Source organism: Cupriavidus phytorum, from assembly GCF_003254285.1.
In the GTDB taxonomy this organism is placed as follows: Bacteria; Pseudomonadota; Gammaproteobacteria; order Burkholderiales; family Burkholderiaceae; genus Cupriavidus; species Cupriavidus phytorum.
Map to the genome: position 1 here is coordinate 335,858 of NZ_QKZN01000003.1, position 55,137 is coordinate 390,994.

The following is a 55,137-nucleotide window of genomic DNA, read 5'->3' on the forward strand; positions in this document are numbered from 1 at the left end:
CCCGGCGATGGCGCGCAGCGTCAGGCTCTTGCCCGCGCCCGAAGGGCCGAACAGCGCAATGCGCCGGCTGGCCGAATCGAATTCGATATCCAGCGCGAAGTGGCGGTCGGCCGAGACCATCTGCTTGCGGATGCTGACATGCATGCCCATGGCGATATGCGGGTCCTGGCGTTAGCGGACGCGCGGACGCAAGCGCCGGCGTTCGTAGAGTTCAGCGGGATTGCGCGCGGCCGCCGGCACCAGGCGTCCGGCGATCACCAGCAGCAGCACGCAGGTGACGGAGGTCACCAGCACCAGCAGGTTGGCGGTATTGTCGTCGCCGGCCTGGACCGCCTCGTAGATGGCCACCGACAGCGTCTGCGTGCGCCCGGGCAGGTTGCCCGCGATCATCAGCGTGGCGCCGAATTCGCCCAGCGCGCGTGCAAAGGCCAGCAGCACGCCGGCGATGATGCCGCGCGCCGCCAGTGGCAGCGTGACGCGGAAGAAGATGCCGGCCTCTGGCACGCCCAGCACGCGCGCGGCGTTTTCGAGCTGGTGGTCGACGCCTTCGAAGGCAGCGCGCGCGGACTTCAGCACCAGCGGGAAGGCGACGATGGTCGAAGCCAGCACCGCGCCCTGCCAGGTAAAGACCAGTTCGATGCCGAGGCGCGCCAGCCACTCGCCGAATACGCCGCGGCGCCCCACCAGCACCAGCAGGTAATAGCCCAGCACCGTCGGCGGCAGCACCAGCGGCAGCGTCAGCACCGCGTCGACCACGTCGCGCAGCGGCGAGCGCCAGCGCGCCAGCGCCCAGGCCGCGCCGACGCCGAGCACGGCGTTCAGCGCGGTGGCCCAGCCCGCCACCTTCAGTGACAGCAGCAGCGGTACCCAGACGGCATCCATCGCGTGCGCGGCGCCGACTCAGGGCTTGTGGAAGCCGAAGCGCGACAGGATCGCCTGGCCGTCCGGCGAGGCGACATAGTCGACGAACTGCGCTGCTTGCTGCGGCTGGCGCGCCTGGCTGGTAACGGCGATCGGGTAGGTCACCGGCGTGCGGCTGGGCACGCGCACCGCCACCTTGACCTTGTCCGGCATCACGGTGGCATCGGTGGCAAAGACGAAGCCGGCCTCGACCTCGCCGCGCGCGACGTAGTCCAGGCTCTGGCGCACGTTCTGCGCCGGCACGCCCTTGGCGGCGACCGCGTCCCATAGCCCGGCCGCCTCCAGCGCGCCGCGGGTGTAGCGGCCCACCGGCACCGAGGCCGGGTTGCCGTAGGCGATGCGCCGGACTTCCGGGCGCGTCAGGTCCTGCAGCGAGGCGAGCGGCAGCTTGCTGTCGACCGGCACGATCAGCACCACCTGGTTGGCGGCGAAGTTGCGGCGCGAAGCCGGGGCGATCACCTTCTCGGCCTCGGCCTTGTTCATCGCCTCCTGGTCGGCCGACGCGAACACATCGGCCGGCGCGCCCCGGACGATCTGCTGCATCAGCACGTCCGAGGCGCCGAAGTTCAGCACCACGTGCGTGCCAGGGTGGGCGCGCTCGTACGACTCGGCCAGCGCCTTGAAGGCGTTGGTCAGGCTGGCCGCGGCAGACACCACCAGGTCGGCGGCGAAGGCGGGCGGGGCGACCAGCGCCAGCATCGCGGCGGCGGCCAGCAGCAGCCCGCGGCGGCGGGAACGGAAGGCAGACATCGGAATCCTCGGGAAGGGCCGCCGGCATGCAAGGGCAGGCGCGGCACGGCCGGAGCGGGTGGATTGTCATGCGCAATATACGTCTGTATATAGCGCGGCGTCAATGATGCGCCATGACGGGTGTCAGGGGTATTCCAACCGGCATAAGTGCTGTATCAGGGGCTGCGAATGAGCCCCGGGGCGGAAACGGCTGGCGCCTGCCCGGCGCCAGCCCTGCCGGCTTCAGGCCGGCGGCGTGCCTTCCTTGAACATGGATTTCAGTTGGCTGCGCAGCTCAGGCGTGTCCTGATGCTTGTGCACCGCCACCGCGTGCTGGACCGCGGCTTCGAGCAGTTCGTCCTCGCTGTCGGCGCTCAGCGCGACCGTGCAGTGGGTGTCGCTCGGATACTCGCGGCAATCGATAAACTTGCGTGCCATGATGCCTCCTGACGCCGGCCCGCAGGCTGGGCTGGAGCCGGTGCCTCCAGTATAGGCACGCGGTCCTTGTCGGTTGGTGCCCTAGGGCACCGGCGTCAGCACCTTGCCGCCGGCCAGGAACGCGTCGAGGTTCTGCAGCGTCAGCGCGGTCATGGCGGCGCGCGTCTCGTGCGTGCCGCTGGCCATGTGCGGCGCCAGCACGACATGGTCCATCGCCAGCAGCGCCGGTGGCACGTTGGGCTCGTCCTGGAACACGTCGAGCCCCGCGCCGCCGAGCCGGCCTTCGGCCAGCGCCGCGACCAGCGCCGCCTCGTCGACCACGCTGCCGCGCGAGACGTTGACCAGGATGCCGCGCGGGCCCAGCGCATCGAGGATCTCGCGCGACACCAGCCCCGCGGTCGAGGGGCCGCCGACGGTGGCCACCACCAGGAAATCGGCCCACGTTGCCAGCGCCTTCAGGTCGGCTTCGAAGCGCCACGGCGCGCCGGCGCGCGGGCTGCGGTTGTGGTAGGCGATCTCCATGTCGAAGCCCTGCGCGCGCCGCGCGACGATCTCGCCGATGCGGCCCAGGCCGAGGATGCCCAGCTTCTTGCCGGAGACGCGCGTGGTCAGCGGGAAGCCGCCCTGCGGCCAGCGCCCGGCGCGCACGAAGCGGTCGCCATGGGCGATGCCGCGCGCCGCGTCGAGCAGCAGCCCGAAGGCGAGGTCGGCGACGCAGTCGTTGAGCACGTCGGGCGTGTTGCTGACCTGGATGCCGCGCGCACGGGCCGCGTCCAGCGCGATCGCGTCATAGCCGACGCCGAAGCTGACGATGGCTTCCAGACGCGGCAGCGCATCGATCAGCGCGGCACTGCAGCCGTGGCGCGCCGAGGTCACCACCACGCGCACCTGCTGGCCTTCGCTGCGCGCCCAGGCCAGCGGATCGGCCTGCTGCCACAGCGCCGCGGCGCCGTACCGTTGTTGCAGGGTGGCATTGGTCTGCGGCGCGAGCGGGCCGACCTGGACGATCTGGGGAGCGGGCATGGGTAGGAGGAGGTCGAGGCGTGACCGGCTATGTTAGCGCAGGGGCCGGCCCCGCGCCGACGCCCGGCCTGACGTGGGCGCGCAAGCTGTGCGATGTTCGGGCGGCGGGTTATGCTGCAAGCCTCGCGGCCCGGCGCCGCGCCACGCTGCTTCCACGAGCCATGACCACCATCTACCTCGCCGGCTTCGACGTGTTCCGCAAGGATGCGCGCGCCTGGGGCGAGCATCTCAAGGCGCTGTGCGCGGCGCACGGCTTCACCGGCCTGTATCCGCTCGACCAGTCCGCCCCCGAAGGCCTGTCAGGCCCCGACACCGCACGCTGGATCTATGACGCCAACATCGCGCTGCTGCGGCGCGCCGACCTGGTGATGGCCAACCTGGATGACTTCCGCGGCCCGGGCGAGGCGGATTCCGGCACGGCGTTCGAAGTCGGCTTTGCGGTGGCGCTGGGCAAGCCCGTGTGGGCCTACAGCGCCGATGCCGGCACGCTGCGCGAGCGCGTCACGGTGGCCACCGATGCCGAGGGCACGCCGCTGGATGCGCGCGGCTTTACCGTCGAGGACTTCGGGCTGGGCAAGAACCTGATGCTGGCTTGTCCGGTCCGGCTGGTGCAAGGCGGAGCGGCCGAGTGCCTGGCGGCCATGGCCGCGGCCCGGCACGACATCGAAGCGGCCCTCCGCAGCGGCGGCTAGCGCCGCAGCGCCTGCACGCCGGCCGCGATATCGTTGGCGGTACTCGCGACGATCTCGCGATACGCCGCCACCACGCCGTCGACCGCGCCCGGCGCCGGCAGCTCGGCCTGGGTCCTGCCGCTGACCACCTTGCCATCGGGCAGGCGGCGCACGGTCCAGTTGATGGTGGCGCCGGCACGCTGGCCTACATCGGCGTCGAGGCGCAGCACTTCGGTGGTGATGCGGTACAGCGGCTGCACGTCGGACAGGCCCTGCTGGTAGGTGTCGACCGCGCCCAGCGTGGCCTGCAGGCGCTGCGACAGCGCATCGCGCAGCTCGTCGGGCAGCGGCGACGACCAGCGCGACAGGTCCAGCAGGCGCACGCCGGCATCGCCGCCGCTACCGTTCTGGCCATCGCGCACCACCAGTTGCGGCCGGTTGAGGCGCTCCGGCACGCGCACCGGCGCGACCTCCAGCCACAGGGTGTCGGTCGACGGCGCGGCTGCCGGCGCCGGCGCGGCAACCGCCGCCGGCCCTTGCGACAACGTGTAGTAGCGCGGCTCGGGCGAGGCGCAGCCTGCCAGTACCGCCGCGGCGAAGCTGGCGCAGGCCAGCGTGAGCGGAAGGCGCTTCATCATTCTTTCTCCGGCTTGCCGCGCAACAGCGCTTCAGGGTGGCGTTCCAGGTAGTCAGTCAGCGTGCGCAGCGACGTGGCGGTGCGCGTCAGTTCCTGCAGCATGCGGCGCGTGTCCTGCTGCAGCGGCGCGTCCGACGCCAGCGTGCCGTTGGCCGCGGTCAGGGTCTTGCGCGCGTCCTGCAGCGCGGCCAGCACCTGCGGCGCGACATCGCCGTTGAGCTGCTGCACCAGCTTGTCGGCGGTGGCCAGGGTCTTGTTCAGGCTCGTCACCGTGGTGCGCAGGTCCTGGCCGATCTGGTCGAACGGCACCTTGTCGATGCGGTTGACGATGTCGCCCACCTGCGCCTGCAGCTGGTCGAACGCGCCCGGCGTGGTGGCGAACTCCGGAATCGGCGCGTCCAGGTCCACCTTGACCGGCGCCGCCTTGGGGAAGAAGTCGAGCGCCACGTAGAGCTGGCCGGTGAGCAGGTTGCCGGTGCGCAGCTGCGCGCGCATGCCCCGCTGCAGCAGCCCCTCGATGATCTTGCGCGCGCGTTCGCGGTCCTGGATGTCGCGTTCGCGGAAACCCATGCGCGACGGGTACAGCTCGACCACCACCGGCATGCGGAAGGCGCGCTTCTCGCGCTGGAACTCGATGCCGATCGAGCGCACCTGGCCCACCACCACGCCGCGGAAGTCCACCGGCGCGCCCGGTGACAGCCCGCGCACCGACTGGTCGAAATTGAGCACCGCCAGCGTCGGCGCCAGCTCTTCCGGCTCCTTCATCGCCTCGGCCTGGTCGCCCGCCAGCAGGAACTGGGTGTTTTCGGCGGCGGCGTCGGTGGCGGTGGTGTGGTCAGGAGCCTGGAACGCGACGCCGCCCAGCAGCACCGTTACCAGCGATTGCGTCGACAGCTTGAGCCCGCCGGCATCGAGCTTGAGGTCGACCCCGCTGGCATGCCAGAAGCGCGTGTCGGCGGTGACCAGCTTGTCGTAGGGCTTGTTGACGAATACGCGCAGCGTGATGTCGCGCCCGTTGGGGTCGAGCTGGTAGGCCACCACCTGCCCGACCAGCACGCGCCGGTAGTAGACCGGCGAGCCGATGTCGAGCGAGCCCAGCTCGGACGCGCGCAGCACGAACTGCTTGCCGGAAGCGTCGGTGGTCACCACCGGCGGCACTTCCAGGCCCTTGAAGTCGCGCGCGGATTCCTTCGACTTGCCCGCGTCGACGCCGATATAGGCGCCCGACAGCAGCGTCTCCAGTCCCGACACGCCGCTGGCCGCGAAGCGCGGGCGAACCACCCAGAAACGGGTGTCGGCCACCGCGAAGTTCTCGGCGTCCTTGGTCAGGTCGATCGACGCCACCACGTGCGAGCGGTCGCGCGCCAGGCGCACCGACTTGACCAGGCCGATGTCGACGTCCTTGTAGCGCACCGCGGTCTTGCCCGGGATCAGGCCTTCGGCGGTGCGGAAGCTGACGGTGATCTCGGGCCCGCGCGAGGCCAGCGTGTGCATCAGCAGCGAGATCCCGACCACCGCGGCGACGATCGGTATCAGCCATACCAGCGAGGGCAGCCAGCGCGCGCGGCGCCGGCGTTCGGGCCGGGGCAGGCCGGACGGGGGTGGCGCAGGCGGAGCGGGCGGAGAGGGCGGCGGCGAGGGCGGCATGGCACCCGCCGGAGCTTGGTTGTCAGTGTCGGGCATTGTCAGGTTCCAGCGAATCCCACAGCAGGCGCGGATCGAAGCTGAGCGAGGCCAGCATGGTCAGCACCACGACCGCGCCGAAGGCGAGCGCGCCGCCGCCGGGGATAATGGTGGCCAGCGCCCCGGCCCGCACCAGCGAGGCCAGCAGCGCCACCACGAAAATATCGAGCATCGACCAGCGGCCGATCACCTCCACCAGGCCGTACAGCCGGGTCTGCTGCCGGATCCGCCAGCTCGAGCGGAAATGCACCGACAGCAGCAGGAAGGTCAGGATCACCATCTTCAGCAGCGGCACCACGATGCTGGCGATCAGCACCAGCACGGCCAGCATGTGCGAGCCGGACAGCCACAGGTAGATCACGCCCGACAGGATGGTGTCCTGCTGCGTGCCGAGGATGGACTGCGTCACCATCACCGGCAGCAGGTTGGCAGGAATATAGAGGATGTAGGCGGCCAGCAGGAAGGCCCAGGTGCGCGCCAGGCTGTCGGGCTTGCGATGGTGCAGGGTGGCGCCGCAGCGCGGGCAGGGCGTGCCTTCCAGCGTGCGTGGGCTGACCAGGTCGCACGCGTGGCACGACACCAGGCCCAGCCTGCTGGCGGTGGGCACCTGCGGCAGCGGGGTGTTCTCGTCGTCGTCGGTCAGTTCCGCCACCACCTCGCGCGCGAGCTGGCGCGGACGGGCCAGGCGGCCGGCGGGCGGCGGCGGTCGCTGCGGTTGCCGCGGTTGCGTCATCGGCGCTCCCCGTCCGCCGCCGCGGCCTTGTCATCGGGCGTTTCCAGGTGGCGCCACAGGTCGCGCGGATCGAACGACAGCATCGCCGCCAGCACGATCACCAGCGCGGCGAACGACCACAGCGCAATGCCGGGCAGCACGCGCGCCATGGTCGAGAGCTTCACCAGCGTCACCAGCACGCCGATCATGAAGACCTCGATCATGCCCCACGGCCGGGTCTGGCGGATGCCGCGCACGATGCGGTCGAAGCCGGCCGGCATGCGGTGCTGCGCCATCGGCACCAGCAGGTAGATCATCATCAGCAATTCGGACAGCGGGAACAGGATGGTGGTGGCGAACACCAGCGCCGCCACCAGCGCCATCTGGTCCGCATACAGCGCCTGCACCGCGCCCAGCAGCGTGGTCTGGGTGCGCACCCCTTTCAGGTCCATCTCGACGATGGGGTAGGCGTTGGAGATCAGGAACAGGATCAGCGCGGTGATCACCAGCGGCAGCAGCCGGTGGTAGTGGCGCCGGCTCTCGCGGTAGAGCTGGCCGCCGCAGCGCAGGCACAGCGCGCGCTCGCCCGGTGCGATCGGGGTGCGCTCGTAGACGGCGTCGCAGTATTCGCACGCCACCAGCCGGTGCAGCGCGGCCGGCGAGGTGTCGGGCAGCGTGGTCTCCGGCGGGGCCGGGGGTACGTCGTGTGCCGCCATCAGCCGGATCGCTTGCCGGTGGTGGCCGGCGGCACATCGGGATTGTCGACCACGGCCGGGGCCGATGCCGCAGCGGGCGCCGCGGCCGGTGCCGGCGCGGATGCCAGCGCCGCGCCCTGCTGCAGGTCGCGCTGCAGCTCGCCCTGCGAGCCGATGGTCCAGTCGCGCAGCAGGGCATAGGCCACCGCCAGCAGCGTCGGGCCGATGAACACGCCCAGGAAGCCGAACGCCAGCGCGCCGCCGAGCACGCCCAGCATGATCCAGATCAGCGGCATGCCGGTGCCCTTGCTGATCAGCAGCGGCTTGACGATGTTGTCTGCCATGCTGACCACGCCCACGCCCCACACCACCAGGAAAATGGCCCAGCCGGTGGCGCCGGTGTGGTACAGCCACAGTGCGGCCGGCAGCCACACCAGCGGCGGGCCGACCGGCACCACCGACAGGAAGAAGGTGACGAAGCCGAGGATGGCGGCGCCCGGCACGCCCGCGATCCACAGGCCGATGCCGGCCAGCACGGCCTGGATGAAGGCGGTGCCGAGCACGCCGTAGACCACGCCCTTGACGGTGCTGCCCGCCAGCTCCAGCAAGTGGTCGGCGCGCTCGCCGGCGATGCGGCGCATGCCCGCGCGCAGCCAGGCAATGGCGAACTCGCCGCCGGTGTAGAAGAAGAACGCCAGGATGATCGACAGCGCCAGCTGCCCCAGCCCGGCCCCGATCGACAGCCCCGCGCCCAGCAGCACGTGGCCGACCGGCGCGATCAGCTTGCGCAGGTTGGCGACCATCTCGGAATCGGCATTGATCAGGCTGTCCCAGGAGTTTTGCAGGTAGCTGCCGACATAGGGCAGGCTGCTCAGCCACAGCGGCAGCTGCGGCAGCCCCTGTTCCATATAGCGGTCGACCAGCGCGGCGAGGTCATCCAGGTGCGCGGAGAAGCTGGCGCCGGCATAGACGAACGGGCCCAGCACGATCACCGTCGCCAGCAGCACGCAGATCAGCGCGGCCAGGCCGCGGCGGTTGCCGAGCCAGCGCGACAGCACGGTGTAGGGGTGCCAGGAGCTGAACGCCAGGATCGCGCCCCACAGCAGCGCCGTGGTAAACGGCGCGAGGACCAGCAGCGAGCCGCCGATCAGCACGATCAGCGCGAAGACGGCGGCGATTTTCTCGATCAACTGGCCGGAACTCATGGTTGGGGTCTCCGTTTGTCCCCTGGGGGGTTGGGTGTGACGGGGACGGCGTAAATATAGCTTATGGGGGAGGGGCGGCTGTGAAACGTGGGTTTGGGTCTTTGCCTGCGGGGTGGTGTCGTGCTTGGCGGGCGTGGCTGTTTCGCCGGCGTAGCCGGCGACCTCCTTTCTGTCCGGAGCGACAGAAAGGAGGCAAAGAGCGCGTCGCCTAAGCGGCTGGCTAAGGCGGTGTTGGCGGTTCCAGCGGTGGTGACTCGCGGTGAGGCGCTTGGTGGTTCCACCCTGCTGACGCTACCTGGATGTGCCTGGCGTTCGGGGTCGGATGGACGAACCCGACTTTAGGCCGGTGGCAGCCTTCTAACTGCGTTGTCGGTGGGACGCCTTCGGCTGCGCTGCGCGCGCGCCCAATCTTAGGTCTGCTGCTCAAGCACGGAGTGCGTCGCTGCGCTCGCACGCGTTGACGCGGGCGAGTCTTCTGTTTTTTATTGCCCGCTTGCGGGAGAGGGGCGGGGGAGAGGGCCGGAGCATCCACGAAGTCCGGCGTCCAAGGACAACCCAGCCTCAATCCGGCACCGCCATCACCCCGCTCTTCAGCAACGCCGCCACCAGGTCCGACTGCGTCACCATGCCCACCACGCGCCGCTGGTCATCGATCACCGGCGCATGATGCAGCCCGCCGTCGGAGAAGGCCTGCGCCAGTTCCACCATCGGCTGCTCGGGCCGCGCCGTGACCACGGCATGCGTCATCAGGTTGCGCACGGTGCCGGCCAGACGCCGGGCGCCGGTATCGCGCTGCGCCGCAAAAAAATCGCTTTGCGTGACGATCCCTACCAGCTTGCGCGTCGCATCCACCACCGGCAGCGCCTTGATGCGATGTCGCGACAGCAGATGCCCGGCCTCATGCGCGGGCTGGTCGGGCGTCACCGTGATCACGTCCCGCGACATGATTTCGCCGCACAGCACATTGCCGAAATGGCGGCGATAGGCGCGCAATTGCGCCGCGACCAGGATCTGCTCGAGGTCGTCTTCCTCGATATCCAGGAATTCGCCGCGCACCTTCAGGGCCGCATCCAGGTCCGCGCGGGTTACGCCGACGCGCTGCGTGGGCGGAAGGTCCCTGGTGCCATGCTGCACCGCGGGTTCGGGCGGGCGATGCGGGTAGCGCCGGCGCGACAGGTTGTTGAAGGCCAGCGCCATCATCAGCATCAGCATCGAATTGAACAGCACCGGCACCGCCACGAAGCCGAAGCCCAGCGCACTGACCGCCGGCCCGCCGAAGACGGCGGTGATGGCCACCGCGCCGCTGGGCGGATGCACGCAATGGAACTGGAACATCAGGGCGATGGCGACGGCCACCGCGACGGCGGCGGCGAGGCCGGGGTCGGGAATCCAGCGCGCGCACGCCACGCCGACCACCCCGGCGATCAGGTTGCCGCCGATGATCGACCATGGCTGGGCCAATGGCGACGCCGGCACCGCGAACAGCAGCACCGCCGAGGCGCCCATCGGCGCGACAAACCAGGGATTGAAGCCGCCCAGGGTCTGGTGGCTGATCCATTCCGTGCACAGCAGGCCCAGCAGGGCGCCGAAGCAGCTCTTGAGGCGCTCCTTGCGGCTGGCGGCGACCGGCAGGGGAACGAATGTGCGCAGCCAGGCACGGGCGTTATGCGCCAGGGCGGAGACGGGGGCGGTTGGCATTCTTGGAACGGGGGGCGCTTTGGAATGGTGCACGTAATATATCACGGGGTGATATATCGGGTTGGCTTTGGTGCAGCGCATCCCGGAGATGGGGCATGCCGCACCGCACAAGGGCGCGGCAACACCAAGCGTGCCCGGATCACGGCCCTCGCGGCCCTTACTTGTAGGTCGACAGCAGGATGCTGGTCTCGGTGGCGCTGATGCCGTCGATCAGGCGGATCCGGTCGAGCGCGCGATCGAAGGCCTCGAGCGTGTCGGCGCGCAGCTCGGCGATGATGTCCCAGCGGCCGTTGGTGGTGTGCAGCGCCTGCACGTTGGGCTCGCCGCGCAGCGCCTGCAGCACGGCGCGGGTCTTGTTGCCGTCGACCGCGACCGTCATCCAGGCGCGGATGCGGTGCGCCTCGGCTTCGGGCCGCAGGCGCACGGTGTAGCCGACGATCAGCCCTTCCTGTTCGAGCTTGTCGATGCGGTTCTGCACGGTCGCGCGCGACACGCGCAGCGCCTGCGCCAGTGCCGTCACCGGCGAGCGCGCGTTGTCGCGCAGGAGGGCTATCAGCTGCTGGTCGGTGGCATCCATGGGACGGTAGGGGGCGGGTTTGGGGGCGATTGGCAAAACGCCAGCCGCGGCTGGCGTTTTGCACAATGGTAGGCGCAAACCGCGCAGTTTGCTGGCTTTTGGCTAACGGGTGATTGCACCAGAATTCAATCGACGGATGGATTTCCCTGACAGGACGCCGTCGCCCCGCCATTGCTTACCAGGAGCCGCCGTGATCCAGACCCCCACCATCTTGCTGGTCGAGCCGACCTACTACGACGTGTCGTACAGCATCAATCCGTGGATGGACCCGGCCGCCTGGGCGCGCGATCCGCACGGCATGCATCGCAATGCGACGCAGTCGTTCCACGCGCTGCGCGAAGCGCTAGGGCGCGCGGGCTTCGCGGTGGAGCTGGCGCCCGGCGCGCCGGGGCTGCCCGACATGGTGTTCCCGGCCAACGCCGCCGTGGTGCTGGACGGGCGCGCACTGCTGGCGCGCTTCCGCTATCCGCAGCGGCGCGGCGAGGAAGCGCCGTTCGCCGACATCTTCGGCAAGCTGCGCGAACGGGGGCTGCTCGACGAAGTCGCGCTGCTGCCGGAAGGGTGCTACCAGGAAGGCGCCGGCGATTGCATCTGGGACGCGGGGCGCGGCCATTTCTGGGCCGGCTTCGGCCCGCGTTCGTCGCACGAGGCGGCGCTGGCGGTGTCGGGCTATTTCGGCAAGGACGTGGTGGCGCTGGAGCTGGCCACCGAGCAGAGCTATCACCTCGACGTGTGCTTCTGCCCGCTCTCGGGCGGCGAGGTGCTGTACTACCCGCCGGCGTTCAGCGCAGCGGCGCTGCGCGAACTGCGCGCGCGCGTGCCGGCGCGGCTGCGCATCGAGGCCAGCGCCGACGACCTGCGCCATTTCAGCGTCAATGCAGTCAACCTCGATGACCAGGTGGTGATGACGCGCACCACGCCGCACCTGCGCACCGAGCTGGGACGGCGCGGCTACCAGCTGCATGAGGTCGACCTGTCGCCGTTCATGCTGTCGGGCGGCGGCGCCTATTGCATGACCCTGCGGCTGGACCGCAGCAGCGGACGCGGCGTCGCCGCGGCGGCCGCCTGAACGCGGGGAGAGGGTCATGAAGAACACCGTCCGATCCTTGTTTCTCGACGCCACCGACGTCGCCCGGCTGGTGGCCGCGATCGGCCCGCAGGCCGCCATCGTCGACCTCGCCGCGCAGGTGCGCCAGGCGTTCGCGCGCTGGGCCGATTTCGACAAGTCCGCGCGGCTGGCCAGCCATTCCGCGCGCGGCGTGATCGAGCTGATGCCGGTCAGCGACGGCAGCCAGTATGCCTTCAAGTACGTCAACGGCCATCCGCGCAATGCCCAGCACGGCATGCCCACGGTGATGGCGTGCGGCCTGCTGGCCGAAGTGGAGACCGGCTTCCCGCTGATGCTGGCGGACCTGACGCTGGCCACCGCGCTGCGCACCGCGGCCACCTCGGCGCTGGCAGCGCGCGCCATGGCGCGGCCGGGCGCGGCGACCATGGCGCTGATCGGCAATGGCGCGCAGGCGGAATTCCAGGTGCTGGCCTTCCACGCGATGCTGGGCGTGCGCGAGATCGCCGCCTATGACATCGATCCCGCCGCCACTGCACGGTTGATGCGCAATCTTGCCGCGGTGCCCGGCCTGGCGATCCGGCGTGCCGATTCGATCGAGGCCGCGCTGGCCGGCGCCGACATCGTCTCCACCGTCACCGCCGACAAGACCCGCGCCACCATCCTGACGCCGGACCTGGTGCAGCCCGGCATGCACCTGAACGCGGTCGGCGGCGACTGCCCCGGCAAGACCGAGCTGCATGCGGATATCCTGCGCCGCGCGCGCATCGTGGTGGAGTACGAACCGCAGACCCGCATCGAGGGCGAGATCCAGCAGCTGCCCGCCGACGCGCCCGTGACCGAGCTGTGGCAGGTGCTGGCCGGCCAGGCCCTGGGCCGCGCCGCGGCGGACGAGGTGACCGTGTTCGATTCGGTGGGGTTTGCGCTGGAAGACTATGCCGCGCTGCGCTGGCTCTACGCCGCGGCGCAGGCGCACCGCGCCGGCACCGCGGTGGAACTGGTGGCGATGCCGCCCGACCCGCGCAACCTGTACGGCTGGATGCTGGCGCAGGCCGACGGTGGCGGCGCCGGGCGTTCAGTGCCACGGCCGGCGGCCGTGGCCTGAAGCGTGACCCGAGGCGCGACCTGAAGCGTGACCCGAGGCTTCAGGCTGCGCGGCCCATCATCAGCTGCGCCCGCAGGAAGCCCTTGACCTCTTCGAGCGAGGGCGTCTTCAGGAACACCATGATGCCCCAGTGCTGCAGGGCATCGGCCACGCCGTCATAGGCCTGGCGGTTGGTGATGACGGCGAAGATCACGTGCTGGCTGGCGAAGAAGTTCTGCAGCTTCTCGACGGTGGCCGACTCGGCATCGTTGAGCTCGTCGACGTAGTACAGCACCACGCGCGGATGCTCGCTGACCGAGGTGATGACGGTGTCGAGCACGTCGTCCACCACCACGCTCTTGAGAGGAAGGCCCCATTTGGCGAGCTGGCTGTGGATGCGCTGCGCCTCCTGATGGTTGGGGTGGAACACCACCAGGTCGAGCCCGTGCGGCGACGCCGACTCGGGCCCGATGCGCGTCGCCAGCAGGCGATGCACGGTTTCCTTGTGGATGCGCCGATGGCCGCCGTTGGTCTTCCAGGCCCCCAGTTCGCCGCGCTCGACCATCTTCTGGACGGTGCCCAGTGAGACGTTGAGCAGTTTTGCCGCTGTCCGCGTGCTGTAGTAAGGCTTTTCAGCCAGTGCCGGATCAAGTTTCATCCCATCACCCGTAGTCCATAGGCAGTCGCGCCGTCATGGCGCACGCGGCCCCTGGCACTGGCGCCGCGCGTTTGTCACTGCCAACAGTTGACTGACCCTGTGTGCCCGGCCCGCTCCCCCGCTGGCCAGGCTGCTTTTTGTGGTTGTTTTGATCTTTTGTGCATTTCCAGCAAGCGCAGCGCGATCCCAATGTATTGGATGTCTCGATGCTGGATTTGCTGGAAGCTAATAATATGCCGCAAACGACAAAGTATCTGTAGGAAAAAACATAAATCTGCGGGGCTTTTGTTTCTTAACGCACATTGAGTGCATCGTGATGACAACAGGGTTGTCAGTGCAGACCTGCCAGCTTCGTCATGGTTCCCATGACTGCAATGTCTGCAGCGTATGCTGAATTCAGCGGGCGCTTCACAGTTCCGCCAAACGGTACCGCTCAACGGTTCCGCGTAACGGTTCCGTTTAGCGGTACCGCTGCAAACACCGCGTTACCGTCTGTTTCACAATCCGTACTTGCGCACCTTGTCGAACAGCGTGGTCTTGGCCACGCCCAGCGTTTCGCTGGCGCGGCTGAGGTTGCCGTCGTGCCGACGCATGGCGTCGGCGATCAGCGCGCGCTCGAACTGCTCGACGGCCTGCGCGAGCGGCATGGCCTCGGGTGCGGTGGCGCCCTGGCCGGGATTGCAGCCGAGGCCCAGCACATGGCGCTCGGCGAGGTTGCGCAGCTCGCGCACATTGCCCGGCCACGGGTAGGCCACCAGTGCCGACAGTTCCGCGGGCGTGGCCGGCACCGCGTCGCGCTCGAAGCGCAACGCAGCCTGCGCGACGAAATGTTCAAACAATGCCGGCACGTCCTCGCGCCGCTCGCGCAGCGGCGGCAGCTCCAGCGTGATCACGTTCAATCGGTAGTACAGGTCGGCGCGGAACTGGCCGGCATCGGACAGCGCGCGCAGGTCCGCCTTGGTGGCGGCCACCACGCGGGTGTTGACCGGCACCGGCTGGTTCGAGCCCAGCCGTTCCACCACGCGCTCCTGCAGCACCCGCAGCAGCTTGATCTGCAGCGGCATCGGCATGCTCTCGATCTCGTCGAGAAACAGCGTGCCGCCTTCGGCATGCTCGACCTTGCCGATGCGGCGGCGCGCGGCGCCGGTGAAGGAGCCGGCCTCGTGGCCGAAGATCTCGCTTTCGAACAGCTGCTCGGGCAGGCCGCCGCAGTTGATCGCGACAAAGTTGCGCGCATGGCGCTGGCTGGCCTCGTGCAGGCAGCGCGCGACCAGCTCCTTGCCGGTGCCGGTCTCGCCGTGGATCAGCACGTTGGCGTCGGTGCCGGCCAGGTCGGCGATCAGGCGCCGCAACCGCTCGACCGCGGGCGAATGGCCGATCAGGCGGGTTTCGAGCTTCTCGCGGCCGGCCAGCCGTTCTCGCAGTTCTGATACTTCCAGCGCGAGCCGGCGCTGCTCCAGCGCGCGGCGGGTGGCATCCACCAGCTGCTCGGGCGAGAACGGTTTTTCCAGGAAGTCGTAGGCGCCTTGCTTCATCGCCTGCACCGCCAGCCCGACGTCGCCGTGGCCGGTGATCATGATCACCGGCAGCGCGGGGTCGCGCGCGCGCAGTTGCGCCAGCAGCGCCATGCCGTCCTGGCCGGGCAGGCGGATGTCGCTGACCACCACGCCGGCATAGCCCGGGCCGGCCTCGCGCAGTGCGGCCTCGGCGCTGCCGACGCCGCGCGTGGCAATGCCTTCCAGCCGCAGTGCCTGCTCGCAGCCCAGGCGCACGTCGGCATCGTCTTCGACGACCAGTACGGTCAGATCAGCCGGCATGTTCGGCATCCTGTGAATGGGATTCCAGCGCCAGCGGCAGCACCAGCGTGAAGCAGGCGCCGCCGTCCGGATGGTTGGTGGCGGACAGGCTGCCGCCGTTCTCGTTGAGGATGCCGGCCGACAGCGTCAGCCCCAGCCCCAGTCCCTGGCCCGCGGGCTTGGTGGTGAAGAACGGTTCGAACAGCCGCGCGAAGGCTTCCTCGGACAGGCCGGCGCCGTTGTCGCGCACGGTCAGGTGGACCATGCCGCCGGCCACGTGCGCATGCAGCGCGATGCGCGGGCCGGGCTTGCCGGCGACCGCGTCGAGCGCGTTGCCGAGCAGGTTGACCAGCACCTGTTCCAGCCGGTTGGGGTCGCACACCACCGTCAGCGCCGGGTCGACATCGCGCTGCAGGGCCGGCTGCACCGCGTCGACGCGGGTCTGCAGCAGGAACAGGGCGTTGTCGACCGCCTCGGCCAGGTTTGCCTGGCGCCTGCCGTTGCCGGGCTTGCGCGCGAACGACTTGAGCGCGCCGGTGATGCGGCCCATGCGCTCGACCAGGCCGATGATGGTGTCGAGGTTGGCGCGCACCGTCGCGTAGTCGCCGCGCTCGAGGAACTTGCCGGTATTGCCGGAGATGGTGCGCAGCGCCGCCAGCGGCTGGTTCAGCTCGTGCGCGATGCCGGTCGACATCTGCCCGACCGCGGCCAGCTTGCCGGCCTGCAGCAGCCCGTCCTGGGCCTGGCGCAGCACGGTCTCGGCGCGGATGCGCTCGGTGACCTCGGCCTGCAGGCGCTGGTTGGTGGTGGACAGGTCGGCGGTGCGCTCGGCCACCTTGCGCTCGAGTTCGCTGTTGGCCGCCTCCAGCGCCGCGCGCGCCGCCAGGCGTTCGTTGATGATGCGCCGGCGCACGTTCCAGGCCGCGCCCAGCAGCAGCACGAAGGCGGTCAGCACGCCGGCCAGCGCCGCGGTGTTGAGCGCGGCCACGCGCGCCTGCGAGGTATTGGTCAGCAGCGTCAGCTGCCAGTCGGTGCCCGGCAGCGCGGCATGCTGGGCCAGCATCGGCGGGCCGCGGCGCAGGCGCACCAGCTCGTCGCTGCTGGTGCTGGCGGTACCGCCGTTGCCGCTGCCGTTGCCATTGTCCAGCTTGCGCACCCGGGTCAGCGGCAACTGCGGCAGCGGCGCGCGGTTGTACTGCAGGCTGCGCGCCAGGCGCTCGCGCGCCTCGGCCGACAGCGGGCGCAGCGCGGCCAGCTTCCACGACGGGTCCGAGGCCAGGATCACCACGCCGTTCTCGTCGGTCAGCAGCATCTGGCTGTCGGCGCCCTGCCAGCGGTTTTCCAGCGGCTCCAGGCCGATCTTGACCACCGCCACGCCGACTGGGTTGTCGCGCTCGCCCAGCGGCGCCGACAGGTAGTAGCCCGATTCGCTGCGCGTGGTGCCGACGCCGTAGAAGCGGCCCAGCTGGCCCTCCATCGCCGAGCGGAAATACGGGCGGAAGCTCAGGTCTTCGCCGAGATAGCTGTCCGGGCGCTGCCAGTTGCTGGTGGCCAGCACCTTGCCATGCGCATCCAGCACATAGATCACGCGCGTGCCGGCGCGGGTGTTGAGGGCGCTCAGGTATTCGTTGGCGCGCGCGGTGCGCGCGGCGTCGTCGGGGCGCAGCAGCAGCGCGGCGATGCGCTCGTCGAGCGACAGCAGGCCGGGCACGTAGTCGTAGTGCGCCAGCTCGCTCTCCAGCGCCTGCTTGTACAGCCGCAGCTGCACCTGGCCGCGTTCGGCCTGGCGCGCCAGCGCGGTGTCGTAGGTGTAGCGGTAGCCGAGCGCGCCGGCCAGTCCCACCAGCACGGCCAGCGCCAGCAGCGCCAGCAGCGGCGCGGCGCCGCGCAGGCCGTGAGGCAGGCGCGCGCCGTTGGTCGCGGCAGGGGCAGCGGATGTGGCCGCGGGGGTGGCCGAAAGCGCGGGGCTGGCGGCGGGGGCGCGGGGGGTATCGCCGGGAGGGTGTAGCGGGCCGGTCATCAGGTGTTGGGCGAGGCAGGTGGCATAGCCGCCGCGCCGGCAATGGCTGGAGCCGGGCGCGGGAGCCTACTTTTACCACACCAACGGGGGGTGCCGGCCGCCGCAATGCAAAAAGGCCCGGTTGCCTGATCGGCAACCGGGCCCTGGCACGCCTGGCGGACCGTGTTACTTGGCCGCCAGGACCTGGGCAGGTGCCAGGCCGGTGGTGGTATCCGCGGCGGGTTCATCCTCCTCGGACGGTACCGGCGCGCCGATGGCGCCTTCGCTTTTGGCGACGACGGCGGTGGCAATCGCATTGCCAAGCACATTGGTCACGGTGCGACCCATGTCGAGTACGTGGTCGATGCCCAGCACCAGCAGGATGCCGGCCTCGGGCAGGCCGAACATCGGCAGCACGGCGGCGACCACCACCAGCGAGGCGCGCGGCACGCCGGCGATGCCCTTGCTGGTGACCAGCAGCACCAGCAGCATGGTGATCTGCTGGGTCAGCGACAGCTGGATGCCGTACACCTGCGCCACGAACAGCGCCGCGAACGAGGTGTACATGATCGAGCCGTCCAGGTTGAACGAGTAGCCCAGCGGCAGCACGAAGTTGGTGATGCGCTCCTTGACGCCGAAGCGGGTCAGCTGGTCGATCACCTTGGGGTAGGCCGATTCGCTGCTGGCGGTGGCGAAGCCGATCATCAGCGGCGCGCGCATCAGCTTGAGCAGGCGGAACACGTCGCGGCCCAGGAAGCAGTAGCCGCCGGCGATCAGCGCCACCCACAGCAGCGCCAGCGCCAGGTACAGGCTGCCCAGCAGCTTGGCGTAGACCACCAGCACGCCCAGGCCCTGCGCGGTGATCACGGCCGCGATCGCGCCGAACACGCCCACCGGGGCGAACGCCATCACGTAGTTGGTGACCTTCAGCATCACGTCGGCCAGGCCCTCGATGCCCTGCAGCACCGGCTTGCCGACGCCGTCCTTGACGGTGCCCAGCGCAAAGCCGAAGAACAGCGAGAACACCACGATCTGCAGGATCTCGTTGTTCGCCATGGCCTCGACGAAGCTCTTGGGGAACATGTGCGCGATGAAGTCGCGCAGGTTCAGCGCCCCGGTCTTCAGGTTCGCGCTGGCGTCCGCCGCCGGCAGCGCCAGGTTCATGCCGTGGCCGGGCTGCAGCAGGTTGGCCATGACCAGGCCGAGCAGCAGCGAGGTGACCGAGGCGCCGATGAACCACATCATCGCCTTCATGCCGATGCGGCCCACGGCGCGGCCGTCGCCCATGCTGGCGATGCCGGCCACCAGCGTGGCGAACACCAGCGGGCCGATGATCATCTTGATCATCCGCAGGAAGATGTCGGTCAGGATGGACAGGTGATTGGCAATCGATTTGGCGGTGGCGGCATCCGGCGCCAGGTTGTGCGCGGCGGTGCCGGCCAGCACGCCTAGCAGCATCGCAATGAAGATCAGGGTGGGCAGTCGATTCAGTTTCATCGTGGATCAGGCCTGTGCGACCGTTCCCGGGGACGGGACGGGCGACTGTGTATTGCAGGAAGGCTGGGCGACGTCGGGGCGCCGGGCCGGCCGTGTCAGGGTTCAGCGCGGCAACAGGTGCCGGGGGCGCGCCGGGATGGCGACGGGGGTGGGCAAGGCGGGGTCGGTCATGGGTGTGTCCTCCTTTGTTTTTTCGGCATCGGCCGGGACGCTGGGAGCGTGCCGGCGTACCTGTCTGGCGCTGTGAGCGGCGGCCTATATTGCACATGCCGTGCCAGCGCGAAGGTGCCGCTGCGGCTATGCAAGCTGTTGAATACAAAGGGGAAAATGATGTGATGCCGGCGCCTGGTTCGGGAAACCGGATCAGGCGGGCGGAGCGCCGTTCGGGATTCCGAACGGCGCTCTAGGTGTAAACCCGGGGTTTTACGGGTGTGCGGAGGGGGATGGTTTGCCGCCGGTGGCGGCGTTTCAGCCGCCGAGGAGGCGGTAGCAGAGGCGCGCCGCCACCCGCGCGCCGCAGCCGTCGCGGTCGTACCGCGGGTTGAACTCGGCAAGGTCTGCCACGCGCAGCTTGCCGCTGTCGCGCAGCAGCGTGGCGATGGCCTCGACCACGGCCAGCGGCACGCCGTAGGCGGCCGGGGCCGAGACACCTGGCATGACCGCGGCGGGCAGCACGTCGAGGTCGATGGTCAGGTAGACGTGGTCGGCATCGGCGACCCAGCGCTCCAGTTCGGCCAGGCGCGCGTCGAGGTGGCGCTCCTGCATCTCGGTGTCCTCGACATGGCGCACGCCCAGCGCATGCGCGCGCGCAAACAGCGCGGCGGTGTTGGCCAGCCGGCTGACGCCCAGGCAGGCGTAGTCGAACGGCAGGCCGCGCTGGCGGCAGTCGGCGGCGATCTGGTCGAAGGGCGTGCCGGAACTGCCGGGGCGGCTGGCGCGCAGGTCGAAATGCGCGTCGAGGTTGACGATCAGCACGCGGCCGCGGTCGCCGTGCGCGTCCAGGTGCATGCGCAGGCCCTGCCACGTGCCCCAGGCCACTTCGTGCCCGCCGCCCAGCACCAGCGGCCAGGCGCCGACCGCCAGTTCGGCGGCGACGGCTTGCCCCAGCCGCTGCTGCGCGGGCTCCAGCGCATCGCCGTCGCAGTGGATGTCGCCGCCGTCGATCAGCCGGCCGATACCGTGCGCCGGCACGCCGGCCAGCGCGCGGCGGATCTCGCGCGGGCCCGCGGCGGCGCCGGGGCGGCCCTGGTTGCGCACCACCCCGGCGTCGCAACAGAAGCCCAGCAGGACCGGCACGCCGGGCGTGCGCGGCGTGGCGGGGCCGGCGACGATATCGAACAGGCGGCGCGTGTCGCCGGCCTCGCCGGCATCGCGCCGGCCGCGCCAGACCGTCTCGTGTCCGGCGGCGGCCGCATCGTCGGTCGCCGGCCCGAACTCTGCCAGGTCGCTCATTTCAGCCGTCGCCCCAGGGTTTCGGGCACCATCAGCAGGCCGAGCAGCGACACCAGACCGCAGCCGATCACGTACAGCGCCGGGGCGCTGGCGTTGCCGGTGGCCTGGATCAGCTGGGTCGAGAAGTACTGCGCAAAGCCGCCGAAGATGGCGATGGCGACGCAGTAGGCGATCGACAGGCCGGTGGCGCGCAGGCGCTTGGGCAGCACCTCGCTGACCAGCACCATCGACGCCGGCGCGGTCATCGACATCGGCACCGACAGGCACGCCACCACCACCAGCAGCCGCGCCAGCGAGGGTTCGGCATTGATCAGCACGAACGCCGGGTAGACCATCGCCAGCAGCGCCACGCGCGACCACAGCACCACGGGTTTGCGGCCGACGCGGTCGGCCAGCCAGCCGGCGAACGGCGACAGCACGACCTGCACCGCCGCGGCGACGCAGCCGGCCCAGATGCCCAGCGACAGCGGCATCTTCAGCACGCTGACGGCGTAGTTGCTGAGGTAGTAGACGACGATGTAGGTGGAAGAGGCCAGGCCGATCATCAGCAGGATGCTGGCAAAGACCTCGCGCGCATGCTGGCGCAGCAGCGGCCATTGCGCGGCGTGCTCGCCATGGTGGGCGGGCGTGGCGGTCTCTTCCAGGCGGCGGCGGATCAGCAGGCCGACCGGGATCACCAGGATGCCGATCAGGAAGGCCAGGCGCCAGCCCCAGGATTCCAGCTCGGCCGGCGCCAGCAGGTTGCTCAGCACCAGCCCGGTGATGGCCCCCAGCAGCGCCGCCAGGCCCTGGCTGAACGGCTGCCACGCGGTATAGAAGCCGCGCGTGCGGTCGTCGGCGTATTCCAGCAGCAGCGCGGTCGACGCGCCCATCTCGCCGCCGATGGCGAAGCCCTGCACCAGCCGCGCGATCACCACCATGATCGGCGCGAGGATGCCGATCTGCGCGTACGGCGGGGTCACCACGAAGATCAGCGAGCTCAGGCCCATCAGCCACAGCGTCAGCGCCACCGCGGGCTTGCGCCCGGCGCGGTCGGCGTACATGCCGATCAGCAGGCCGCCGAGCGGACGCATCAGGAAGCCGACGCCGAAGGTGGCGAACGACATCAGCAGCTGGCCGGTGGGGTTGTCGACGGGGAAGTAGAGGCGGCCGATCAGCGTGGCAAAAAAGCTGTAGACCACGAAATCGTAGAACTCGAGGCCGTTGCCGATGGTGATGGCGGCGATGGCGCGTGTGCGCGACAGCGCTGGGGTGTGGGCGCCGGCCTGGGCGCCTGCGACACCATCGTAGGCGTGCGCAGTGGTATCGGATGGCATGCGGTTGTCTCCCGGTGAGCCTTGGTGTAATCAGCTTGTTTGCTCCCCTCTCCCACGCTAGTGGGAGAGGGGAGAACACATCAGGTTTTGTGGCCTCTGGTCAGTCGTGCAGCATCGGCAGGTCCAGGCCCTGCTCGCGCGCGCAGTCGACGGCGATCTGGTAGCCGGCGTCGGCATGGCGCATCACGCCGGTGGCGGGGTCGTTATGCAGCACGCGGGCGATGCGCGCGGCAGCCTCGTCGGTGCCGTCGCACACGATCACCACGCCGGAATGCTGCGAGAAGCCCATGCCCACGCCGCCGCCGTGGTGCAGCGAGACCCAGGTGGCGCCGCTGGCGGTGTTCAGCAGCGCGTTCAGCAGCGGCCAGTCGGACACTGCGTCGGAGCCATCCTGCATGGCCTCGGTCTCGCGGTTGGGGCTGGCGACCGAACCCGAGTCCAGGTGGTCGCGGCCGATCACGACCGGCGCCGACAGCTCGCCGCTGCGGACCATCTCGTTGAACGCCAGGCCCAGCCTGGCGCGCAGGCCCAGGCCGACCCAGCAGATGCGCGCCGGCAGGCCCTGGAAGCTGATGCGCTCGCGCGCCATGTCGAGCCAGCGGTGCAGGTGCGCGTCATCGGGAATCAGTTCCTTGACCTTGGCGTCGGTCTTGTAGATGTCCTGCGGATCGCCCGACAGCGCGGCCCAGCGGAACGGGCCGATGCCGCGGCAGAACAGCGGACGGATATAGGCGGGAACGAAGCCGGGGAAGTCGAAGGCATTGGCCACGCCTTCTTCCTTGGCCATCTGGCGGATGTTGTTGCCGTAGTCGAAGGTCGGCACGCCCAGCTTCTGGAAGTCCAGCATGGCGCGCACATGCGCGGCCATCGACGCCTTGGCGGTCTTCACCACCACGGCCGGCTCGCGCTGGGCGCGCTCGCGGTATTCGTCCCAGCTCCAGCCGGCCGGCAGGTAGCCGTTGAGCGGATCGTGCGCGCTGGTCTGGTCGGTGACCATGTCGGGGCGCACGCCGCGGCGCACCAGCTCGGGCAGCACTTCGGCGGCGTTGGCGCACAGCGCGATCGAGATTGCCTTGCCTTGCGAGGTGTAGCGGTCGATGCGGGCCAGCGCGTCATCCAGGTCGGTGGCCTGCTCGTCGACATAGCGGGTCTTCAGGCGGAAATCGATGCGGCTCTGCTGGCATTCGATATTGAGCGAGCAGGCGCCGGCCAACGTCGCCGCCAGCGGCTGCGCGCCGCCCATGCCGCCCAGGCCCGCGGTCAGCACCCAGCGCCCCTTCAGGTCGCCACCGTAGTGCTGGCGGCCGGCTTCGACGAAGGTTTCATACGTGCCCTGCACGATGCCCTGGCTGCCGATGTAGATCCAACTGCCGGCGGTCATCTGGCCATACATGGCCAGGCCCCTGGCGTCGAGTTCGTTGAAGTGCTCCCAGTTGGCCCAGTGCGGCACCAGGTTGGAGTTGGCGATCAGCACGCGCGGGGCGTCGCGGTGGGTGCGGAACACGCCGACCGGCTTGCCCGATTGCACCAGCAGGGTCTGGTCGTCTTCGAGCCGCGTCAGGGCCTCGACGATGCGGTCATAGCATTCCCAGTTGCGGGCGGCGCGGCCGATGCCGCCGTAGACCACCAGTTCCTTCGGGTTCTCCGCGACCTCGGGGTCGAGGTTGTTCATCAGCATGCGCAGCGGCGCTTCGGTCAGCCAGCTCCTGGCCGTCAGCGTGGTGCCGCGCGGGGCGCGGATCTCGGTGTCGCGGAAACGGGTGGGTTGGGTCGGGGTCTGGGTCACGGGAAACTCCTTCGGTCTTGCAGGTCTGGGACGCGCGCTTTGGGTCAACGCATAGGCATGTATATTCCTGTATATACAAGTTCATAGAAATCAGGGTATTCCCGGGGACTCGCAACGCCGTGCCTTGACTTTCATTTAACCAATAAGTTAAATGATTTCATGCCACATCCCATCGATCCGCTTACCACCATCTTTGCCGCCCTGGCCGACCCTACCCGGCGCGCGATCCTTGCCCGGCTTGCACAAGGGGATGCGCCGGTCAGCGAGCTGGCGCGACCGTTCGCCATGTCGGCCCCGGCGATCTCCCGGCACTTGCGCGTGCTGGCCGACGCCGGGCTGATCGAGCGCGAGGTCAGCGCGCGCTGGCGCATCTGCCACCTGCGCGCGGATCCGCTGCGGGACGCGCGCGACTGGCTGGAGGCCTATCGCTGCCATTGGGAAGGCAACCTGGACCGCCTCGTCGAATTTGTCGAGCGTACCCACGCCGCCGGTGTCGGCGCAGACACCGGTCATGCAACCAAGGACCAAGGGAACGAATCATGACCGAAGCCGCTAGCTTTCATCTGGAAATGACCCGCTTCATCCGCGCGCCGCGCGAGAAGGTGTTCGATGCGTTCACAGACCAGGCGGCGCTGGCCGCCTGGCATTGCCCGCGCGGCATGGGGGTGATCGAGGCCAGCGCCGACGCCCGCGTGGGCGGCAAATACCGCATCGTGATGGCTGGCCGCGACGGTGCCCGGCATGCCGTGCACGGCGAGTACCAGGTAGTTTCCCGCGCCGACTTCCTCGCCTATACGTGGCAGGCCGAAGCCGGCCCCATGCCGCCGCATATCAGGACGCTGATCGAGGTCACGCTGACGGCGCAGGAGGGCGGCACGCACCTGCATATGCGGCACAGCGGCTTCCCGGACACGCAGTCGCGCGATGGCCACGCCACCGGCTGGCAGTCGGTGTACAACCGACTGGTCGACTACCTGGACCCGGACGGCAGCGCGGCCACGGTGGTGGTGCTCGGCGATCCGCGCAGCAGCTATTGCCGCACGGTGCGCATGGCACTCGCGGAAAAGGGCGTGGCCTATACGCTCAAGCCGTTGCCGCCGCATGCGCCGGAAGTGCTCGCGCTCAATCCGTTCGGGCGCATCCCCGTGCTGTGCGATGGCCCGATCTCGTTCTACGAGACCCGCGCCATCCTCGGCTACATCGACGATGCCTTCGACGGGCCCAGCCTGCTGCCTCAGGGGCGGCCTTCGGCCCAGGCGCGCGGCGAGCAGTGGATCAGCCTGATCAACGCCCATGCCTACGATGCGATGATCCGGCGCTACGTGCTGCAGTACATCTTTCCGAAGGGACCAAACGGCCAGCCGGACCGCGCGGTGATCGACGCCGCGCTGCCGGAGATCGCCCGGCATCTCGGGGTGCTCGAGCAGGTGTACGGCGACCGCAACTACCTGGTGGGCGCGACGCTGTCTATGGCGGACCTGTTGCTGGCGCCAATCATCGCCTATGTGGGCATGTTCCCCGAGGGCGCAGCTTTACTGGAGAAGTGCCCGAACGTGCGGCGCGCGCACGCGGCGATGCGCGAGCGGCCCAGCTTCGCAGCGACGCAGCCGGAACATGGCTGAGGCGCGGCGGGTGTCGTGGTGACGCCAAAGGATGGCCCGGTGCAGGCCGCAGCAAGGCCTAGGACGTGAACCGGCCTTCCAGCCGATGCAGCGAACCGGGATGCACCAGCCGCACCGACGTCACCACGCGCCCGGCGGACCAGGTGCGGCGGCGGATCAGCAGGCACGGCTCGCCGCGTTCGATGGCGAGCAGCTCGCACTCTTCCGGCAGCGCCAGCACGGCCTCGACCACATGCTCGCCCTCGGTCAGCGGGGCGATGCGCGACAGGTACTGGTAAGGAGTCTCGCTGCTGAAGTCCTGCGCCAGGTAGTCGGGGGCGACCACGGCGTTGACATAGCGGTCTTCCAGCTGGATGGCCACGTCGTCCTCGTAGTGGACGATCACCGAATGGAACACCCGCGCCTCCAGCGCGACCTCCAGCGCCGCGGCCTGCGCCGGGCCGGCGCGCTCGGCCGCGAGGCTGATCACGCGGGCGCGATGGCGATGCCCGCGCGCGGCGATGTCGTCGGCGATATTGTTGACCGCGTACAGCGCGGTGCGCCGCTTGGGCTCGGCGACGAAGGTGCCGACGCCCTGCAGCCGCACCAGCATGCCCTCGGCGGTCAGCTCGCGCAGCGCGCGGTGCACGGTCATGCGGCTGACGCCGAGCGCTTCGACCAGCTCGGTCTCGGACGGCACGCGGTGATGGGGCGGCCAGCTGCCGTCAGCAATCCGGCTGCTGATGTGCTGCTTGACGCGCGCATACAGCGGCGCCGGCATCGGGTCGGACACGAGCGACAACGGGTTCCCCTTGGTTTCGGCCAGGCGGCCGGCGGCCACCACGCGGACAGGCGCCGAATGTATCACGGTCGCCGCGTGGACAGGCCGGCGGGCTATGAGGCCTGCGCGTTGCGCTGCGCGTAGCCGGCCAGGAACACGTCCAGCGCCACCGGCCGTCCGATCGCATAGCCCTGCGCGTAATCGACGCCGATCGCGCGCAGCGCATCGAGGGTGCGTTCGTCCTCGACCCACTCCGCCACCGTGCGCACGCCCAGCCGGTGGCCGATGTCGTTGATCGAGCTGACGATCTCGCGGTCCACCGCGTTATCGGCCAGCTGCCGGATAAAGCTGCCATCGATCTTGAGGAAGTCCACCGGAAACTGCTTCAGGTAAGCGAACGACGACAGGCCCGAGCCGAAGTCGTCCAGCGACACGGTGCAGCCGGCGCGCCGCATTTCCGCCACCAGGCGGTTGGCCGCAGCCATGTTGTTGATCAGCGCGGTCTCGGTGATCTCCAGCCGGATGCGGCTGGCGGGCAGGGCGCTGGCTTCAAGTTCGGCATGCAGGAACGGCAGCAGGAAGGGCTCGCCCAGCGAGTTGGCCGACAGGTTGATCGACACCGACAGCCCCGGCACCGCGCCCAGCCGTTCGCCGTAGCCGCGCAGCACGTTGCGGATGACCCAGCGGTCGACATGGCCCATCAGGTCGTAGCGCTCGGCCGCGGGAATGAAGGCGCCGGGCAGGATCAGCTCGCCGTGCTCGTCGACCATGCGCACCAGGATCTCGATATGGCGATCGCCGCTGGCGTCGTCCTGCTCCGGCTGCAGCGCGCGGATTTCCTGCGCAAACAGGCGGAAGCGGTTGGCCTCGAGCGCCGAGTGGATGCCGGCGGCCACTTCCAGTTCGCGGTGGTGGCGGCGCGCGTCGCTCTCGTCGCGGCGGTACACCGAGACGCGGCTGCGGCCCGCGGCCTTGGCCGCATAACACGCCACGTCGGCGCGGCTCATCAGCTCGCTCACCGGCGGCACGTCCAGGTCGATGGCGGCGATGCCGATGCTGGCGCCGACGTCGTACACGCGCCCCTCCCACGGGAAGCGGCGCCCGCGGATGGCGTCGATCACGCCCTGGCAGACCTGCTCGGCCTGGTCCACGGTGCAGTCCTTGAGCAGCAGCGCGAACTCGTCGCCGCCCAGGCGCGCCAGCACGTCGTCCGGGCGCACATGGTTGCGGATCAGGTAGCCCAGTTCGCGCAGCAGCACGTCGCCGGCGCCATGGCCGGCGGTGTCGTTGACGATCTTGAAGCGGTCCAGGTCGATAAAGCACAGCGCGGCGCGATGGCCATGCAGCCGCGCCGCGTCGCACGACTCGCGCAGGCGCTTCTCGAACCAGGTGCGGTTGGGCAGGCCGGTCAGCGCATCGTGCATGGCCGAGCGCGCCAGCTCGCGCTGCAGCGCGCGCGCTGCGGTGATGTCCTGGAACACCAGCACCGCGCCCAGCACCTCGCCGCGCGCCGTCAGTACCGGCGCGGCCGAGTCCTGCACGTCGTGGCGCTCGCCGGTCAGGCTCTGCAGCACCGCGCCCTCCTGCAGGTAGGCCGGCGTCAGCGTGCGCAGGCAGGCCTCGACCGGGCTCGGAATGGGCTCGCCGCTGCTCTCGTCGACGATGCGGAAGACCCGCTCCAGCGGCAGCCCGGTGGCGGCAGCCATGGTCCAGCCGGTCAGCTGTTCCGCGATCGGGTTCATGAAGGTCACGTGCATGGTGGCGTCGGTGCAGATCACCGCATCGCCGATCGAGCGCAGCGTGATATGCAGGCGCTCCTTCTCCTCGAACAGCGCCTCGGTCAGCCGGCGCTGCTCGGTGATGTCCCAGTTGGTGCCGACCAGCGCCCGGGCGGTGCCGTCGTCGCCGCGGGTCGCCATCGCCATGGCGCGCACGTGGCGCACCTCGCCGCCGGGGCGCACGATGCGGTATTCGGTGTCGAACGCGGCCTCGCCGCGGATGGCGCGGCGCATCTCGCCGCGCACGCGGCTGGCATCGTCGGGGTGCAGCAGCGCGATCCATTGCTCCGACAGCGGCGCGCCGCCGGCGGGGTCGGTACCGTGCAGCGCATGCATGCGCGCATCCCAGGTGATGCCGGCGCTGGCCAGGTCCCATTCCCAGATGCCCACGCCGCCGGCCTCGACCGCCAGCTGGATGCGCCGCGACAACCGTTCCAGCTCTTGCTGCGCCAGCTTGCGCGCGTGGATGTCTTCCACCTGCGTGATGAAGTGCTGGGGCTCGCCGGTCTGCTCGTCGCGAACCAGCGAGACCGCCAGCAACACCCAGCGGTAGTGGCCGTCCTTGTGGCGGTAGCGCTTTTCCAGGCGATAGGCCTCGACCTTGCCCGACAACAGGTTGGCCACCTGGCGCAGGTCGCCGGTCAGGTCGTCGGGGTGGGTCAGTTGCTGGTAGCTCAGCTCGCGCAGTTCGGCCGCGCTGTAGCCGAGCAGCTCGGTCATGGCGCGGTTGACGGTCTGCCAGCGGCCGTCCATGTCGACCAGCGCCATGCCGATGGCCGAATGCTCCATGGCCTGGCGAAAGCGCTTGTCGCTGCTGCGCAGGCTGGCGCGGCCGTGCCGGTTCTGCTCGGTCAGGTAGGCGATGCAGACCGGCAGCACCATGATCACGGCGGCCGACAGCGGCACCGCTTCATGGCGGTGCGACAGCAGCATCAGCGCCTGCAGGCACAGCGTCGCCACCAGCGCCAGCAGCGCGGTCGCAAACGGATTGCCGGCCAGCGCCAGCAGCACCAGCGGCAGCGACATCGCCGCGAACGGGTCGTGGCCCTGCCAGTGCGCGAACGCGCCGATGGCCAGGCTCAGCGCCAGCGCGCCCGCCTGCGGCGCCAGCATCGGCCGCGCGGCGGCGGCGCGCACGCGCACCGCGGTCATCGACAGCATCAGCGGCAGCAGCAGCGCCATGCCCAGCGCGCTGGCCTGCCACCAGGTCCACCACACCGGTGCGAAGCGGCTGCCCGCGACCGCGGTAATGGCGGCGGCGCCGGCCGTGGCGCCGACCATCGGCGCCAGGATGCCGCCGACCGCCAGCATCACCGCGAACGCGGCCAGCGGGCCGTGGCGCCCGGTCACGCCATGCCGGTCCAGCAGGCGCAACAGCAGCAGCGCGGACAGCATCTCGGCCAGGTTGGCGCCGGTCAGCATCAGCGCCGTGAAGGGGCTGTCGCCGGCACCGAGGTTGGCCATCACGCTGGCCACCAGCATGCCGGCCAGCAGCCACGGCGCCTGCGCGCGCGGCCGCTGCAGCAGCAGGCCTAGCCCGAACGCATTGGGCAGCCACACCGAGGCCACGCTCCCGGGCAGCCGCGCCAGCCACAGCGCCGCCGCCGCCAGCACGAAATAGCAGGCGCCGGCCAGCAGCAAGGGCAGCCAGCGGCGCGGCGCGGCGGAAGGGGCTGAAGCGGCCGGAGGGATCGGCGGGGCCGTATCGGGCGTCATGGACGAGAACGAGGCAAAGGCGGTGCGATGCGGGTGGGAAGGAGGCGGCGTGGCCGGCGCGCCCGGCGGCATGCCCCCGAAACGCCCGGACAGACTGCCGCCCAGCGTAGGGGCAATGTAGCGAGGATAAGCGCGTCGCCATCGGCAGGACAGGGGGCAGGTTGGGGGGTTACTTGCCTCTGGTGTTGGGGGCGATTTTTTGGTAGGGCGGCAAGCGCAGGGGTCCGCGCTGCCGGTATCCGCGTCGATAACCTCCCCGGTAATCGCGCCGCCGCGCCCCCGCGCCGATCATGCAGCCATGGCCTGACGCCAGGCCCCGAGAGCCTGACCACCAACCCCCAAGGAGAACGCCATGTCCGCTGCCATCCAGTCCCTCCAGGTCGACCACGCCGCCACCCTTGCCGACCGCTACCTCGCCGCCTGGAACGAGACCGATGCCGCGCGCCGGCGCGAGCTGATCGCAACGGCGTGGACGGAAACGGCTTGCTATGTGGATCCGCTGATGCGGGGCGATGGCCATGCCGGCATCGACGCGATGATCGCCGCGGTGCAGGCGAAGTTTCCCGGTTTCCGCTTCACCCGCGTCAGCCCGGTCGATGCGCACGGGGAAAACCTGCGCTTTACCTGGGAACTGGGCCCCGCCGGCGAAGCCGCGCTGGTGGTCGGCACCGACTTTGCCACGGTGGCGGCCGATGGCCGGCTGGCGCGCATGACCGGCTTTATCGACCGCGCCCCGGCCGGGCTGGCCTGAGCGCCGCCGGCGCTGCGCTATGTTGCCTTTCCCACCGACAGCCCCCGGGGCACTGGCCGCAAGCTGCGGCATCCAGTGCGGCGGACAGGGGAAGGCAAATGGCGCGGATTCTGCGGATGGCGGCATGGGGGCTTGCGGGCACGGCCGTGGTCGCCGCCGCGGCGGCGTACGGCGCGGCATGGGTGGGCGAGCGCAAGGCGCAGCGTCTGGTCGAGGTCCAGGTTGCGCCCGTCGCCATCCGCGAGGACCCCGCGTCCATCGCCCACGGCAAGTACCTGTATGAATCCCGCGGCTGCATGGAATGCCATGGCGCCGGCGGGGGCGGCAAGCAGGTGATCGACGACCCCGGCGGCCTGCGCGTGCGCGCGCCGGACCTGACCCGCGCCAACCCGGCCATCGCCGCCTACCAGCCAGTGGACTGGGTCCGCAGCATCCGCCATGGCGTGGCACCCTCGCTGCGCCCGCTGCTGGTCATGCCCAGCGAAGACTACAACCGGCTCAGCGACGAGGACCTCGGCGCGCTGGTCGGCTATCTGCGCAGCCTGCCCGCGGCGATGGGCGCGCCCGCCGAGATCACCATGCCGTGGCTGGTGCGCGCGCTGTATGGCGTGGGGGTGGTGCAGGACGCGGCGTCCAAGATCGACCACAGCCTGCCGGCGCAGGCGGCGATGGTGCCCGAGCCGACGCCGCGCTATGGCGCCTATGTGGCCAATGTCTGCCTGGGTTGCCACGGGCCGGCGTTCCGGGGCGGCAAGATCCCCGGGGCGCCGCCCGACTGGCCCGCGGCCGCCGACCTGCGCCCGGTGCCTGGCGGCGCCATGGCCCGCTACGGCGAGCCCGCCGCGTTCATCGAGATGATGCGCAGCGGCAAGCGGCCCGACGGCAGCACGCTCAGCCGCGTGATGCCGTTCGATTCGTTCGGGCGCATGAACGATACCGAGCTGACCGCCCTGTACCTGTTCCTGGCCGGCCTGCCGCAGCGCTAGCCGCGTGCCAGACGGCGCCCGGCCGCGATGCCGGGCAGCTCGACCCAGCGGTGCAGCAGCCAGGCCAGTGCCAGTGCCAGGCCGGCGTCGATGGCAAAGCGCAGCAGCTGCATGCCCGTCTGGTCCGGGCGCAGCGCGGGCATCAGGCGCTTGACCGCTTCGATCACGGTGGGGTGGGTCAGGTAGAGGGCGTAGGACAGCTCGCCCAGCCAGATCAGCGCACGCGGCACGCGCAACATGCCGGCGTGCTCGGCGGCGACCACGCCGGCCACCAGCAGCGCGGCGGGCAAGCCGCGTCCCGCCAGGCTGAAATCCGGCCCGACCAGCGGCAGCGACAGCGCGAACGCCGCGCTGCCGATGGCCAGCAGCGCCAGCGCCAGTGCCGGCGTCAGCAAGTGGCGCCAGCGCGCGTAGGCCCATGCCAGCCCGCAGCCCAGCAGGAATTCGAGCACCAGCGGATTGCTGACCATGGCCAGCCACGGTGAAGCGAACGCATAGCCCTGGGCGGGATCGGCCACCAGCGTGCCGAAGCGCCACCACGGCAGCACCAGCGTGGACAGCGCGAACACCCCCAGCACCACCAGCAGCGCGCGCCGCCCGGCGAGCAGCAAGCCCAGCGCAAACACCGCGTAGAACGCCAGCTCGTAGTTGAGCGACCAACCCACGTACAGCGCCGGATAGCCGTAGTAGGGCGCATGGCCGGTGGAAGTCGGCAGGAATGCCAGCGACGCGGCGAACAGCGCCGGCGTGACCGGGTTGAGCAGCAGTGCATGGATGGCCGACATGGTCCAGTACGGCGGGGCCAGCCGGCACAGGCGCCGGATCATGAAGCCGAGCGGCCGCTCCGGCCGGGGCCGGGCCAGCACCGCGACCCAGGCGATGATGAAGCCGCTGATGACGAAGAACACGTCGACGCCGACATGGCCGCGCTTGATCACGTTGTGGGTCAGCCAGTTCAGCACCGGCGCGTTGGTGCCGCCCAGCGTGAGCCCGGAGTGGTAGAGCACCACCAGCGCGGCGGCCAGTCCGCGCAGGGCCTGGATGCTGTCGAGCCGCGCTATCGAAGGTGACGATGCGGTGCGAGTGTGGGCCGCTGGCAAGGCGGCCGTGCCGGGCGTGGCAGCGGTGTTATGTGCTCGGGCGGTGCGGGCGGCGGGGAACGAATTTTCTGGAATAGTCGATGGCACTGTTTCAGCGGCGGGAACCGGACCACACCGGAATCCCGCCGGGATGGCAAGGCAATCCATGAGGGACAGCCGTTCGTTGCACAAAGTTCGTGCAACCGGCGCTGACGGGCACGTTAGTGCGCAAAGCCTCCGGCAAGGTGCCGCAAATTGCACTATCCTCACTTGTCCGTTGCGCCAGGCTGCGGCGCACAGGCAATGACCAGCGGGCAACGTACCCAAGGAGTGTCCCCCAAATGACCACCCTCTCCATCAACGTCAACGGCAAGACCCGTGAAGTCGACGTGGACCCGTCCACGCCGCTGCTGTGGGCACTGCGCGACAACCTTGAAATGACCGGCACCAAGTTCGGCTGCGGCATGGCCGCGTGCGGTGCCTGCACCGTGCACGTCAACGGCCAGGCCACGCGCAGCTGCGTGACGCCGGCCTCGGCGGTTGCCGGGGCGCGCATCACCACCATCGAAGGCATCGGCAGCGACCGCATCGGGCGCGCCGTGATGGACGCCTGGCTCAAGCACGATGTCGCCCAGTGCGGCTACTGCCAGAACGGGCAGGTGATGAGCGCCGTCGGCCTGCTGCGCAGCAAGCCGCGGCCCACCGACGCCGACATCGACCAGGCCATGGCCGGCAACCTGTGCCGCTGCGGCACGTACCAGCGCATCCGCGCGGCGATCAAAGACGCCGCCCGTGCGCTGGCCTGAGCGGGAGCGAACCGATATGCGTATCCGAGGCATCGAAGCCCTGGCCGGCGGCCAGGCAGGCAATAGCGGCGAAGCGCGTGGCGACGCCGGCGTGGCGACGCTCGACCGCCGCAGTTTCTTGAAACTGACCGGCCTGGCCGGCGGGGGGCTGGCGCTGGGCGTGGCACCGCTGGCGCAGGCCCAAGAGGGCGCCAAGCCCAAGGCACCGCCGGCAGCGCCGCAGGCGTTCCTGATCATCGCGCCGGACAACACCGTGACCGTGGCGGTGAACCGGCTCGAATTCGGCCAGGGCGTGCATACCGCGCTGCCGATGGCGCTGGCCGAAGAGCTGGATGCCGACTGGCGCAACGTGCGCGCGGCACTGGCCCCGGCCGGCGATCCGTACAAGGACCCTGGCTTCGGCATGCAGATGACCGGCGGTTCCACCGCGCTGAACCACTCGTTCCAGCAGTACCGCGAACTCGGCGCGCGCGCCCGCGCGATGCTGGTCGCGGCCGCGGCGCAGCGCTGGAAGGTCGACCCGGCCAGCTGCAAGGTCGAGCAGGGCGTGATCACGTCCGGCAGCCAGCGCGCCACCTTCGGCGAACTGGCGCCGGCGGCGATGGAGCTGCCGGTGCCGCAGCAGGTCACGCTGAAGGACCCGGCGCAGTTCCGCATCGTCGGCAAGCCCACGCCGCGGCTGGATGCGCGCGGCAAGATGGAAGCGACCACGCCGTTCGGCATCGACACCCAGCTCAAGGGCATGGTGGTGGCGGTGGTGGCGCGGCCGCCGCGCTTCGGCGGCAAGGTCAAGAGCTTCAGCGCCGACAAGGCGCGAGCGGTGCCGGGCGTGCGCGGCGTGCTGCAGGTGCCGGTCGACCGCGGCGGCAGCGGCGTGGCCGTGATCGCCAGCGGCTACTGGCCCGCCAAGATGGGCCGCGATGCGCTCGAGGTCCAGTGGGAGGACGCCGGCTCGAAAGTCTCGTCGCAGGCCTTGTTCGATGAATACGCGAAGCTGGCCGGCCAGCCAGGCACCGTCGCGCGCGCGGGCGAGGGCAATATCGCCGCTGCCATCAACGGCGCCCCGCGCAAGATCGAGGCCGACTTCCGCTTTCCGTACCTGGCGCACGCGCCGATGGAGCCGCTGAACTGCACGCTGCAGCCCGAGGTGGCCGGCGGCAAGGTGCAGTCGGTCAAGGTCTGGGTGGGCTCGCAGTTCCAGACCGTCGACCAGGCCGCGGTGGCGCGCACGCTCGGGCTGGCGCCGGACAAGGTGGTGCTCAACACCATGATGGCCGGCGGCGGCTTCGGCCGGCGCGCGGTGCCGACCTCCGACTACATCGTCGAAGCGGCCAACGTGCTCAAGGCGTGGGTCGCCGCCGGCCACACCGAGCCGCTCAAGGTGGTGTGGAGCCGCGAGGACGATATCCGCGGCGGCTACTACCGTCCGCTGCACCTGCACCGCGCCCGCATCGGCCTGGACGCGCAGGGCAAGGTGGTCGGCTGGCAGCACACCATCGTCGGCCAGTCGATCCTGAAGGGCACGCCGTTCGAGCCCTTCATGGTCAAGAACGGCGTCGACGCCACCATGACCGAAGGCATCGTCGAGAACGACTACGACCTGCCGCTGCAGATGTCGGTGCACCACCCGCAGGTGGACGTGCCGGTGCTGTGGTGGCGCTCGGTCGGCAATACGCACACCGCCTTCGTCAAGGAAACGCTGGCCGACGAGATGGCCGCCGCCGCCAAGCAGGACCCGGTGGCCTTCCGCCTGGCGCGGCTCGACGAGAAGAAGCACGCGCGCCATCGCGCCGCGCTGCAGCTGGCCGTGGACAAGTCCGGCTACGGCAAGCGCAAGCTGCCCAAGGGGCATGCCTGGGGCGTGGCGGTGCATGAGTCGTTCAGCACCGTGGTGGCCTATGTGGTCGATGTCTCGCTGGTGAAGGGCGAACCGCGCGTGCATCGCGTCACCGCCGGCGTGCATGCCAACCGCGTGGTCAACCCGTTGTCGGCCGAGGCCCAGGTCCAGGGTGCGTGCGTGTTCGGGCTGGCCATGACCCGGCCGGGGTTTGCCATCGAGATCGAGAACGGCGCGGTGAAGAACAGCAACTTCCCGGACTATCCGCCGCCGCGCATCACCGACGCGCCGGTGGTGGACGTGTTCTTCGTGCCGTCGCAGGACAACCCCACCGGGCTGGGCGAACCCGGCGTGCCGCCGATCGCGCCGGCGGTGGCCAACGCATTGTTCACGCTGACCGGCAAGCGCCAGCGGCAATTGCCGTTTGTGATGGCCTGAGCGCGGCCGCGCGGCACTGGCGCTGTTGTAATCGCGCCAGTGTCCGCCCGGCCGTGGCAGGACCCTATTGCCTTTGCGGGGCGAGCCGCGTAGAACGGGGAAAACCGCGCGCGCCAGGCTGCGCGGCAAGAGTGACCCCCCCGCATCGCCCCCGCCGCCGTGTATCCCCCGGCCCGGGTGCCGTGCCCGGAGACCGAGGTGTGATCATGGAGACCCAGGAAAGTACGCTGACGCTGGCGCTGATGACCGAACCCGCCCGCATCCGCATCTGCCGCGCGCTGCTCGAAGCCGGCGAGGCCGGGCTGCCGGCCACCGATCTGGCGCAGGTGGCGCGACTGAGCCTGGGGCGCGCCGGCCATGTGTTCTCGGAGCTGGTGCAGGCCGACGTGCTGGCGCTGTCGATCCAGGAGCGGCGGGTTTGCTATGTGCTGAAGGCGCGGCGTGCCGTTACCGAAGCGCTTGGTTATATCGACGCCAGCGGACTGGCCGACTGACACGGCAAAAACGGGCCCCGCGGGGCCCGTTTGCATTGGTGCGGCGGTGTGCGCCGCGACCGCTGCGTCACTGCTTGGGTGCAGCCATTTCCTGGCGCGCCGCTGCGTCCGCAGCCTTGTTCTCGACCTTGCGTTCCTGCTTGGCAGCGCCGACTTCGTCCTTGTATTCGCCCTTGGCGGCCTTTTTCTTCGCCTTGTATTCGGCGGCGGCCTCGCGGCGTGCCTCGCGGCGCTCGACCAGCGGGTCCTTCGGCGGCTGGATCTGGGTCACGCCGGGCGCGGTGCCCTGGCCGGCGGGGCTGGCCGCGGTGGCCGGCACGGCAGGCGTTGCAGGGGTTGCGGGCGTTGCCGGCAGGCCCTGCGCGGCTGGGGTTGCCGGCGTGGCGGGGGTAGCAGGCGTGGCGGTCTGCGCGATGGCCGCGGCGCAGCTGAGGCCTGCCAGGCCTGCCGCAATCACGCTGGCGATTCGGGTATGGCGAGCGGGTTGTTTCGGATCCATGGAATACCTCCAGGGTTAGGGTCGGAAGCGCCGGCCGGTCGGGGCCCGGCGCGCCGTATGCCGCACATGCCCGCCTGGCGGACCTGCGGCGACAAGGCCAGTCTAGGCAGCAGCCCGGCCTGGCGCTGTCGGGCAGGCGCCGATGAGACGCCGGAATTGCTCCTACAAGCGCGCCGTCGCGGCCGCGCACGCCGGTTTCAGGCAACTTTCATTTCCTTTAATTCCGTGGCAAGAAGATTCACTTCTGCCGACGCGGCACTTCCGCCACCATGGCCCCCAGAAAGCGTGACGCCGCGGTCCACCAGCCTGGACCAGCTGCCGATGACGGTGTTGTCACGATGCTGACGTAGCGTGCAATGGCCTGAGACCGGATGAGGGAATCGATGCGAGCGCAAGGCGCCCTGGTGTTGACGTTGCTGGCCGGCCTTGCGGCCGCGCCGGTGCCCGCGCTGGCGCAGACGGAGCCGCCGTTTCGCGTGGTCGGCACCAATGTGCAGAAGCACGCCAGTGCGGTGCTGACGCTGATGTCGTTTGCGGTGGTACCGGACCTGGCGTCCAGCTCGCTTTCGATCAGCAGTGCCAGCACCGACAACCCCGACCTGACCCTGTGGCAGCTCGGCGGGGGCTTTACGCTGAGCCAGTCGTTTCCGCTCTATCTGGAAGGGTCGATCGCCTACAACCGCTACGATCCCGCCTTTGTCGCCTCCAACGGGCTGGAATCGCGCAAGCTGCCGGCCAAGTGGAACACCTTCGCCGGCACCGTTGGCGTCGGCTGGGATTTTCCGCTGATCCCCAGCAAGGAGCTGGTGTTCCGCCCCATCTTCAACGCTTCGCTCGGCCGCGTCGCCAGCGATCTTTCCATCGCCCAGTTCGCGGTCGAGCACAAGACCGACCACGACATCGCCTTCCTCGACGACGGCGCCATGAATGCCTATGGCCTGGGCGGATCGGTGATGCTCGACTGGGAAAGCCACCGCGACAACCGCGATATCGACGTCGAGCTGCGCTATACCAACATCTACCTGCGCAGCTTCGGCGACTCGTCAGGCCTGGAGGCCTCGTCCGTCGCGCAGACCGCCAGCCTGTACGCGCGCTGGCGCGCGCCAACGGGGCTGCGCGCGCTCGACCGGCCGGTGCGCTACGTGCTGGAGCTGTCGCACTCGCATTACCTCGGCAACCAGGCCGGGGCGCTGGGGTTCAACTACCTCACCACGCTGGGCACCGGCCTGGAACTCGACACCAGCGCCCACGAAGTGTTCGTGACCCGGATCCGCGCGGTGGTCCGCTACGTCTTCGGGAATGGCGTCTCGGGCGTGTCGTTCGGACTCGCCGCGAGCTTCTAGCGTGCTCCGCCTGGAAGAAAATCTGTCTGTTCAGGCCGCACGGCATGCGGCAACGATGCGCGAAATGCAGCGATAAGAGGGCGGAAAACTCGCCGGAAACAGTGCGGCCGGGCCCGTGCTAGGCTTCCGGAAAGTCAAGGAAAACTATCCCGCCATGAAGTCGCCCGTCTATCTGAACGCCCTGCGCGCCTTTGAAGCCAGTGCCCGGCACCAGAGCTTTTCGGCCGCTGCCGCCGAACTGAACGTGACACCCGCCGCGATCGGCCAGCTGGTGCGCAGCCTCGAAGACTGGCTCGGTACGCCGCTGTTCCACCGCCAGGCCAGGGGGCGCACGCGCCTGATTCCGACCGAAGTCGCGGAGCGGGCGCTGCCCGACATCCGCTCCGGCCTGGACCGGCTTGCCGTCGGCCTGGACCGGTTGAAGGAAGGGTCGGCCAACGGGATCCTGACGGTGACCACCAGCCCCGCCTTTGCCGCCAAATGGCTGCTGCCGCGCATCGAACGCTTCCAGGCCCGATGGCCGGATACCGACGTGCGCCTCGACACCAATCTCAAGCCCCTGGATTTCGCCACGCATGGCATCGATATCGGCGTCCGTTATGGCGCGGGGCAATGGCCCGACGTTGCGGCGGAGAAGCTGATGGACGAGCAGATCTATCCGGTCTGCTCGCCTGACTATGCCCGCAGCAAACGTGTCCGCAAGGCTGCCGATCTTGCCGGCGTCACGCTGATCCATGACCTCTCGGTCCCGAGTCACGCCGGCTTTGCCTCATGGAGTGCATGGCTTGCGGCAGCGGGCGTCGATGGCGTTGAAGTCAAGCGCGGCATGCGGATCAACAACTCGGCGGCGGTCTTGCAGGCGGCGATCGATGGCCATGGCGTCGCACTCGGCCGCAGCGTCATGGCGAGGGACGATCTGGTGTCGGGCCGGCTGGTGCGGCTATTTCCGGATATCGAATGCCTGTCGGCACTGGCCTATTACGTCGTATATCGTCCGGAGTGTGCGAGCCTGCCGAGGCTGGCGGCGTTTCGCGACTGGCTGTTCGCGGAAGTGGCTGCCGCGGCGAAGTAAAGCCGGCATGACGGCCCGCGGCTTGTGACACGCGCTCTGGCTCGCCACCAGGTCGGGCCAGAGCGCGTCGTGGGTTACTTCGTCAGTTGTGCGTGCGCATCCAGCACGCGCGCCGAGTAGGTCAGTGCGGCACCCGCGTTCAGCGCGACCGCAACACCCAGCGCTTCCGAGATTTCGCCCAGCGTGGCGCCATGCTCGACGGCCTTCTTGCTGTGCACCGAGATGCAGCCGTCGCACCGTGTGGTCACGGCCACGGCCAGCGCAATCAGCTCATGCATCTTGGGCTCGAGGTGGCCGGTCTTGGCGGCTGCGTTGTCGATCGTCTGCAAGCCGCGGATGACATCAGGGCTTTGTTGGGCGAACTCGCCCACGCGCGCCAGCAGGGCGTCGCGATAGGCATTCCAGTCTTTCATCATGGTGGTCGTTCCGGTTGAGTGGGATGGTGGTGACGCTTGCCAGTCGAGCCTTAGTTCCGGCCGGCCATCACGCCGCCGTCCACGTCCCAGATGGCGCCGGTGACCCAGCCCGCCTTGTCCGAAAGCAGGAAGACGATGGCCTCGGCCACATCGCGCGGCGTGCCCACACGGCCGATTGGGTGGAAGCTGTTGAAGCCCTGCAGCGCACTGTGGACTTCGGCCTTGGGGATGAAGCCTTCATAGATCGGCGTCTGGACCACCGCGGGCGATACCGCGTTGACACGGATACGCCTGGGGGCGAGCTCCATCGCGAGGTGCTGCGTCAGCGAGTGCAGGCCGGCCTTGGCCATCGAGTACGCGGACGACGGCGTTGCGGCGATGGCTTGCTTTGCCCACATCGAGCCGATGTTGACGATCGCGCCCGGACGCTCGGCGGCAACCAGGTTCGCGGCGACCTTCTGCGTCACGAAGAAGAACGCCTTGTTCAGCTTCATGTACTGGTCGTAATCCGCGTCCTCATGCTCCAGGAAGGGCTTCGGGAAGAACACGCCTGCGGCGTTGACCAGCAGATCAATGTCCCGGTGCGCTTCGTCGAGGGCCTTCAGCAGCGCGGCCAGCCCGGCGTCGCTCGACAGGTCGGCGGTCAGCGCCCACACGTTGCCGAGGGCAGCCAGCTCCTTGCGCGCCTCTTCGGTCTTCTCCGGGCGGTTGCCGATGATGACGGCGCTGCCGCCCTGGGCCAGCACCATGCGCGCCGTTTCCAGCCCCATGCCGCTCGTGCCGCCTACGACCAGAAGCTTCTTACCTGCAAATTCGTTGCTCATATCGCATCACTCCGTTCAAAGTCTGTGAGGACGCTTGGTGGTGGAACAAAATCTTCGCGTTTCAAGGCCGGGCTGGCCTTGGTTCAAGCGTCAGCAGAACACTGCATGACGAGAATTTTTGGTGATTTCGCGCGAGCGGGCAAACGAGATAATGTGTGCGGGTGAGAAAGTTTTTCTTTTGTTGAATAGCACTCGACTTCAGGTCGGGGAGGCCGAACCGGAAGCGGGAGGGCGAGGCGCTGGAGATATCGATGCGGCACGGGGCCGGAGCCCCATGCCGGTTTCGACATTATTCCGGCGTAATGCCCGCCGATTCGACCACGGTGCGCCAACGCTGGACTTCGCTGTGCCAGAACGCGGCAAACTCGCGTGGGCCGCGCGGATCGACCCGGAAGCCAAGCTCCCGTGCCTTGTTGGCCACGTCCGGTGTCGACATGATGCGCACCAGCTCGCCGCCGAGCTTTTGCACGATCGCGTCCGGGGTCGCACCCGGTACCATCACGGCGGTCCATTGCTCGACGTTCAGCTTTGGCATTCCTCCTTCCGCGGTCGTCGGTACGTTCGGCACCTGCGGATTGCGCTGGGCACTGGCAATGGCGATGGCGCGAAGCTTGCCGGACTTCACGAACGGCAGCGATTCGGGGAAGTTGCTGAAGATGACGTCGAGCTGGCCGCCCATCAGGTCGGTCAGCGAAGCCGCGCCGCCCTTATAGGGCACGTGCAGGATCCTGGTGCCATTGAGCTGGTTGAACAGTGCCAGCGACATGTGCGAGGGTGTGCCGACACCGCTCGAGCCGGCGTTGAGGGCCCTGGATTTTGCCGCGGCCACGAGGTCAGCGAGAGACTGGATCTTGCTGTCGGCGGGCACCACGACAAGAATCGGCGTGCCTGCCAGCAGGGCGACAGGCTTCAGGTCTTTGTCGAAATTCAGTTTTAACCTGCCGCGGAACAGCGTTGCGTTGACCGAATGCGTCATGTTGACCGCGAGCAGCGTATGGCCGTCGGGTGCAGCGCGGGCTGCGGTCTCCGCTCCCAGCATGGCGTTGGCCCCCGGCTTGTTCTCCACGATGACGTTGGCCTTCCAGCGCTCGCCGAGCTGCTGCGCGACCAGGCGTGCCATGACATCGGTCAGGCCTGCAGGCGGGAAGGGCACGACGTACCGCAGCATCGCACCCGGCTTCGGGTACTCGCTCGCTTGCGCCCAGCCGAGGCCGGGCAGTGCCAGCGCACAGCCGAAGGCGGCGAGCACGGCGCGCCTGGCAAGGATCGGCATCGTGGATGTATCCAGGTTCCGTTTCGGGGTCATGGCTTGTCTCCTGTGTCGAGGCCGTGGTTGATGTCGGCCTTCTGAGGTAAATGCTTGTGCGCGGTGGGGTAGGTTGGGCGAACGGTCTCCGTGGTCAGGCCAGGGCTTCCAGCACTTTCGAAGCCACGAGGCTGCTCACCCGCTCGTTCGATTCGATCGTCAGTCCGCCGATATGAGGCGTGAGGATCAGGTTCGGACAGCCGTCGAAATGCGGCGCATGTGCCAGCGGCTCTTCCGCGAACACTGCGTATCAACCTGAAGCTGCTGGAGGTGTTTCTTGCCACGGCCCATGACGGTTCGACGCGGGCGGCTGCGGATCGCGTCGCCAGGTCGCAGTCGGCGGCCAGCAGTGCGTTGGTCGAGTTGGAGGCGCTGCTCGGCGTCCAGCTTTTTGATCGCAGCGGGCGCCGGCTGGTCCTGAATGAGAACGGTCGGGCATTTCTGCCGCGCGCTGCCTCGCTGATCGAAGCCGCGGGCGAACTCGAACATCTATTTCACGGGCAGCACGCCGCGCCCCTGCGCGTCGCGGCCAGCATGACGATCGGCGAACATATCCTGCCGCCATTGCTTGCGCGCTGGAAGGTGTCCCATCCCAATAGCCCGGTGCGCCTGCAGATTTCAAACACCACCGAAGTGCTCGCCGCAGTGGCCGCCTTCGATGCCGACATTGGCTTCATCGAAGGGCCGCAAACGCACCCTGACCTGTCGCTGCGAGAATGGATGACCGACGAGATGGTGATTATTGCTTCGCCTACCCACCCGCTGGCGCGGGGCCTGGTCACGCGTGAAGCGCTGCGCCAGGCACGGTGGGCATTGCGCGAGCGCGGTTCGGGGACGCGCGAGGCCTCGGACCGCTGGCTGCTGGCGCAGCTGGAGGATGTCCAGGTCGATTTCGAGCTTGGCACGCCGGAAGCCATCAAGGCCCTCGTCGCGGCCGGCGACGCGTTGGCGATCCTGCCCCGGCACAGCGTTGCAGCCTCGCTCCGCCGCGGTGAACTGAAGGAGTTGCGCGCCTTTCTTCCCACCGCGGTGCGCCAGCTCGCGGTAGTGACGCATCGCGAACGCCGGCTTGGCGCGGGCGGCGAAGCCTTCCTTGAGCATTGTTTCGAGGGCGTCGGGAAAAGGAAGCGGTCCGCCGCGGCCAGGTCCGTCATGAGCTAGGGGTAAGCATCCCTCGCTACAACCCCCGCTGCTGGCGCTATCGCCCCCGAGGTTCAGCCCGGGTGCCGGCATCGACCGCCGGCACGATCACCGCAATGGCGTCACGCACCAGCGCATCGATCTCTGCATCGTCCGGACGAATGCCGGTGGCCAGCGTACGGTGCAGCACGCTGGCCAGCACCATGCCATGGAACAGCCTGGCGCTGACCTCGGGACTGGCCGAGAGCCGCGTGCCTTTGGCCTGCTGGCTGCCAAGGAAGGCCGCCACATAGGCGCAGGTCGCGGCCGGACCGCGCGTATACCAGGCGTTACCCAATGCGGGAAAGCGCCGCGATTCCGCGAAGATCAGCCGCAGGAACGCCAGGTGGCGTTCCTCCAGCAATGACTGCAGGAAGCTGTGCGCGATCTTGCCAAGCCCCTGCGCCGCATCGCAGTGCGACACATCGACACCCTTCTCGGTCTTTTCCAGGAAGCGGTCGCACAGCCGCTCCACCACCGCCACGAACAAACCGTCCTTGCCGCCGAAAAAGCTGTAGACGTTGGTCTTGGAGCCCCCGCACGCCTTGACGATGTCGTCGAGGCTGACGCCGTCGTAGCCGTGCTCGAGAAACATGTCGGCGGCCGTGCTCAGGAGCAGCGCGCGCTTCTCTTCGCCACGGCGCGTCATGCGTTGGGGCGGGCGGTGAGCAGGGGTGTTGGTATCGCGTGTGGGTGATGCCATCGGGTAGCGAAGCGTGACAAGGGGTGTGCAGGAGCCCCGCGCAGTCTACCAAATGCCCGCGCAATCCAAGTCATCACCACGCCGTCGTCGTCCTGTTCAAAATTTCTGAGCAAACCATTCTGAATAATTTAGTACCGTACGGTACGGTTTTACTATATTTGGATCGTGAAGCGCGGCACGCGCCTCGCCCAACACAGGGTTTTTCAACCGAAATGGAGAATGTGATGAAAAAGGCATCGATCGCCGTAATCGTGATGATGGGGATGGCCGCCAGCGCGCAAGCCGCGGTGCGGGCCTCCGAGGTTTACACCAACGGCGGGCATGTCGCCGAGGCTATACAGCGCTCGCAGAGCGGGCGCCTCGTGGATGAGCAGTTCCGCCGCCTGGCGTTGCGCCAGGCGGATCCTTTTACCGACGGAGCCCGGCGGCAAATGGATCCCTTCACCGACGGCGCAGTGCGCCAGGTGGATCCGTACGGCGACGGGGCGCTGGCAAAAAGCGGCAGCGCCGACCCGTTCACGGATGGCGCCTGACCGGCACGCCGGTCAGGCGCAAGCCGCGGTGCCGGCCGCACGCGACGATGGCGAATGCGGGTTTACCGTTCTTGCGAGAACCCGCATCCCCATCCTAGAATAATTCGCATATCGCAGTAGATTGCGCCTAGCGCAAAAAAAGGAGGCAAGGTGACGGACGCGAAACATCCCCGGCCAGCGGGGCAGACCAGCATCGCGCAGGTGGATATCCACGGCGTTTCGGTACATGGCAAAGATCTGAGCGAGGCCCTGATTGGCAAGACCGGCTTCACCGCCTACTTCCTGTTCCTGCTGACCGGCCGCGAGCCTGACGCAAAGCTGGTGGCGGTCACCGATGCCTGCCTCGTTGCGATCGCGGAACATGGCCTGGTCCCCTCGGTGCAGGCCGCGCGCATGACGCTGGCCGCCGCGCCGGATGCGTTGCAGGGCGCGGTGGCGGCCGGCGTGCTGGGTTGCGGCTCGGTGATCCTGGGCGCATCGGAAAGCGCGGGGCAGCTGCTCGCGGAAGTGCTCGCCGGCCGGGAACACGGCACGCTGGCCGAGAGCGCGAACTCCGTGGTCCGGGCCGTGCGCCAGGCGCGCAAGCCGCTGCCCGGATTTGGCCATCCGACGCACAAGCTCGGGGACCCGCGCGCGCACCGGCTGCTGGCCATCGCGCGGGAGCTGGGCGTCGCCGGCGACCACGTGGCCGCGCTGGAAGCGGTCGCAGCCGCTGTACCCGAGCACTACAGCAAGCCCCTGCCGCTCAATGTTTCGGGCGCGATCCCCGCCGTCCTGCTGGACGCAGGCTATCCCGCCACCGCGCTCAAGGGCGTGCCGCTGCTGGCGCGCGTGGCCAGCCTGATCGCCCACTTGCAGGAGGAACGCCGCCAGCCGATCGGCTTCATCCTGGCCGATGCCGCCGAACACGCCATCGCCTACAGCGCCGCGCCGGCGCAAGCATCATGAACGCGCCCGCCACCCATATCGGCACGATGGCGCCGCTCGACGTGCTCAGGCAATACCCGCAGCATGACTTCACGCTGACCGGTTTCCTCGCGGCCCGCGTGGCCGCGCACCCGGACAAGCCGGCATTGCTGTTCGAGGGCCAGACCTGGAGCTATCGCGAACTCGACACGCGAATCGTGGAGACCGCGCAATGGCTGGCGCAGGCCATGCGCGTGCGCCGCGGCGACCGCGTCGGGGTGCTGTCCGCCAACCATCCGTCCACGGTCGTGGTGATGTTCGCGCTGGCGCGCCTCGGCGCGACCATGGTGCCGGCCAACCCGGAATACCGCCTGGACGAGGCGCTGTACGTGTTCGAGCATGCGCAGGTGTGCGGGCTGGTGTGCTCGCCGGCCACGCTGGAAACCGGCGCGGCCATCGTCCGCGCGCTCGGCGGCGAAGTCTGGCTGCGCGCCAACGAGCCCGGCGACCACGGCGTGCCGACGCTGGCGCAGTCGATGGCGGCGGACACCGGTGAGTTTGCCGACGAAGCTGCCGGCCACGGCAGCGACCGGGACACCGCGCTGATCATCTACACCTCCGGCACCACGGGCTTTCCCAAGGGCGCGATGCACAGCCACCGCGGCTATGTGCTGACCGCAGAAGCTTTCGTCGGCCGGCTGCAGCTGCAGCCCGACGAGCGCGTGATGTGCGTGATGCCGCTGTTCCATATCAATGCGCTGATGTATTCGGTGGGCGGGGCGCTGGCATGCGGCGGCTGCCTGGTGCTGATGCGCAGGTTCCCGGCGTCGTCGTTCTGGCGCTTTGCCGCCGAGACCGGCGCCACGGAGGTGAACCTGGTGGCGGCGGCCGGTAGCATCCTGGCCCGGCGCCCGCGGGCCGAGTTCGTGCCCGGTCACCGCATCACCAAGATGTTTATCGCGCCGCAGACCCAGGAAATGGTGCGTGTGATGAAGCAGGAGTTCCACGTGCCGCGCCTGATCGAATGCTATGGCATGACGGAAATCCCGGGCGTGATCGCCAATCCGTTCGACGGCCCGCACAAGCTTGGCACCATGGGCCTGATCTCGCCCCACCCGGATCCGGCGGTGCCGGTGCCGCAGGCCCGCATCGTCGACGACGATGGCAACGACGTGGTCCCCGGCGACGCGGGCGAACTGCTGATCCGCACGCCCACGCTGATGCAAGGCTATTACCGCGACCCGGCTCAGACCGAGGCGGCGTTCCGCGACGGCTGGTTCGCCACCGGCGACCTGGTGCGCCAGGACCAGGACGGCTACTACGTCTTTGTCGCGCGCAAGAAGGATGTGATCCGGCGCAAGGGCGAGAACGTGTCGGGCGCCGAACTCGACCGCATTTTCGGCGAACACCCGGCGGTGGAAGAAGCGGCGGCCATCGGCGTGCCCGCGGAACTTGGCGAGGAAGAAATCCTGCTGGCGGTGCAGTTCCGCCAGGGCCAGTCGGCCGATGCGGCGGAGCTGCTCGCGTGGGCGCGCGGCCGCCTGGCTGTGCACAAGCTGCCGCGTTATATCGCCACCGTCGAGGCGATTCCTCACACGCCGACGCACAAGCCCGCCAAGCACAAGCTGAAGGCCGACCGGACCTTGCTGGCGCGCGCGATCGACCTGTCGGCCGCCAGCCAATAATCAGAATTATGGAGACAAATATGAGCACCCAGGACAACTACACGCTGCAGCGCGCGCTGGACGCCATGTGCCCCGGCGCGCCCGGCTCCGACGCTACCCTGCAAGCACAATTCGGCGTGGCGCTACGGCATTTCCACGCCATGCTCGACGAGCTGCAGCTGACCGATGCGCAGCTCTATCGCATTGCCGCCTGGCTGGGCCGGGTGGCCGCGCAGGATGAGCTGATCATGCTGTGCGACATGATGGGCCTGACCATGCGCGCGCTGGACCTGGCGCGCACCGGCGCGCAAGCCACGCCGCAGAACGTGACCGGCCCGTTCCCCAAGGACCAGGTCGCCGAAGGCAGCAACCCCTGCCACCTGGCGACGGCGGAGGAGCCCGGGCAGCGGCTCGAGGTGCGCGGGCGCGTGCTGGATGCGCGCACCGGCCAGCCGGTGCCGGGCGCGACGCTGATCGTGTGGCAGCCCAACCAGTTTGGACGCTACGAGAACGAAGACGACGCCCAGTCCGAAGACAACCTGCGCGGCAAGCTGCGCTGCGATGCCGAGGGCGGCTTCCGGATCTTCACGGTGCGGCCGGGCGGCTACATCATCGGGCGCGAGGACACCGAGGTCGGCGTGCTGATGCGGCGCCTGGGCCGCAACCGCCAGCGCGCACCGCATATCCATTACCGGGTGGTGCAGCCGGGATACCGCACGCTGACGTCGCAGATCTATTTCAAGGGCGACCCCGCCAATCCGGTCGACTGCATCTTCTCGACCATCGATGACCATATCGTCGAGGTGGGGCCGCATCCGCAGCGTGACGGCTACCAGCTGCTGACGCTGGATGTGGTGATCGAGCCGGAGGTGGCGACCTGATGCGGCGTTGTAAGGCGCGCGCCGCTCAGGAAGCCGCCAGGATCGAATGCGCCAGCGTGGGTGCCCGCCGGATCGCGGCCTCGATCATCGCGGCCGCTTCGCGCAGTGCCGGCAGCCGTGTCGCCACCAGCTCGTCGGGGCTGGTGCGCTCGGTCTCGGTGGAGCAGTTGATGGCGGCGATCACGCGCTGCTGCGGATCGCGCACGGGCACGGCGATCGACAGGACGTTGAGTTCGAGCTGGCCTTCCTGGAGCGCATAGCCCTGTTCCAGCGTGCGTGCCAGCGCGGCGCGCAGCGCATCGGCATCGCTGAGCGTCTTCGGTGTGAATTTCTGGAACGGTGCCTGGTCCAGGACCTTGTTCTGCTGGGCCTTGGGCGCATGGGCCAGCAAGGCAAGGCCGAGCGAGGTGCAATGCACCGGCAGCCGGTAGCCGACCGAGGCGCGGAAGGCGATGCGACGCTGGCTGGGCACATGCGCCAGGTAGACCACGCTGTCGCCGTCGAGGATGGCGAGCGAGACCGAATCGCGGAAGCGCTCGGCCACTTCCTGCAGGAAGGGCTGGACGATGTCGCGCAGGTTCATCGAGCTGAGGAAGGCGGCACCGAGCGACAGGACCTTGGGCAGCAGCACGAAGCGCCGCCCGTTGGCGCCGATGTAGCCCAGCGCCTGCAGCGTCAGCAAGGCACGGCGCGCGCTGGCGGGCGTCATGCCGGTGGCCTGGGCGACTTCGCTGAGCGTCATTTCCGGCGTGGCGTGGGTAAACGCCTGGATCACCGCCAATCCGCGCGCCAGCGCCGCAACGTAGTCGCGGTGGCCTTCTTCGAGCTTGCGCGGAGAGTCGCGGTCGACGGGGGCGGTGGGTTTGGCAGCGGAAGTCATGCACGCATTCTATCCGCAGCAATGAATTGAAGACCAGCAAGGAGACATCATGACCGAACCCAACCGTCCCGCGAGCCTGCTCGACAAGCTCTGGGCCAGCCACGTGATCCACCAGGAAGCCGGCGGCCCCGCACTGGTCTATATCGACCGCCACCTCGTCAATGAGGTGACCAGCCCGCAGGCCTTCGAAGGGCTGCGGCTGAATGGACGTAAGGTGTGGCGCGCCGCCTCGGTGCTGGCCACCGCCGACCACAACGTGCCCACCACCGCGCGCAGCCAGGGCATCGCCGATCCGGTGAGCCGCGCGCAGGTGGACGCGCTCGACCGCAACTGCGAAGAGAACGGCATCGTCAACTTCGGCATGGACGATCCGCGCCAGGGCATCCTGCATGTGGTGGGGCCGGAACGCGGCGCGACCTTGCCCGGCATGACCATCGCCTGCGGCGATTCGCATACCTCCACGCACGGCGCGTTCGCGGCGTTCGCGTTCGGCATCGGCACCTCGGAAGTGGAGCAGGTGCTGGCCGCGCAATGCCTGTGGATGAAGAAGCCGAAGTCGATGCTGGTGCGCGTGGAAGGCGAGCTGGGCAAGGGTGTTGCCGCCAAGGACATCGCGCTCGCGCTGATCGGGCGCATCGGCACGGCCGGCGCGACCGGCCATGTGATCGAGTTCGCCGGCAGCACCATCCGCGGCCTCAGCATGGAAGCGCGCATGACCGTGTGCAACATGGCGATCGAGGCCGGCGCGCGCACCGGCATGGTCGCCGTGGACGAGACCACGCTGGCGTACCTGCGCGGACGGCCGCAGGCCCCGCAGGACCAGATGTGGGACGCTGCCGTCGAATACTGGCGCACGCTGCGCAGCGACCCGGGCGCGACCTTCGATGCCGTGGTGGACCTGGATGCCGCCACCATCTGCCCGCACGTGACCTGGGGCACATCGCCGGAGATGGTGGTGCCCGTCGGCGCGCGCATTCCCGATCCGCGCGACGAGCGCGACCCGGTGCGGCGCAAGGGCATCGAGGCGGCGCTGCGCTACATGGGCCTGCTGCCGAATACGCCGATCGAAGCGGTCGGGGTCGACAAGGTCTTTATCGGGTCATGCACCAACGCGCGCATCGAAGACCTGCGCGCCGCGGCGGAGGTCGTGCGCGGCCGGCATGTGTCGCCGCGCATCCGGCAGGCACTGGTGGTGCCGGGCTCCGGGCTGGTCAAGTCCCAGGCCGAGGCCGAGGGGCTTGACCAGGTCTTTATCGCGGCCGGCTTCGAATGGCGCGAGCCGGGCTGCTCGATGTGCCTGGGCATGAACGACGACCGCCTTGTCGCGGGCGAACGCTGTGCATCGACATCCAACCGCAATTTCGAAGGCAGGCAGGGGCCGGGCGGGCGCACCCACCTGGTGAGCCCGCAGATGGCGGCCGCCGCGGCTGTCGCAGGGCACTTCGTCGATGTCCGCGCGTTGTAACAGCAGAGGAAGCCGAGCCATGAAAGCCTTTACCACCCTGGATGGCCTGGTCGCGCCGCTGGACCGCGCCAATGTCGATACCGATGCCATCCTCCCCAAGCAGTTCCTGAAATCGATCCGGCGCAGCGGCTTCGGCCCTTACCTGTTCGACGAATGGCGCTACCTTGACCACGGCGAGCCCGGGCAGGACTGCAGCACGCGGCCGCTGAACCCGGACTTCGTGCTGAACCAGCCGCGCTACCGCGGCGCGTCGATCCTGCTGGCGCGCGAGAACTTCGGTTGCGGCTCTTCGCGCGAGCATGCGCCGTGGGCGCTGGAAGACTTCGGCCTGCGCGCGCTGATCGCGCCGGGCTTTGCCGACATCTTCTACAACAACTGCCTGAAGAACGGCCTGCTGCCGATCGTGGCGGCGCCGGAGGTGGTCGACCGCCTGTTTGCCGACGTGGCCGCCACGCCGGGCTACCGGCTGCAGGTGGACCTGGCCGCGCAGCAGGTGGTCACGCCGGCCGGGGAGGTGATCGCTTTCACGCTCGACCCGTTCAAGCAGCATTGCCTGCTCAACGGGCTGGACGATATCGCCCTCGCGCTGCGCCACGCAGCACAGATAGACGCCTACGAGCAAGTGCGGCGGCAGCGCGAACCGTGGTTGTTCAACTGAATGGACATCCGGCCGCACGAGCCGGAGAACCCCGACAACGATAGATGGAGACATGATGAACTGGAACGCTCACACCCCTCGCGCACTGTGCGCCACCGTGCTCGGCCTGGCCTGTTTTGCCGGCGCAAGTGCTGCCCTGGCACAAGCCTATCCCGCCCAACCGATCCGCATGGTCGTGCCGTACGCACCCGGCGGCACGACCGACATCATCGCCCGGCAACTGGCCCAGCGCATGTCCGAAAAACTGCGCCAGCCGGTGGTGGTGGAGAACAAGAGCGGCGCCAACACCGTGATCGGCGCCGACGCGGTGGCCAAGGCGCAGCCAGACGGCTACACGCTGCTGCTGACCAACGACGCCACCTTCGTGCTCAATCCGGTGGTGCTGCCATCAATTTCCTACAACGTCGCGCGCGACTTTGCGCCGGTGGCGGCGATCGGCTATGTGCCGCTGGTGATGGCGGTATCGGGCAGCCTGCCGGTGGACAGCGTCAAGGACCTGGCGGCCTATGCCAAGGCCCGCCCGCAGGCGCTCAGCTACGGATCGTTCGGCGCCGGCAGCCAGCCGCACCTGATGGGCGCGCTGTTCAACAAGCTGGCCGGCACGGACCTCGTGCACGTGCCGTACAAGGGCTCGGCGCCCGCGGTGGCCGATGTGGTCGGCGGGCAGATCCTGACGACCTTCCCGGCGCTGCCAACAATCCAGAGCTTCGTCGCGGCGAAGAAGCTCAAGGTGCTGGCGGTCAGCGGCGACAAGCGCACGCGTGCCTTGCCGCAGGTCCCCACCTTCGAGGAGGCCGGCTACAAGGAGATGAACATCTCCGCCGTCTACGGCGTGCTGGCGCCGGCCAAGGTGCCGCGCGCGGTGGTCGACAAGCTCAATGCCACCATCCGCGAGATCCTCGACGAACAGGATTTCGTGGAGAAGCACTTTGCGGCGCAGGGGATGGTGCCGATGAAGCTGACCCCGGAACAGTTTGCCCGCTATATCGAGACGCAGACGCAGCAGACGCGCAAGGTCGTTGCCCTGTCGGGCGTCAAGGTCGAGTGACCGGAAGGCAAGGACATGAAAAACGTGAATCACGAACGCACCTCGTCTTCGCCGCGCATCGGCTGGATCGGTATCGGAGCCATGGGCAGGCCGATGTGCCTGAACCTGCTGAAGGCCGGCCACGCGCTGACGGTGTTCGACAAGGTGCCCACCCAGTGCGAGCCGGTCGTTGCAGCGGGTGCCCACGCCATGCCGTCCGCGCGGGATGTGGTAGCGCAATCCGATGTGGTGTTCTCTACCATCTTCGATGACAGCAGCTTGCGCGCGCTGTTCCTGTCCGACGGCGGCATTGCCGCTGCGGCGGCCACGGGCCAGGTCTTTGTCGACATGAGCACGGTATCGCCAGAAGCCTCGGCTGAGGTGGCCGAGGCACTGGCGCGGCGCGGCGCCAGCTGGCTGCGCGCGCCGGTGTCCGGCACGGTGTCGCTGGCCGCGAGCGCGCAGCTGAGCTGCTTTGTGTCCGGGCCACGCGAGGCGTTCGCTGCGGTGCAGCCGCTGCTGGCCTGCCTGACCGCGCGCCAGTCTTATGTCGGCGGCGGCGACGAGGCGCGCGTGATCAAGCTGATGATCAACATGATGGTGTTCATGAGCACCGCGGTGATCGGGGAAGGGCTGGCCTTCGGTGAGCGCGCCGGGCTGGACCGCGCGCTGATGGTCGATGCGATCAATGACAGCATCGTCGGCAGCGCGCACTACCGCACCAAGGCCGACAAGCTCAAGCAGCGCGAATACGGCGCGGCGGGGCCGATCTCGCTGGTGGCAAAGGACCTGGACCTGGCCCTTGCCGTGGCGCGCGACAACGCCGTGGCCCTGCCGATCTCGTCGCTGGTGCGGCAGTACCTGGCGATGATGCAGCAGCGCGACCTGGGCCATCTCGACATTGCCGCGCTGGCCGATGTGCCGGCGTGGAGCAGTGCGCCGGGCGGGGTGGCGCGCTAGCCGCCTTCAACTGAGGCGCGCCGCGAGAGCGCGCCCAAGACCCATGAATCATGACAAAAAGGATGGAGACATGAACCTCAAGCAAATCATCCGGACGCCGCAGGGCGTCCTGTGCGCCGCGGTGGCCGGAGTGATGTTCGGACTGGCGCAACAGCCGGCGCTGGCCCAGGCCAGGCCCGGCGCGGAGCCGGTGCGCATCGGCGGCCTGTTTTCAACGACCGGCGGCCTCGCCGCCGTGGGGCTGGCCGAGCGCGAAGGCGCGCTGCTGGCGCAGAAAGTCATCAATGCCGGCGGCGGCATCGGCGGGCGGCCGCTGGAGCTGGTCGTCGAGGACGACGGCTCCAGCCCGGATACCGCCGTGGCCAAGGCCAACGCACTGCTGCACACGCACAAGGTGCGCGCCATCGTCGGCCCGTCCGGCATCGCGCAGACCGTGGCCATCGGCGGCATCACGCAGGCGCAGAAGGTGCCGCTGTTTGCGTTCTCCGGACTCGGGCCGGCGGTGGAGCGCGAGCGTACCTGCGTCTTCCACCTGACGCCCTCGCAGGAACTGAATGCGCGCGCGGTGCTGTCCTATGCGCGCGACAACGGCCTCAAACGCATCGGCGTGCTGCACGATTCGGGCTACGGCCAGGTGGTGTGGAGCAGCATGAAGACGCTGGACCGGCAATACGGCGTCGCCTTCGTGCAGGTCGAGAAATTCGAGATCGCCGCCACCGACGTCACCACGCAGGCTGCCAAGCTCAAGGCCGCCACGCCGGACGCGATCGTCGTCATCTCGACCTCGCCCGCGCCGTTCCGCAATGTGCGCCAGCTGAAGGTCGGCGCGCCGATCATCTCCGTGCACGGCACCGCCACCTACGAGACCGTCAAGGGCATGGGCGAGGCCGCCGACAACATCATCCATCCCGAGTTCATCGTTTCCGAAGATCCGCTGCCGGCGCAGAAGGAGTTTGTCGAGGCTTACCGCAAGGAGTACGGCAAGCTGCCCAAGCATTTCGCCGCGGTGGGCTGGGATGCGGTGATGGCGCTGGCCAGCGGCCTGAAGGCGGCGGGCGCCGATGTGGCCGGCGACAAGCTCTGCAGCGCGCTGCGCCGGCCTTACCAGGGCGTCACGATGGGCTATGACTTTTCTGCGCCCGATATGGGCGGCATGACGCTGGCCGGCTTTACCTACTCGAAGCTGCAGAAGGGCCAGTTCGTGCGGCTGGACTACAAGGCCCGGCCCTAGCCGGTGTAGCGGCAAAACGCATCGGCAAAAGGATCGGCAATGTCTGACACCCTAGTTATCCAGGCGGTCCTGTCCGGGATCACCAACGGTTTCGTCTACGCGCTGATCGGCGTGGGCATATCGATCATCTTCAAGGGCACGCGCATCGTCAATGCGATGCAGGGAGAGTTTGCGGTGATTGGCGCGCTGGTTGCGGTATTCGCGCTCAAGACGCTGGGCCTGCCTTATCCGGTGGCGATTGCCGGCGGCATTGCCGCCGGGGCCGCCAGCGGCCTGGCCATCGACACGTTGTTCGTGCGCCCGATGATGCGGCGCGGCGCCGGCGAGGAGAGCTTCCTGCTGCTGACCATCGGCCTTGCGTTCGCGCTGTCGGCCGCGGCGCTGTATTTCGGCGGGCGCGATTCGCACCTGCTGCCGGCCATCGGCGGCGAAGGCGTGGTGGAGCTGCTGGGAGCGACTGCGCCCATGCATGCCCTGGCGCTGGTGGGCATTGCGGTGCTGCTGGTGGCGGCGTTGCGGCTGTTCTACACCAAGACCCTGGTGGGCCTGGCCATGACGGCGGCGTCGCTGGACCCCGACGGTGCCACCACCACCGGCATCAACGTGCGCCGCATGCGCACGCTGACCTTCCTGCTCGGCGGCGGCTTCGGCGCGGTCGCAGGGGTGCTGGTGACGCCGCTGCTGTCGATGAACTACCAGATGGGTATCGGCCTGACGCTGAAGGGCTTTGCCGCGGCCATCCTCGGCGGGCTGGGCAATCCGCTGGGCGCGGTGGTGGGCGGGTTGCTGCTGGGTCTGACCGAATCGCTGGCGGTGGTGGGCTTTCCGTCGGGCTATCGCGACGTGGTCGCGCTGTCGATCCTGGTTGTCATCATGATTCTGCTCCCCAACGGCGTGCTGGGCCGCGCGGGGCGCAAGGGAGGATAAGCATGAATGCATCATCCAACGCCACGCGCTGGCTGGTGGTGGCCGCGGTGGTAGTGTGGGCGCTGGCCGGGCAACTGCTGTCGCGCCACCACATCGACCTGCTCAACTTCGCCGCCATCCTGGCCGTGGGCGGCCTGGGCGTCGGCCTGCTGCTGGGGCAATGCGGCATCGTCAACCTGGCGCAGGCCTCGTTCTATGGCATTGGCGCCTATGCCTCGGCCTACTGCACCACGGTGCTGGGATGGCCGGCCCTGGCCGGTGCCGCGGCAGGCCTGCTGGCCAGCGCGGCGCTGGCGGCGGCGATCGGCCTGCCGGTGCTGCGCCTGGGCGGCTTCTTCCTGGCACTGGCGACGCTGGCCGTCGGCAGCATCGCCAGTGTGCTGTTCTTCGAATGGGACTGGCTGACCGGCGGCACGCTGGGCATCGGTGGCATCCCCAAGCTGTCGCTGTTCGGCTTCCTGCTGGATACGCCGGAGCGCTACTACTACTTTGCCTGGCCGCTGGTGGCGCTGCTGCTCTGGCTGGTGGACAACCTCGTCAAGGGCCGCCCCGGCCTGGCCATGCGGGCCATGCGCGACGCGGCACCGGCCGCACAGGTGCTCGGCATCGACATGCACCGGCTGAAGACCGCGATGTTCGTGCTGTCGGCCATGCTCGGCTCGCTGGCGGGAACCCTGTTTGCGCACTACGTGTCGTTCGTCAGCGTGCAGAGCTTTACGGTGGAGCGCTCGATCGTGTTCCTGCTGGTGCCGG

General features: G+C 69.0%; 53 protein-coding genes (2 of these 53 only partly in view). 24 read left to right on the forward strand and 29 right to left on the reverse strand.

The features are described from left to right. The 5 genes from C7416_RS09950 to C7416_RS09970 all read right to left on the reverse strand — a co-directional run. Positions 1–150, reverse strand: partial view of an ATP-binding cassette domain-containing protein gene (locus C7416_RS09950; RefSeq protein ID WP_111518670.1) — the 5' end (the start) only. It extends 573 nt beyond the left edge of the window; only the first 150 of its 723 coding nucleotides appear in the window; it begins with the start codon at positions 148–150; its stop codon lies off the left edge, out of view. Between the two features lie 21 nt (positions 151–171). Then, positions 172–882: a molybdate ABC transporter permease subunit gene (modB, locus tag C7416_RS09955; RefSeq protein ID WP_062797125.1), complete on the reverse strand. Its 711-nt coding sequence runs from the start codon at positions 880–882 to the stop codon at positions 172–174. 18 nt (positions 883–900) lie between these two features. Continuing rightward, positions 901–1,671: a molybdate ABC transporter substrate-binding protein gene (gene modA, locus C7416_RS09960; protein WP_111518672.1), complete on the reverse strand. Its 771-nt coding sequence runs from the start codon at positions 1,669–1,671 to the stop codon at positions 901–903. A gap of 222 nt (positions 1,672–1,893) precedes the next feature. Continuing rightward, entirely contained in the window at positions 1,894–2,088 is a 195-nt protein-coding gene (locus C7416_RS09965) for a DUF1059 domain-containing protein (RefSeq protein WP_111518674.1), read from the reverse strand. A gap of 81 nt (positions 2,089–2,169) precedes the next feature. Next, positions 2,170–3,111, reverse strand: a complete 942-nt coding sequence (locus C7416_RS09970) for a 2-hydroxyacid dehydrogenase (protein WP_111518676.1) — start codon at positions 3,109–3,111, stop codon at positions 2,170–2,172. A gap of 161 nt (positions 3,112–3,272) precedes the next feature. On the opposite strand from C7416_RS09970, the gene C7416_RS09975 reads away from it, so the two are divergent. Next, on the forward strand, positions 3,273–3,803 hold the full coding sequence (locus C7416_RS09975) for a nucleoside 2-deoxyribosyltransferase (protein ID WP_111518678.1): 531 nt from the start codon (positions 3,273–3,275) through the stop codon (positions 3,801–3,803). On the opposite strand, the gene C7416_RS09980 is transcribed toward C7416_RS09975, so the two are convergent. The 7 genes from C7416_RS09980 to C7416_RS10015 form a co-directional block, all read right to left on the reverse strand. Continuing rightward, on the reverse strand, positions 3,800–4,420 hold the full coding sequence (locus C7416_RS09980; protein ID WP_111518680.1) for a PqiC family protein: 621 nt from the start codon (positions 4,418–4,420) through the stop codon (positions 3,800–3,802). The two genes, C7416_RS09975 and C7416_RS09980, sit on opposite strands and share 4 nt — an antisense overlap. Beyond that, a complete protein-coding gene (locus C7416_RS09985) occupies positions 4,417–6,102 on the reverse strand; it encodes a PqiB family protein (protein WP_111518682.1) in 1,686 nt (561 codons plus the stop codon). Before C7416_RS09985 ends, C7416_RS09980 begins: the two co-directional genes overlap by 4 nt. After that, the gene (locus C7416_RS09990; protein ID WP_111518684.1) at positions 6,089–6,835 is read right to left on the reverse strand and encodes a paraquat-inducible protein A; all 747 of its coding nucleotides are present in this window, start codon (positions 6,833–6,835) and stop codon (positions 6,089–6,091) included. The genes C7416_RS09985 and C7416_RS09990 overlap by 14 nt, the downstream gene beginning before the upstream one ends. Beyond that, the gene (locus C7416_RS09995; RefSeq protein WP_111518686.1) at positions 6,832–7,530 is read right to left on the reverse strand and encodes a paraquat-inducible protein A; all 699 of its coding nucleotides are present in this window, start codon (positions 7,528–7,530) and stop codon (positions 6,832–6,834) included. The genes C7416_RS09990 and C7416_RS09995 overlap by 4 nt, the downstream gene beginning before the upstream one ends. Beyond that, positions 7,530–8,714, reverse strand: coding sequence for an AI-2E family transporter (locus tag C7416_RS10000; protein WP_111518688.1), 1,185 nt, complete (start codon positions 8,712–8,714; stop codon positions 7,530–7,532). The genes C7416_RS09995 and C7416_RS10000 overlap by 1 nt, the downstream gene beginning before the upstream one ends. Before the next feature lie 561 nt (positions 8,715–9,275). Further along, positions 9,276–10,412, reverse strand: a complete 1,137-nt coding sequence (locus C7416_RS10010) for an HPP family protein (protein WP_111518692.1) — start codon at positions 10,410–10,412, stop codon at positions 9,276–9,278. A 157-nt stretch (positions 10,413–10,569) separates the two neighbouring features. Further along, the gene (locus C7416_RS10015) at positions 10,570–10,989 is read right to left on the reverse strand and encodes an Lrp/AsnC family transcriptional regulator (RefSeq protein WP_111518694.1); all 420 of its coding nucleotides are present in this window, start codon (positions 10,987–10,989) and stop codon (positions 10,570–10,572) included. A 190-nt stretch (positions 10,990–11,179) separates the two neighbouring features. Here C7416_RS10015 and C7416_RS10020 point away from each other — a divergent pair, with 190 nt between their 5' ends. After that, positions 11,180–12,058 carry a dimethylarginine dimethylaminohydrolase family protein gene (locus tag C7416_RS10020; RefSeq protein WP_111518696.1) on the forward strand — a complete coding sequence of 293 codons (879 nt, stop codon included), beginning with the start codon at positions 11,180–11,182 and terminating at the stop codon, positions 12,056–12,058. Between the two features lie 16 nt (positions 12,059–12,074). Then, complete coding sequence (locus C7416_RS10025; RefSeq protein ID WP_111518698.1) at positions 12,075–13,160, forward strand: ornithine cyclodeaminase; 1,086 nt, start codon at positions 12,075–12,077, stop codon at positions 13,158–13,160. 40 nt (positions 13,161–13,200) lie between these two features. Here the strand turns inward: C7416_RS10025 and C7416_RS10030 are convergent, their stop codons facing one another. From C7416_RS10030 to hutU, 7 genes are all read right to left on the reverse strand, one after another. After that, the gene (locus C7416_RS10030) at positions 13,201–13,797 is read right to left on the reverse strand and encodes a helix-turn-helix domain-containing protein (RefSeq protein ID WP_018007160.1); all 597 of its coding nucleotides are present in this window, start codon (positions 13,795–13,797) and stop codon (positions 13,201–13,203) included. Positions 13,798–14,294: 497 nt separating this feature from the next. Further along, on the reverse strand, positions 14,295–15,614 hold the full coding sequence (locus C7416_RS10035) for a sigma-54-dependent transcriptional regulator (protein WP_111519048.1): 1,320 nt from the start codon (positions 15,612–15,614) through the stop codon (positions 14,295–14,297). Then, entirely contained in the window at positions 15,604–17,613 is a 2,010-nt protein-coding gene (locus C7416_RS10040; protein ID WP_111518700.1) for a sensor histidine kinase, read from the reverse strand. The genes C7416_RS10035 and C7416_RS10040 overlap by 11 nt, the downstream gene beginning before the upstream one ends. Before the next feature lie 165 nt (positions 17,614–17,778). Continuing rightward, on the reverse strand, positions 17,779–19,089 hold the full coding sequence (locus C7416_RS10045; RefSeq protein WP_111518702.1) for a dicarboxylate/amino acid:cation symporter: 1,311 nt from the start codon (positions 19,087–19,089) through the stop codon (positions 17,779–17,781). 468 nt (positions 19,090–19,557) lie between these two features. Continuing rightward, on the reverse strand, positions 19,558–20,541 hold the full coding sequence (hutG, locus tag C7416_RS10050; protein ID WP_111518704.1) for a formimidoylglutamase: 984 nt from the start codon (positions 20,539–20,541) through the stop codon (positions 19,558–19,560). Beyond that, positions 20,538–21,857 (reverse strand): MFS transporter, encoded by a 1,320-nt coding sequence (locus tag C7416_RS10055; protein WP_111518706.1) that lies wholly within the window; start codon positions 21,855–21,857, stop codon positions 20,538–20,540. Before C7416_RS10055 ends, hutG begins: the two co-directional genes overlap by 4 nt. Before the next feature lie 100 nt (positions 21,858–21,957). Next, on the reverse strand, positions 21,958–23,643 hold the full coding sequence (gene hutU / locus C7416_RS10060; RefSeq protein WP_111518708.1) for a urocanate hydratase: 1,686 nt from the start codon (positions 23,641–23,643) through the stop codon (positions 21,958–21,960). Positions 23,644–23,802: 159 nt separating this feature from the next. Here hutU and C7416_RS10065 point away from each other — a divergent pair, with 159 nt between their 5' ends. Together C7416_RS10065 and C7416_RS10070 are read left to right on the forward strand one after the other, a co-directional pair. Next, complete coding sequence (locus tag C7416_RS10065; protein WP_111518710.1) at positions 23,803–24,186, forward strand: ArsR/SmtB family transcription factor; 384 nt, start codon at positions 23,803–23,805, stop codon at positions 24,184–24,186. Next, the gene (locus C7416_RS10070; protein WP_111518712.1) at positions 24,183–25,265 is read left to right on the forward strand and encodes an SRPBCC domain-containing protein; all 1,083 of its coding nucleotides are present in this window, start codon (positions 24,183–24,185) and stop codon (positions 25,263–25,265) included. The genes C7416_RS10065 and C7416_RS10070 overlap by 4 nt, the downstream gene beginning before the upstream one ends. Before the next feature lie 58 nt (positions 25,266–25,323). Here the strand turns inward: C7416_RS10070 and hutC are convergent, their stop codons facing one another. Together hutC and C7416_RS10080 are read right to left on the reverse strand one after the other, a co-directional pair. After that, entirely contained in the window at positions 25,324–26,025 is a 702-nt protein-coding gene (hutC, locus tag C7416_RS10075) for a histidine utilization repressor (protein ID WP_172582611.1), read from the reverse strand. A 113-nt stretch (positions 26,026–26,138) separates the two neighbouring features. Beyond that, positions 26,139–29,519 carry a diguanylate cyclase gene (locus C7416_RS10080; protein WP_111519050.1) on the reverse strand — a complete coding sequence of 1,127 codons (3,381 nt, stop codon included), beginning with the start codon at positions 29,517–29,519 and terminating at the stop codon, positions 26,139–26,141. Between the two features lie 352 nt (positions 29,520–29,871). Here C7416_RS10080 and C7416_RS10085 point away from each other — a divergent pair, with 352 nt between their 5' ends. Both C7416_RS10085 and C7416_RS10090 read left to right on the forward strand, forming a co-directional pair. Beyond that, on the forward strand, positions 29,872–30,270 hold the full coding sequence (locus C7416_RS10085; protein ID WP_111518714.1) for a nuclear transport factor 2 family protein: 399 nt from the start codon (positions 29,872–29,874) through the stop codon (positions 30,268–30,270). 98 nt (positions 30,271–30,368) lie between these two features. Then, positions 30,369–31,256 carry a c-type cytochrome gene (locus C7416_RS10090; RefSeq protein ID WP_111518716.1) on the forward strand — a complete coding sequence of 296 codons (888 nt, stop codon included), beginning with the start codon at positions 30,369–30,371 and terminating at the stop codon, positions 31,254–31,256. Here the strand turns inward: C7416_RS10090 and C7416_RS10095 are convergent. Beyond that, complete coding sequence (locus C7416_RS10095; RefSeq protein ID WP_111518718.1) at positions 31,253–32,356, reverse strand: acyltransferase family protein; 1,104 nt, start codon at positions 32,354–32,356, stop codon at positions 31,253–31,255. The two genes, C7416_RS10090 and C7416_RS10095, sit on opposite strands and share 4 nt — an antisense overlap. A gap of 320 nt (positions 32,357–32,676) precedes the next feature. Here C7416_RS10095 and C7416_RS10100 point away from each other — a divergent pair, with 320 nt between their 5' ends. From C7416_RS10100 to C7416_RS10110, 3 genes are all read left to right on the forward strand, one after another. Next, entirely contained in the window at positions 32,677–33,141 is a 465-nt protein-coding gene (locus C7416_RS10100) for a (2Fe-2S)-binding protein (RefSeq protein ID WP_111518727.1), read from the forward strand. 16 nt (positions 33,142–33,157) lie between these two features. Beyond that, entirely contained in the window at positions 33,158–35,416 is a 2,259-nt protein-coding gene (locus C7416_RS10105; protein WP_111518729.1) for a xanthine dehydrogenase family protein molybdopterin-binding subunit, read from the forward strand. A gap of 206 nt (positions 35,417–35,622) precedes the next feature. After that, a complete protein-coding gene (locus C7416_RS10110; protein WP_092308394.1) occupies positions 35,623–35,910 on the forward strand; it encodes a helix-turn-helix domain-containing protein in 288 nt (95 codons plus the stop codon). Positions 35,911–35,977: 67 nt separating this feature from the next. Here C7416_RS10110 and C7416_RS10115 read toward each other — a convergent pair whose 3' ends face one another. After that, positions 35,978–36,409: a hypothetical protein gene (locus C7416_RS10115; protein ID WP_111518731.1), complete on the reverse strand. Its 432-nt coding sequence runs from the start codon at positions 36,407–36,409 to the stop codon at positions 35,978–35,980. Positions 36,410–36,792: 383 nt separating this feature from the next. Here C7416_RS10115 and C7416_RS10120 point away from each other — a divergent pair, with 383 nt between their 5' ends. Further along, positions 36,793–37,752, forward strand: a complete 960-nt coding sequence (locus tag C7416_RS10120; protein WP_373424925.1) for a hypothetical protein — start codon at positions 36,793–36,795, stop codon at positions 37,750–37,752. A gap of 154 nt (positions 37,753–37,906) precedes the next feature. Continuing rightward, on the forward strand, positions 37,907–38,824 hold the full coding sequence (gene gcvA / locus C7416_RS10125) for a transcriptional regulator GcvA (protein ID WP_111518733.1): 918 nt from the start codon (positions 37,907–37,909) through the stop codon (positions 38,822–38,824). Between the two features lie 74 nt (positions 38,825–38,898). On the opposite strand, the gene C7416_RS10130 is transcribed toward gcvA, so the two are convergent. From C7416_RS10130 to C7416_RS10145, 4 genes are all read right to left on the reverse strand, one after another. Next, a complete protein-coding gene (locus C7416_RS10130) occupies positions 38,899–39,240 on the reverse strand; it encodes a carboxymuconolactone decarboxylase family protein (protein WP_111518735.1) in 342 nt (113 codons plus the stop codon). Positions 39,241–39,290: 50 nt separating this feature from the next. Further along, complete coding sequence (locus C7416_RS10135) at positions 39,291–40,064, reverse strand: SDR family NAD(P)-dependent oxidoreductase (protein WP_111518737.1); 774 nt, start codon at positions 40,062–40,064, stop codon at positions 39,291–39,293. 289 nt (positions 40,065–40,353) lie between these two features. Further along, complete coding sequence (locus tag C7416_RS10140; protein ID WP_240988144.1) at positions 40,354–41,370, reverse strand: Bug family tripartite tricarboxylate transporter substrate binding protein; 1,017 nt, start codon at positions 41,368–41,370, stop codon at positions 40,354–40,356. 94 nt (positions 41,371–41,464) lie between these two features. Next, positions 41,465–41,614 carry a hypothetical protein gene (locus C7416_RS10145; protein ID WP_373424926.1) on the reverse strand — a complete coding sequence of 50 codons (150 nt, stop codon included), beginning with the start codon at positions 41,612–41,614 and terminating at the stop codon, positions 41,465–41,467. Here C7416_RS10145 and C7416_RS10150 point away from each other — a divergent pair. Further along, the gene (locus tag C7416_RS10150) at positions 41,590–42,531 is read left to right on the forward strand and encodes a LysR family transcriptional regulator (protein ID WP_111518739.1); all 942 of its coding nucleotides are present in this window, start codon (positions 41,590–41,592) and stop codon (positions 42,529–42,531) included. The two genes, C7416_RS10145 and C7416_RS10150, sit on opposite strands and share 25 nt — an antisense overlap. 37 nt (positions 42,532–42,568) lie before the next feature. Here the strand turns inward: C7416_RS10150 and C7416_RS10155 are convergent, their stop codons facing one another. After that, positions 42,569–43,198 (reverse strand): TetR/AcrR family transcriptional regulator, encoded by a 630-nt coding sequence (locus tag C7416_RS10155; RefSeq protein ID WP_240988145.1) that lies wholly within the window; start codon positions 43,196–43,198, stop codon positions 42,569–42,571. A gap of 278 nt (positions 43,199–43,476) precedes the next feature. Here C7416_RS10155 and C7416_RS10160 point away from each other — a divergent pair, with 278 nt between their 5' ends. The 4 genes from C7416_RS10160 to C7416_RS10175 all read left to right on the forward strand — a co-directional run bounded on the left by C7416_RS10160 (position 43,477) and on the right by C7416_RS10175 (position 47,236). Continuing rightward, the gene (locus C7416_RS10160; RefSeq protein ID WP_111518743.1) at positions 43,477–43,785 is read left to right on the forward strand and encodes a hypothetical protein; all 309 of its coding nucleotides are present in this window, start codon (positions 43,477–43,479) and stop codon (positions 43,783–43,785) included. Between the two features lie 150 nt (positions 43,786–43,935). Continuing rightward, entirely contained in the window at positions 43,936–44,733 is a 798-nt protein-coding gene (locus C7416_RS10165) for a citryl-CoA lyase (protein WP_111518745.1), read from the forward strand. Then, positions 44,730–46,376: a class I adenylate-forming enzyme family protein gene (locus tag C7416_RS10170; protein ID WP_111518747.1), complete on the forward strand. Its 1,647-nt coding sequence runs from the start codon at positions 44,730–44,732 to the stop codon at positions 46,374–46,376. The genes C7416_RS10165 and C7416_RS10170 overlap by 4 nt, the downstream gene beginning before the upstream one ends. A gap of 20 nt (positions 46,377–46,396) precedes the next feature. Then, positions 46,397–47,236, forward strand: coding sequence for a dioxygenase family protein (locus C7416_RS10175; protein ID WP_111518749.1), 840 nt, complete (start codon positions 46,397–46,399; stop codon positions 47,234–47,236). Positions 47,237–47,261: 25 nt separating this feature from the next. Here the strand turns inward: C7416_RS10175 and C7416_RS10180 are convergent, their stop codons facing one another. Beyond that, complete coding sequence (locus C7416_RS10180; RefSeq protein WP_111518751.1) at positions 47,262–48,116, reverse strand: IclR family transcriptional regulator domain-containing protein; 855 nt, start codon at positions 48,114–48,116, stop codon at positions 47,262–47,264. Between the two features lie 49 nt (positions 48,117–48,165). Here C7416_RS10180 and leuC point away from each other — a divergent pair, with 49 nt between their 5' ends. The 7 genes from leuC to C7416_RS10215 all read left to right on the forward strand — a co-directional run. Further along, positions 48,166–49,581 (forward strand): 3-isopropylmalate dehydratase large subunit, encoded by a 1,416-nt coding sequence (gene leuC, locus C7416_RS10185; protein WP_111518753.1) that lies wholly within the window; start codon positions 48,166–48,168, stop codon positions 49,579–49,581. A gap of 19 nt (positions 49,582–49,600) precedes the next feature. Then, positions 49,601–50,239, forward strand: coding sequence for a 3-isopropylmalate dehydratase small subunit (gene leuD, locus C7416_RS10190; RefSeq protein ID WP_111518755.1), 639 nt, complete (start codon positions 49,601–49,603; stop codon positions 50,237–50,239). A 55-nt stretch (positions 50,240–50,294) separates the two neighbouring features. After that, positions 50,295–51,287, forward strand: a complete 993-nt coding sequence (locus C7416_RS10195; protein ID WP_111519053.1) for a Bug family tripartite tricarboxylate transporter substrate binding protein — start codon at positions 50,295–50,297, stop codon at positions 51,285–51,287. Between the two features lie 15 nt (positions 51,288–51,302). Next, positions 51,303–52,226 carry an NAD(P)-dependent oxidoreductase gene (locus C7416_RS10200; protein WP_111518757.1) on the forward strand — a complete coding sequence of 308 codons (924 nt, stop codon included), beginning with the start codon at positions 51,303–51,305 and terminating at the stop codon, positions 52,224–52,226. Between the two features lie 70 nt (positions 52,227–52,296). Then, complete coding sequence (locus tag C7416_RS10205) at positions 52,297–53,457, forward strand: ABC transporter substrate-binding protein (protein ID WP_111518759.1); 1,161 nt, start codon at positions 52,297–52,299, stop codon at positions 53,455–53,457. A gap of 39 nt (positions 53,458–53,496) precedes the next feature. Then, positions 53,497–54,384, forward strand: coding sequence for a branched-chain amino acid ABC transporter permease (locus tag C7416_RS10210; RefSeq protein ID WP_111518761.1), 888 nt, complete (start codon positions 53,497–53,499; stop codon positions 54,382–54,384). 2 nt (positions 54,385–54,386) lie between these two features. Next, on the forward strand, positions 54,387–55,137 hold the 5' portion of the coding sequence (locus C7416_RS10215; protein WP_111518763.1) for a branched-chain amino acid ABC transporter permease. The gene runs 239 nt beyond the window's last position; only the first 751 of its 990 coding nucleotides appear in the window; the start codon lies at positions 54,387–54,389; its stop codon lies off the right edge, out of view.

Bases quoted from the DNA above. Each gene is read 5' to 3' on its own strand.
- C7416_RS10175 (WP_111518749.1), top strand. From the start codon at position 46,397: ATGAGCACCCAGGACAACTACACGCTGCAGCGCGCGCTGGACGCCATG.
- modB (WP_062797125.1), bottom strand. From the start codon at position 882: ATGGATGCCGTCTGGGTACCGCTGCTGCTGTCACTGAAGGTGGCGGGC.
- C7416_RS10195 (WP_111519053.1), top strand. From the start codon at position 50,295: ATGAACTGGAACGCTCACACCCCTCGCGCACTGTGCGCCACCGTGCTC.
- C7416_RS09990 (WP_111518684.1), bottom strand. From the start codon at position 6,835: ATGACGCAACCGCGGCAACCGCAGCGACCGCCGCCGCCCGCCGGCCGC.
- C7416_RS10080 (WP_111519050.1), bottom strand. From the start codon at position 29,519: ATGACGCCCGATACGGCCCCGCCGATCCCTCCGGCCGCTTCAGCCCCT.
- C7416_RS10200 (WP_111518757.1), top strand. From the start codon at position 51,303: ATGAAAAACGTGAATCACGAACGCACCTCGTCTTCGCCGCGCATCGGC.
- C7416_RS10115 (WP_111518731.1), bottom strand. From the start codon at position 36,409: ATGGATCCGAAACAACCCGCTCGCCATACCCGAATCGCCAGCGTGATT.
- C7416_RS10100 (WP_111518727.1), top strand. From the start codon at position 32,677: ATGACCACCCTCTCCATCAACGTCAACGGCAAGACCCGTGAAGTCGAC.
- C7416_RS10130 (WP_111518735.1), bottom strand. From the start codon at position 39,240: ATGATGAAAGACTGGAATGCCTATCGCGACGCCCTGCTGGCGCGCGTG.
- C7416_RS10210 (WP_111518761.1), top strand. From the start codon at position 53,497: ATGTCTGACACCCTAGTTATCCAGGCGGTCCTGTCCGGGATCACCAAC.
- C7416_RS10035 (WP_111519048.1), bottom strand. From the start codon at position 15,614: ATGCCGGCTGATCTGACCGTACTGGTCGTCGAAGACGATGCCGACGTG.
- C7416_RS09980 (WP_111518680.1), bottom strand. From the start codon at position 4,420: ATGATGAAGCGCCTTCCGCTCACGCTGGCCTGCGCCAGCTTCGCCGCG.
- C7416_RS09995 (WP_111518686.1), bottom strand. From the start codon at position 7,530: ATGGCGGCACACGACGTACCCCCGGCCCCGCCGGAGACCACGCTGCCC.
- C7416_RS10025 (WP_111518698.1), top strand. From the start codon at position 12,075: ATGAAGAACACCGTCCGATCCTTGTTTCTCGACGCCACCGACGTCGCC.
- C7416_RS10140 (WP_240988144.1), bottom strand. From the start codon at position 41,370: ATGACCCCGAAACGGAACCTGGATACATCCACGATGCCGATCCTTGCC.
- C7416_RS10105 (WP_111518729.1), top strand. From the start codon at position 33,158: ATGCGTATCCGAGGCATCGAAGCCCTGGCCGGCGGCCAGGCAGGCAAT.
- C7416_RS10070 (WP_111518712.1), top strand. From the start codon at position 24,183: ATGACCGAAGCCGCTAGCTTTCATCTGGAAATGACCCGCTTCATCCGC.
- hutC (WP_172582611.1), bottom strand. From the start codon at position 26,025: ATGCCGGCGCCGCTGTATGCGCGCGTCAAGCAGCACATCAGCAGCCGG.
- C7416_RS10000 (WP_111518688.1), bottom strand. From the start codon at position 8,714: ATGAGTTCCGGCCAGTTGATCGAGAAAATCGCCGCCGTCTTCGCGCTG.
- C7416_RS10170 (WP_111518747.1), top strand. From the start codon at position 44,730: ATGAACGCGCCCGCCACCCATATCGGCACGATGGCGCCGCTCGACGTG.
- C7416_RS09975 (WP_111518678.1), top strand. From the start codon at position 3,273: ATGACCACCATCTACCTCGCCGGCTTCGACGTGTTCCGCAAGGATGCG.
- C7416_RS10055 (WP_111518706.1), bottom strand. From the start codon at position 21,857: ATGCCATCCGATACCACTGCGCACGCCTACGATGGTGTCGCAGGCGCC.
- C7416_RS10045 (WP_111518702.1), bottom strand. From the start codon at position 19,089: ATGAAACTGAATCGACTGCCCACCCTGATCTTCATTGCGATGCTGCTA.
- C7416_RS10065 (WP_111518710.1), top strand. From the start codon at position 23,803: ATGCCACATCCCATCGATCCGCTTACCACCATCTTTGCCGCCCTGGCC.
- gcvA (WP_111518733.1), top strand. From the start codon at position 37,907: ATGAAGTCGCCCGTCTATCTGAACGCCCTGCGCGCCTTTGAAGCCAGT.
- leuD (WP_111518755.1), top strand. From the start codon at position 49,601: ATGAAAGCCTTTACCACCCTGGATGGCCTGGTCGCGCCGCTGGACCGC.
- C7416_RS10040 (WP_111518700.1), bottom strand. From the start codon at position 17,613: ATGACCGGCCCGCTACACCCTCCCGGCGATACCCCCCGCGCCCCCGCC.
- C7416_RS10010 (WP_111518692.1), bottom strand. From the start codon at position 10,412: ATGCCAACCGCCCCCGTCTCCGCCCTGGCGCATAACGCCCGTGCCTGG.
- C7416_RS10030 (WP_018007160.1), bottom strand. From the start codon at position 13,797: ATGAAACTTGATCCGGCACTGGCTGAAAAGCCTTACTACAGCACGCGG.
- C7416_RS10090 (WP_111518716.1), top strand. From the start codon at position 30,369: ATGGCGCGGATTCTGCGGATGGCGGCATGGGGGCTTGCGGGCACGGCC.
- C7416_RS09965 (WP_111518674.1), bottom strand. From the start codon at position 2,088: ATGGCACGCAAGTTTATCGATTGCCGCGAGTATCCGAGCGACACCCAC.
- C7416_RS10110 (WP_092308394.1), top strand. From the start codon at position 35,623: ATGGAGACCCAGGAAAGTACGCTGACGCTGGCGCTGATGACCGAACCC.
- C7416_RS10180 (WP_111518751.1), bottom strand. From the start codon at position 48,116: ATGACTTCCGCTGCCAAACCCACCGCCCCCGTCGACCGCGACTCTCCG.
- C7416_RS10160 (WP_111518743.1), top strand. From the start codon at position 43,477: ATGAAAAAGGCATCGATCGCCGTAATCGTGATGATGGGGATGGCCGCC.
- C7416_RS10155 (WP_240988145.1), bottom strand. From the start codon at position 43,198: ATGACGCGCCGTGGCGAAGAGAAGCGCGCGCTGCTCCTGAGCACGGCC.
- C7416_RS09985 (WP_111518682.1), bottom strand. From the start codon at position 6,102: ATGCCCGACACTGACAACCAAGCTCCGGCGGGTGCCATGCCGCCCTCG.
- C7416_RS10120 (WP_373424925.1), top strand. From the start codon at position 36,793: ATGCGAGCGCAAGGCGCCCTGGTGTTGACGTTGCTGGCCGGCCTTGCG.
- leuC (WP_111518753.1), top strand. From the start codon at position 48,166: ATGACCGAACCCAACCGTCCCGCGAGCCTGCTCGACAAGCTCTGGGCC.
- C7416_RS09970 (WP_111518676.1), bottom strand. From the start codon at position 3,111: ATGCCCGCTCCCCAGATCGTCCAGGTCGGCCCGCTCGCGCCGCAGACC.
- C7416_RS10205 (WP_111518759.1), top strand. From the start codon at position 52,297: ATGAACCTCAAGCAAATCATCCGGACGCCGCAGGGCGTCCTGTGCGCC.
- C7416_RS10085 (WP_111518714.1), top strand. From the start codon at position 29,872: ATGTCCGCTGCCATCCAGTCCCTCCAGGTCGACCACGCCGCCACCCTT.
- C7416_RS10015 (WP_111518694.1), bottom strand. From the start codon at position 10,989: ATGGATGCCACCGACCAGCAGCTGATAGCCCTCCTGCGCGACAACGCG.
- C7416_RS10135 (WP_111518737.1), bottom strand. From the start codon at position 40,064: ATGAGCAACGAATTTGCAGGTAAGAAGCTTCTGGTCGTAGGCGGCACG.
- modA (WP_111518672.1), bottom strand. From the start codon at position 1,671: ATGTCTGCCTTCCGTTCCCGCCGCCGCGGGCTGCTGCTGGCCGCCGCC.
- hutG (WP_111518704.1), bottom strand. From the start codon at position 20,541: ATGAGCGACCTGGCAGAGTTCGGGCCGGCGACCGACGATGCGGCCGCC.